The organism is uncultured Amaricoccus sp., assembly GCF_937891315.1.
GTDB lineage: Bacteria > Pseudomonadota > Alphaproteobacteria > Rhodobacterales > Rhodobacteraceae > Amaricoccus.
The window spans coordinates 1-53573 of sequence record NZ_CALAGI010000155.1 but is presented as its reverse complement, the minus strand read 5'-3'; the positions used below and the strand labels follow the sequence as shown (position 1 = coordinate 53573).

The following is a 53573-nucleotide window of genomic DNA, read 5'->3' as shown; positions in this document are numbered from 1 at the left end:
CCCGCTGGAACCGATGGCATGGCGCAGAGTTTTCGACCGTAGAGCCGGGCCCGCCAAGCCGGCCAAGGCGCGGCGCGGGATGCCCGGCCCCCGGTTCGGCCCGGTCGGGGCGACGGCAAGCGAAGGGCCATCATGAATTCTCCCGATCTCGCCGGGTATGACCGGACCCGGGCCCTGGCCCGGGGCCTCCGCGGCGCGGGATTGTGCATCCTCTATCACGACCGCCATCTCGCCTTGCGGATGATCGAGAACGCGCCGGCGGCCTGGCCACCGAGCGAGGACATCATCGCCCGGGGCGACGCGGCGATCTTCGACGCCGAGACGGCGGCGCAGGTGGTCGAGGTCAAGCGCGGGGTGATCGACTCAGGGCTGCCCGCGCGGATGGAGGTGCCGATGCGCGCCGCCAAGGAAACCACCTGGTACGAACTGCATATCGAGGCGGACCATGGCGAGTCCGGGGGCGAGACGGGGACCGGATCGCACGACGCCGCGGCGGTGCGGGGCCTTGTCGTCTCGGCGGTCGAGATCACCGAGCGCAAGCGGCGCGAGGAAGCGATGCGCGCGCTGCTCTACGAGGTCAGCCATCGCTCGCGGAACCTGCTCGCGATCGTCCAGAGCGTGCTTGGCCACAGCGCGCGCGACACCGACAGCGTCGCCTCGTTCGAGCGCAAGTTCCGCGGGCGGATCGCGGCGCTGGCGCATAGCCAGGATCTCATCACCCGCTCGAACTGGCAGGGCGTGCGCTTCCACCCGCTCATCGAGCGGCAATTGTCGGAGTTCCGCGACCCGGGGATCGCGCCGCCACTCGTGGTCGGACCGGATACGATGATCGGGCCGAACGCGGCGCTCTATCTCGGGCTCGCCTTGCACGAGCTCGCCGCGAATTCCGCGCGGTTCGGAGTGTTCGCGCTGGGGGGCGATATCCTGATCGAGACCGATACCACCCGGGACGGGCACCGCATGACCTGGACCGAGGATCTCGCCCTGCCCTCGACGGAGTCGCCCGGCCGCGGTTTCGGACAGGCGATCCTGACCCAGATCGTGCCGCGCGCGGTCAATGGTCGCGTCGAATATCAGATCGCGCCGCGCGGCATCGTCTATCGCATCGACTGGCCGGAGGCGATCGCGGTATAGCGTCGGCATATCGCGAGGCGCCCGGCCAGCTTGAACGGCTTGGCCAGCGGCGACGGACCGGAGAGCCGTCGCCCGCTGATCCGAACGCTGAACCGATCGGGCGGGGAACCGAACCGGACGGCCGGCGTTAACCCGAGCAAACGACGCTCGGTCACGGGGAAGCAAGAATGAACAATATCATCTATCTCGTCGGTCTGGTGGTGATCGTGCTGGCGATACTTTCGTTCGTCGGCCTGACGTGAGCGGAGGTTCGAATGAAGGAGGTCCCGATGGACAATGCATCCAAACCCGCCGCGGGTCCGGAGGATGTGCTTCGCGCCGATCTCCAAGTCCTGAGGGGTGATCTCGACGCGCTGGCGGCCGACGTGGCGGGGCTCGGCCGAAATCAGGCGCGCCGCCTGAAGGCCAGCGCCGAGGATCTGATCGCGGCCGGCGAGGACAAGGTGCGGGAAGTGGACGATTCGCTTTCGATGGCCGTTCGCGAGAATCCCGTCAGGTCGATCGCGATCGCCTTCCTCGCCGGCTATGTCTTCGCGGCGATCGTGAGATAGCCCGAGCCCGAAACGGCTCGGCGCGACGATGTCCCTGACTGCGAGTGTCGCATCCGCGCCACTCGCTTTTTTTTCAGCGCGCCGCGCCGCGCTCAGCTTCGTCCAGCGCGCTCAGCAGGGCTGCGAACCGGTCGTCCCGATCTTCCCGCTCCGGCAGGGAGCAGGCTTCGCGCAAGGCCATGCCGATCCGCTCGGCCACGCGGGCCGCCGCCCGTCGGGATACCTCCGCGGCGTCTTCGAATTTCTCTCTCATACCGCTCACCAACCGTTTTCCGCTTTCGCCCCCCCCAAGCGCCCGAAGCGGTGGTTGGTTCCCCCCGAAAACGCTGCCTTGTCGCCTGTGTGACGCATCTGCAACACGTAACGATTGAAATAACCATTGCGAATCACGATCAAGTCTGTCGTGTTAGTCAGATAAACATCGAACGTCGCCGCCAAGAGAATCACTGCCCGGACCGAATCTGAAACCCGCGCCATCCGAACCGAAGGAGAACTGCCATGCCTGGAGTATCTGACATGACGCTATCCGACATTTCCGGAACCCCGGTTTCCGCGACTCTGGTCACCCATGGCGGGGCGCTTGGTACCCTGCGCGCGCTGGCGCGGCGGCTCGCGCCGTCCCGCGACGGATATCCGATTTCATTCGACGGCGTGGTGTCGCGCCACGAAGCCGGCTTTGCGGTCGAGGGCTATCCCGTCCGGTCGCGCCGGGCGCCGGTCGAGAGTTCTCCGGCCCGCGCCAGGGCCGAGGCGGTGTCGGCCGCGCGGCTGCGGGCCAATGCGCGGGCCGCCTATTCCAGCGTGGTCGGAACCCACGAACAGGCGCTCGACGCCGCGCTCGCGGTGATCGAGGCCGAACTCGTGGCGGTTCGCGCCCGTTGCGACGCGCATGCCGAGGCGCTGAAGTCGATCCGCCTCTATGCGACCGACGCCGAGACCCGCGCCCTCGCGGCGCGCGGGCTCGATGCCTGCGCCGAGGTCTTGGCTTGTCGTGCCGCGACGGAGGCAGGCTGCCCGCGCGCCGCCGAGGCCGGTGAAGACGGCCGCGACTGAGACTTTCCGCGATCCGGCCCGCGCCTCGGGTTGGCGCGGACCGGATAGAGCGAGATCGAGATGACAACTCCTTTCCGTGATTTCCCCGGCGCCGATGGTGCTCGTCCGGCACCGTTCCGATGTAGAAGCGCGCCGCCGTCCGCCCGCCGCGCGACGGCCTGATTCCGTTTCCCGTTCCGTTCGACCGTGACCGAGTCGCCCCTGGCGACCGGGCGGTGCCCATTCCGGAATCCCTCGATTTCCGACTTCAAGGATTGATCCCATGCTGAACAGACGTCGTCTGTTGTCCACCAGCCTCGCCGGCGCCCTCCTTTTCGGCGCGTTCGTTCCGCTCGTCAGCGCCGAGGGCGTGCCCGAGGAGTTTCGCGTTGGCTACCAGAAAGGCAGCGCGATCCTCGTCGTCGCCAAGCAGCGCGGCGCGCTCGAGGCGCGTCTCAAGGAGCTTGGCGTCGAGAATGTGCGCTGGGTCGAGTTCCAGTTCGGCCCACCGCTGCTCGAAGCTCTCGGCAGCGGCGCGGTCGATATCGGCGTCGTCGGCGACGCGCCGCCGATCTTCGCCCAGGCCGCCGGCGCCGACCTCGTCTATGTCGCGAGTTCACCCGCCTCCGCCTCGGCGATCCTGGTGCCGAAGGACAGTGCGATCCGGTCGGTGACCGATCTCAAGGGCAAGAAGGTCGCGATCGCCAGGGGATCGAGCTCGCACAATCTCACCGTGCAGGCGCTGAAGGCGGCGGGCCTTTCCTTCAACGATATCGAGCCGGTCTATCTGACCCCGGCCGACGCGGCCGCCGCCTTCGCCAGCGGCAAGGTCGATGCCTGGACGGTCTGGGACCCCTATTTCGCCATTGCCGAGACCCGGCACGATGCGCGGCCCGTCATCACCTCCGACGCGTCGGGCCTCGCCAGCAACAGCTTCTATCTCGCGAACAGGACCTTCGCCGAAGCCCATCCGGACGTGCTCGGGGCCGCGCTGCGCGCGATCGGTGAAGTGACCGACTGGGCGGCGGAGAACCGGGGCGAGCTCGCGCGGATTTCGTCGGAGGTGACCGGCGTCGATCTTCCCTCGCAGGAGATCGCCAGTGGCCGCTACGAGATCGACCTTCGGCCGATCTCGGAAGAGACGGTGAAGCAGCAGCAGGCCATCGCCGACACCTTCCTGGAACTCGGGCTGATTCCGAAACCGATCGAGGTTCGGAAGATCGTCTGGGACGCCCGGCCGAACATCTGAGCGCGGAGACAGTCATGACCATCGGTTTCACGCCCAGTTTCGCGCCGGCACGGCCGCTCGACTTCTTCTGGTTCATCCCGACCCATGGCGATGGCCGCTATCTCGGGTCGGAGGACCAGCAGCGCCCGCCCGACTTCCGCTATTTCAAACAGATCGCCCAGGCGGTCGACAATCTCGGCTACAAGGGTGTGCTCCTGCCGACCGGCCAGAGCTGCGAAGACAGCTGGATCACGGCGGCGGGCCTCGCCACCGTGACAGAGCGGCTGAAGTTCCTGGTCGCGCTGCGGCCGGGGATCACGCTGCCGAGTTTCGCCGCGCGACAGACCGCGGCGCTCGACCGGCTGTCGGGGGGCCGGCTGCTGCTCAACGTCGTGGTCGGCGGCAATCCGGTGGAGCTCGCCGGCGACGGCGTCTTCCTGCCGCACGATCAGCGCTATGCCCAGGCGGCGGAATTCCTGCATATCTGGCGCGAGCTCCTCGCCGGCCATCAGGTCGATTTCGATGGACGATACTACAATATCGATGCCGGACGGCTCGACATCCCACCGGTCGACGGCGTGCCACCACTCTATTTCGGCGGCTCGTCCGAGGCGGGACAGGACATGGCGGCGGAGATCGTCGACCACTATCTCACCTGGGGCGAGCCGGTGGAGGCGGTCGCCGAGAAAGTGGCAAGCGCCCGCGCCAAGGCCACCGCGCGCGGCCGGGCGCTGCGCTTCGGCATCCGGCTGCATTTCATCGTGCGCGAGACCGAGGCCGCGGCCTGGGAGGCGGCGGACCGGCTGATCAGCCAGATCACCGACGACCAGATCGCGCGGGCGCAGGCGCGGTTCCTGAAGCAGATGGATTCGGTAGGTCAGCGTCGGATGGCCGAACTGCACGGTGGCCGGCGCGACAGGCTGATCGTCGGGCCGAACCTCTGGGCCGGCGTCGGCTTGGTGCGCAGTGGCGCCGGCACCGCGCTCGTCGGTACCCCCGCGCAGGTCGCCGAGCGGTTGCGCGAGTACCAGGCGGCGGGCATCGACACGGTGATCGGCTCCGGCTATCCGCATCTGGAGGAAGCCTATCGCGTGGCGGAGCTGCTGTTTCCGGTGCTCGGGGCGAGTGGTTCGGCGCCGCGGGTCGCGGACCGGATCGCCAACGAGTTCTCGGTCGGCTTCCACGGTCACGCACCGCTCGGAGTCGCGTCGTGAGCACGGCGGTCGGGCGGCGGCGGCACCCCGCTATTTCACAGCGTTTGAGGTGAACGAAATGATCGAAACCAAGCATTTCGTCGGCGATGAGGTCGTGTTTCCGGTGCCGGGCGCGCCGCCGGCCTCCGGCGCCGCCCTGACGTTTCGCGGCATCGGCAAGAGCTTCGGCGAAACGCCGGTGCTCGCCGGCATCGATCTCGTGGTGCCGCCCGGCCAGTTTCTCGCCATCATCGGCAAGAGCGGCTGCGGCAAGAGCACGCTTTTGCGGCTGCTCGCGGGGCTCGACCGGCCGACGGCGGGCGAGATCACCCATGACGACGCCGCGGACGGACAGGCCGACACCCGCATCATGTTCCAGGAGCCGCGTCTCCTGCCCTGGGCGCGGGTGGTGGACAATGTCGCGGTCGGCCTGACCGGCACGCCGCGCGGCGTCGCGCGGGAGCAGGCGCGCGCCATGCTGGGCGAGGTCGGCCTGGCCGATCGCGCCGGAGAATGGCCCTCGGTCCTGTCGGGCGGCCAGCGCCAGCGCGTGGCGCTCGCCCGGGCGCTGGTTGGCCAGCCGCGGGTGCTGGCGCTCGACGAGCCGCTCGGCGCGCTCGACGCGCTGACCCGGATCGAGATGCAGGACTTGCTCGAACGGATCTGGCGCAAGCAGGGCTTCACGGCCGTGCTCGTCACCCACGACGTCGCCGAGGCGGTCACTTTGGCCGACCGGGTGGTCGTGCTCGACGCCGGACGCATCGCGCTCGACATCGCCGTGCCGCTGCCTCGGCCCCGTCCGCGCGGCGACGCCGCCGTCGCGCGGCTGGAACAGCGCATCCTGCGCCAGCTGTTCGGCACCGGACGATAGCCGGGCGACAGACCCCGCTGGACCCGCCCCACGTCCCGGCCTATTGGGGTTGAGGGAGTTTTCCCGGGGGGCGCATGTTCGACCTTGGCTCGACGCTGCGGATCCTTCGGCCCGCGCCGAAGGTGATCGGCTTCTACGATGGCCGGATCGATGGGCTGCGCGCCCATGGTCCGGGCGAGAACTGGCTCGACGACGGCGCCTTCGCGCTCGGGGTCTGCACCTATGCCGTGGTCGATGGCGGCGAGGCGCTGGTCTATGACACCCATGTCTCGCTCGCCCATGCCCGGGCGATCCGCGCCCGGCTCGCCGCCGAGGGCGCGCGGGTGAAATACGTGGTGCTGAGCCACTGGCACGTGGACCACGTGGCCGGCAACGAGGTCTTCGCCGACGGCCCGATCCTCGCGAACCGGCTGACGGCCGAGCTCCTCGCCGCGCACCGGGCCGAGCTCGAGGCGGACGATCCGCCGATCCGGCCCCTGGTCATGCCGAACGAGATTTTCGACGATGATTTCACCCTGACCATTGGCGGGACGACGGTCGAGGTCCGACGGCTCGATATCCACAGCATCGACGGGACCGTGCTCCTGCTGCCGGAAGCCGGTCTTCTGCTCGCCGGCGATACGCTGGAGGATCCGGTCACCTATGTCGCCGAGCCCGCGCGGCTGGCGGAGCATCTGCGCGATCTCGACCGGCTCGAGACCTGGGATTTCGCGCGCGTGCTGCCCAACCACGGCGCCGAGGAGGTGATCGCCGCCGGCGGCTATGACCGGCGGCTGGTCGCGGCGACCCGGCGCTATGTCGAACGGCTGCTCGACGCGGAGCGCGCGGTCGGCCCGTTGAGCGATTTCATCGCCGAGGATCTCGCCTCCGGCGCCGTCCGCTATTTCGCGCCCTACGAGGCGGTGCATCGCCGCAACCTCGCCGATGTGCGCGGCGAAGCGCTTGTTCCGCGCGAATGATGGTTCTATCAGAAATCATGGCCCGTACCAGGAGAGTGCCCATGCAGAACCAGATCCCAGCCATCGGGGCTCCGATCGTCACGGTCTTTGGCGGTTCGGGTTTCATCGGCCGCTACGTGACCCAGCGCCTGGCGCGCGCCGGCTGGCGCATCCGGGTCGCGGTGCGACGGCCCGACGAGGCGGGATTCGTCCGGCCTTATGGCGTCGTCGGCCAGGTGGAGATTCTGCAGGCGAACATCCGCGACGAAGCCTCGACCCGCCGCGCGATCAAGGGCGCGAACGCGGTGGTGAATTGCGTCGGCATCCTCGGCGAGGCCGGCAAGCAGACCTTCGACGCCGTGCTTGCCGAGGGCGCGGGTCGGATCGCGCGCATCGCGGCCGAGGAGGGCGTTACCCGTCTCGTCCATGTCTCGGCGATCGGCGCTGATCCCGACGGCGCCAGCACCTATGCCAAGGGCAAGGCGGCGGGCGAGGCGGCGGTTCTCGCCGCCTTTCCCAAGGCGGTGATCCTGCGGCCCTCGGTGGTGTTCGGCGACGGCGACGGCTTCTTCCGCAAGTTCGCCTCCATGGCACGCATGTTCCCGGTGCTGCCGATCGTCGGTCCCGGGACGCGCTTCCAGCCGGTCTATGTCGACGACGTGGCGGCGGCGGCGGTCGCGGCCCTGTCCGGTGAGGCGACGGGCGTCTACGAACTCGGCGGGCCCGAGGCCAAGACGTTTCACGAACTGATGACCGAGATGCTGGCCGTCATCCGTCGGCGCCGGCCGATCATCAGCCTGCCCGGCTGGCTCGCACGGCTCCAGGCGTACGTGCTCGACAAGGCGCAGGGCCTGAGCTTCGGCCTCTTCACCAACACCGTCGTCACGCGGGATCAGCTCAGACTGCTCGCCAGGGACAACGTGGTGGCGCCCGGTGCCAAGGGCTTCGCCGATCTCGGCATCACCGATCTCACGGTAATGGAGACGGTGCTCGATTCGTATCTCTACGCCTACCGGCCGAACGGCCAGTACGATGCGATCAAGGAATCCGCCGAGCGGCTCTGGAACCACTGAGCCGTGGCATCTCAATCACTGTTCGACGCCGCGGTCCTCGGCGTCCTCGAAGGTCTGACTGAATTCATCCCGGTCTCCTCCACTGGCCACGTCCTGCTCGCGGGGCATTTCCTCGGCTTCGAATCAACCGGCAAGGCGTTCGAGGTGCTGATCCAGCTCGGCGCCATCCTCGCCATTCTCTCGGTCTACGCGGCGCGGCTGCTCGAGATCGCCAAGGCGGTGCCGACCGATCCCAAGGCCCGGCGGTTCATCACGGCGGTGCTGCTGGCGTTCCTCCCGGCGGTGGTGATCGGCGTCATCGCGCATGATTTCATCAAGACCGTGCTGTTCGAGACGCCGATGCTGATCGCGGCGATGCTGGTCTTCGGCGGATTCGTCCTGCTCTGGGTCGATCGGCGGGTGCACAACCCGCGGTATCACGACGTCATGGACTTCCCGCTGCCGCTCGCCTTCAAGATCGGGCTGATCCAGTGCCTCGCAATGATCCCGGGCGTCTCGCGCTCGGGTGCCACCATTGTCGGCGCGCTGCTTCTCGGCGCCGACAAGCGCTCGGCGGCGGAGTTCTCCTTCTTCCTCTCGATGCCGACCATGGCCGGCGCCTTCGCCTTCGATCTCTTCAAGAACCGCGACATCCTCAGCTTCGACGACGCCGCGGTTATCCTCACCGGCTTCGTCGCGGCGTTCATTTCGGCGGTGTTCGTCGTCCGTCACTTGCTCGATTTCGTCGCGCGGCGCGGCTATTCGATCTTCGGCTGGTGGCGAATCGTGGTCGGAACCGCGGCGCTCGTTGCGCTTTGGCTGACCTCTCCGGGTGGTGGTGCCTGATAGGGCGCCATTCGACCCGCCACCTCTGCTTAAAAAATACACTAACCCCCGCCACGGCCATGGTTTCGGAAAAATGGGTCAGCAATTATGACTTTTATTGCCTTGCAGCATGTCTTAGAAAGGAAGTGACCGCGAAAGCGGGGGAACGGGTGCATCGCGGAGGGATGGATGGCCGAGCAGCGGATGCTGAAATTCGTGAAGGTCCCGCGCGACATGCCGGCCAAGCGGAAGGCCGTCGAGCGTCGCGAGGACTTCGCCGAAATCTATGCGCAGTACGCCGCGGCCAAGGCCGAGGAGCAGGCCAGCCGTTGCTCGCAATGCGGTGTGCCCTACTGCCAGTCGCATTGCCCGCTGCATAACAATATCCCCGACTGGCTGAAGCTGACCGCCGAGGGCCGGTTGCGCGAAGCATACGACCTCAGCCAGGCCACCAACACCTTTCCCGAGATCTGCGGCCGCATCTGCCCGCAGGACCGGCTCTGCGAGGGCAACTGCGTCATCGAGCAGTCGGGCCACGGCACGGTGACGATCGGCGCGGTCGAGAAATACATCACCGACACCGCCTGGGCCGAGGGCTGGGTCCAGCCGATCAAGCCGGCGTCCGAGCGGGCGGAGAGCGTCGGCATCATCGGCGCCGGACCGGGCGGGCTGGCCGCGGCGGACACCCTGCGCCGCGCGGGGCTCCAGGTCACGGTCTATGACCGCTACGACCGGTCCGGCGGCCTGTTGGTCTATGGCATTCCCGGCTTCAAGCTGGAGAAGGACGTGGTGGTCCGCCGCAACGATCAGCTGGCGCAGGCCGGCGTGACCTTCGTTCTGAATTGCGACGTCGGCGTGGATATCTCGTTCGACGAGATCCGGTCGAGGCACGACGCGGTGCTGATCGCGACCGGCGTCTACAAGACGCGCGACCTCGGCGGCCCGGGCGCCGGTCTGACCGGGATCGTGCGGGCGATCGACTATCTGACCGCGTCGAACCGGAAGGGATTCGGCGACGAGGTTCCCGAGTACGACAGCGGCGAGCTCAATGCCGAAGGGCGGCGCGTGGTTGTGATTGGCGGCGGCGACACGGCGATGGATTGCGTCCGGACCGCGATCCGCCAGGGTGCGAAATCGGTCAAGTGCCTCTACCGCCGGGATCGGGCGAACATGCCGGGCAGCCAGCGCGAGGTTGCCAACGCCGAGGAAGAGGGCGTGGAATTCGCCTGGCTGACCGCGCCGCGCGGTTTCACCGGCGATGCGTCGGTAACGGGCGTGCGCGTGTCGCGGATGCGTCTCGGCGCGCCGGATGCCACGGGGCGCCAGTCGCCCGAGGAGATCCCCGACGCCGACTATACCGAGCCGGCGGAACTCGTGATCAAGGCGCTCGGCTTCGAGCCGGAGGATCTGCCGAAGCTCTGGGGCATCGACGGGTTGGAAGTGACCCGCTGGGGCACCGTGAAGGCCGATTTCGTCACCAAGCAGACCAGCCTCGAGGGGGTCTACGCGGTGGGCGATATCGTACGGGGCGCGAGCCTCGTGGTGTGGGCGATCCGCGACGGGCGCGAGGCGGCGGCGAGCATGCTCGCCTTTCTCGGCGCGCGCTCGACCGTGATCGCCGCGGAATAGCGGGGGCGGGCATGGCGCCGCGCGCCCAGGTCAGCGGCCATTGCCTGTGTGGGACGGTCCGCTTCACGGCCGCGGTGAGGACGCGCGAGACGCATTGCTGCCATTGCGAGATGTGTCGCCGCTGGACAGGATCGGCGCTGCTGGCGGTTTCCATCGCGCCGGACGACATCGTGTTCGACGGAGCGGAGACTATCCGGACCTATGCCTCCTCGGACTGGGCCGAGCGTGCCTGGTGCGACCGCTGCGGCTCCACGCTCTACTACAGGCTGTCGGTCGATGGCTTCGGGCCCCGGACATACGAGATGTCGCTGGGCCTGTTCGATGATCCCGGAGCCTTTCCGATGGCGAAGGAGATCTTCATCGACCGCAAGCCGACGGCCTATGCCTTCGCGGGCGACCATCGCCGCCTGACCGAGGCGGAGCACCTGGCGGCCCGGGGGCTTGCCTGAGGCGCTGTTCGGCCATGAGAACAAAGGGGGAGATCGGCTTTGCCGATGTTCCCGAGACGGATCGACCGAAGTGACGGGCCCGCGTGCGGACACGCCGCGCCCAAGCCAGGAGGAAAGCCATGACCCTGTATGATGACGCCTGGGTGGCCCGCATGGAAGCCGAGTTCGCCCGTCTGGAGGCGGAGGGTCTCTATCATCCCGAGCAGGAGCATTCGTCCTGCGGCGTCGGGCTCGTGGTCGCCATCGACGGCCGGCCCCGCCGGCAGGTTGTCGAGAATGCGATCAAGGCGCTGAGCGCGATCTGGCATCGCGGCGCGGTCGACGCGGACGGCAAGACCGGCGATGGCGCCGGCATCCATGTGCAGATCCCGCAGGCCTTCTTCGAGGATCAGGTGCGGCGGACCGGCCATGCCCCGCGTGGCGAGCGGCTCGCGGTCGGTCAGATCTTCCTGCCGCGCAGCGACTTCGCCGCGCAGGAGACCTGCCGTACGCTGGTCGAGATGGAAGTGCTCCGCATGGGCCACTACATCTATGGCTGGCGGCATGTGCCGGTCGACATCAGTTGCCTGGGCGACAAGGCCAATGCCACCCGGCCCGAGATCGAGCAGATCCTGATCTCGAACGCCAAGGGCATCGACGAAGAAGATTTCGAGCGTGAGCTCTATGTGATCCGCCGCCGCATCGAGAAGGCGGCGAGTGCCATCCGCGACTTCTATATCTGCTCGATGTCCTGCCGGTCGCTGATCTACAAGGGCATGATGCTGGCCGAGCATGTGAGCGTCTTCTATCCCGACCTGCAGGACGCGCGGTTCGAGAGCGCCTTCGCGATCTATCACCAGCGCTATTCCACCAACACCTTCCCGCGCTGGTGGCTGGCGCAGCCGTTCCGCATGCTGGCCCACAACGGCGAGATCAACACGCTGAAGGGCAACCTCAACTGGCTGAAGAGCCACGAGATCCGCATGTCGAGCGACGAGTTCGGCGATCTCGCCGAGGATATCAAGCCGATCGTGCTGGCCGGCTCGTCCGATTCCGCGGCGCTCGACAACGTGTTCGAGGTGCTGGTCCGCGCCGGCCGCATCGCGCCGATGGCCAAGACCATGCTGGTGCCGGAGGCCTGGTCCAAGCTCGCGACCAAGATGCCGCAAGCCTGGCTCGACATGTACGCCTATTCCAACGCGGTGATGGAGCCTTGGGACGGCCCGGCGGCGCTCGCCATGACCGACGGCCGCTGGGTCTGCGGCGGCCTCGACCGCAACGGCCTCCGGCCGATGCGCTATGTCGTGACCGGCGATGGGCTCGTCATCGCAGGGTCAGAGGCCGGCATGGTGCCGACCGACGAAATGACGGTGCTGGAGAAGGGCGCGCTCGGACCGGGCCAGATGCTGGCCGTCGATATGAGCGAGGCGAGACTCTACCATGACGCCGATCTGAAGGACATGCTGGCGGCCAGCCAGCCGTTCGGCGACTGGGTCGGCTCGATCACCGATCTCGACGCCATGACCAAGGACCTCGAGGAACGGACACTGTTCGAGGGTGGCGAATTGCGCCGCCGCCAGATCGCCGCCGGCTATTCCGTCGAGGAGCTGGAAGTCATCGTCCACGCCATGGCCGAGGACGGCAAGGAAGCCATCGGTTCGATGGGCGACGACACGCCGCCCGCGGTGCTCAGCGACAAGTACCGCCCGCTCAGCCACTATTTCCGCCAGAACTTCAGCCAGGTGACAAACCCGCCGATCGACAGCTTGCGCGAGCATCGGGTGATGAGCCTGAAGACCCGGTTCGGCAACCTCAAGAACGTGCTCGACGAGGACAACAGCCAGACCGAAATCCTGCAGCTCGAGAGCCCCTTCGTCTCGAACGCCCGGTTCGAGACGATGGTCAGGCATTTCGGCGACACGGTGGTCGAGATCGACTGCACCTTCCCGGCCGGGGCCGATTTCGGCCTGGCCGAAGGGCTTGCGCGCATCCGCGCCGAGGCGGAGGAAGCGGTGCGCGCCGGGGCGAACCATCTCATTCTGACCGACCAAGGTCAGGGCGTGGAGCGCGCCGGCATGCCGATGATCCTCGCGACCAGCGCGGTGCATTCCTGGCTGACCCGCAAGGGCCTGCGCACCTTCACCTCGCTGAACGTGCGCTCGGCGGAATGCATCGATCCGCATTATTTCGCGGTGCTGATCGCCAGCGGTGCGACCACGGTCAATGCCTATCTCGCGCAGGATTCGATCGCCGATCGCATCGCGCGCGGCCTGCTGCCGGGCACCCTGACCGAAGCGGTCGCCCGCTTCCGCGAGGCGGTGGATCAGGGTCTGCTCAAGATCATGGCCAAGATGGGCATCTCGGTCGTCTCCTCCTATCGCGGCGGCCTGAATTTCGAGGCGGTGGGCCTCAGTCGCGCGATGGTGGCGGAATACTTTCCGGGCATGTTGAGCCGCATCTCCGGCATCGGCGTCACCGGCGTGCAGCGTCAGGTCGAGAGCGTCCATGCCCGCGGCTGGCGCGGCGACGCGGTGCTGCCGATCGGCGGCTTCTACAAGGCGCGGCGCGCCGGCGAGACCCACGCCTGGGAAGCGCAGGCGATGCATATCCTGCAGGCCGCCTGCGACCGCGGCTCCTATGATCTGTGGAAGCAGTATTCCAAGGCGATGCAGGCGCGTCCGCCGATCCATCTGCGCGACCTGCTCGACTTCCAGCCGAACCGGCCCGCCGTGCCGCTGGCCGTCGTCGAGAGCATCACCGCGATCCGCAAGCGCTTCGTCACACCCGGCATGTCGCTCGGCGCCCTCGGGCCGGAGGCGCACAAGACGCTGAACGTCGCGATGAACCGGATCGGCGCCAAGTCCGATTCCGGCGAGGGCGGAGAGGATCCGGCGCATTACCTGCCGGAGCCGAACGGCGACAATCCGTCCGCCAAGATCAAGCAGGTGGCATCGGGGCGCTTCGGCGTCACGGCGGACTATCTCAACCATTGCGAAGAGCTCGAGATCAAGATCGCCCAGGGTGCGAAGCCGGGCGAGGGTGGCCAGTTGCCCGGCATCAAGGTCACCGAGCTGATCGCCAAGCTGCGCCACGCGACCCAGGGCGTGACCCTGATCTCGCCGCCGCCGCACCACGACATCTATTCGATCGAGGATCTGGCGCAGCTGATCTACGACCTGAAGCAGATCAACCCGCGCGCCAAGGTCTGCGTGAAGCTGGTCAGCCAGTCGGGCGTGGGAACGATCGCGGCGGGCGTGGCGAAGGCGAAGGCCGATATCATCCTGATCTCGGGCCATAACGGCGGCACCGGCGCCTCGCCGGTCACCTCGATCAAGTTCGCCGGCCTGCCCTGGGAGATGGGCCTTTCCGAGGCGCATCAGGTGCTGACCATCAACAACCTGCGCGACCGGGTGACGCTGCGCACCGACGGCGGCCTGCGCACCGGCCGCGACATCGTCATCGCGGCGATGCTCGGCGCCCAGGAATTCGGCATCGGCACCGCCTCGCTGATCGCCATGGGCTGCATCATGGTGCGCCAGTGCCAGTCGAACACCTGCCCGGTCGGGGTTTGCACCCAGGATCCGGCGCTGCGCGCGAAGTTCACCGGCACCGCCGACAAGGTGGTGAACCTGATGAGCTTCTACGCCCAGGAGGTGCGCGAGGTGCTGGCGAGCGTCGGCGCGAAGTCGATCGACGAGGTCATCGGCCGGGCCGACCTGCTGACCCAGGTCAGCCGCGGGTCCGAGCATCTCGATGACCTCGACCTCAACCCGTTGCTGATCAAGGTCGATCAGGGCGAACAGACCAGGTACGATCGGTCCCAGCCGCGACAGAAGGTGCTCGACACGCTCGACGCGCAGATCGTCACCGATGCCGATCCGTTCTTCAAGGACGGCGAGAAGATGCAGCTGAGCTACGCCGTGCAGAACACGCTGCGCTCGATCGGCACGCGGGTGTCGAGCCATATCGTCGGCCGGTTCGGCATGCGGAACACGCTGCAGCCCGACCATCTGACAATCAAGCTCTCCGGTTCCGCCGGTCAGTCGCTCGGCGCCTTCGCCGCCCCCGGCCTCAAGATCGAGGTCTCGGGCGAGGCGAACGACTATGTCGGCAAGGGTCTGTCCGGCGGAGTCATCGTGGTGAAGCCGCCGCTCGGTTCGCCTCTGGTGCCGCATGAGAATGCGATCATCGGCAACACGGTTCTCTATGGCGCGACCGCCGGCAAGCTGTTCGCCAATGGCCGCGCGGGTGAGCGGTTCGGCGTGCGCAACTCCGGCGCCACCGTGGTGATCGAAGGTTGTGGCTCGAACGGCTGCGAATACATGACCGGCGGCGTCGCGGTGATCCTCGGCCGGTTCGGCGACAATTTCGGCGCCGGCATGACGGGCGGCATGGCCTATCTCTACGATCCCGACGGCGAGATCGACAGCCGTCTGAATCCGGAGACGGTGATCGCGGTACCGGTGGCGGCCGAGGCATGGGCGGCCGAGCTGCGCGGGCTGATCGAGACGCATCTGGCCGAGACGGGCAGCCCTCGCGCCGCCGAGATCCTGCGCCACTGGGCGGGAGAGTTGCCGAAGTTCCGGCAGATCGTCCCGAAGGAGATGCTGTCGCGGCTCGCCCACCCGCTGACCGACGCCCCGAGCGTCGCGACGGCCTGACGCCACCGCCGCGCCGATATCGGGCGGCCCTTCGGGGCCGCCCTTTTCTTTGCGCGTTCCGCGACACGCGCGCGCTTGCGTGACGACGGGTTTGCCGGCAGGAAAAGGCAATGGCCATCGCGGGCACGAAACGGCGGGTACGGTGGCTCTGGCGGGCCTTGCGGCGGGGTTTGATGCTCGCCGCGCTGGTCGCCATACTGCTGGTCCTGCTGTTTCGCTGGGTAAATCCGCCGATCAACTACTTGATGGCGCGGGAATGGATCCGGCTCGGCGGAATAGAACGGAGCTGGGTGCCGATCCGGTCGATGGCGGACGGCCTGCCGCTCTCCGCGGCCGCCGCCGAGGATGCGAATTTCTGCCGCCATGCCGGGTTCGATCTCGACGGCATCCGTGACGCGCTCGGCGACCGGAGCCGCGTGCGTGGCGCCAGCACGATCAGCCAGCAGGTCGCCAAGAACGTCTTCCTCTGGCCCGGCCGCTCCTGGTTGCGCAAGGGGCTGGAGGCGGGCTTCACCGTGCTGATCGAACTCAGCTGGCCGAAGCGGCGGATCATGGAAGTCTATCTCAATGTCGCGGAATTCGGCGAGGGCGTGTTCGGGGTCGAGGCGGCGGCGCGCCACTATTTCAAGACCGGCGCCGACGCGATCGGGCCACGCAGCGCCGCGCGGCTGATGGCGGTGCTGCCGGCGCCGCGCGACCGTTCGCCGGTCAGCGGCTCGGGCTATATCCAGCGCCGGGGCGCGGCGATCCAGCGTGGCGCGGAGACCATCCGCCAGGACGGCCGCGCCGCCTGCTTCCTGTGAGCGGACGGCGCGCCACCGTTCAGAATTGCCAGTAGAGAAATTCGCTCTTGCCGGTCAGCCACAGCATCGAGACCGCCGCCATACCGGTGATCGCCAGCATCCAGACGACATTCGGCGCCCAGTAGACCGTCCAGCGGGTGCCGGCGATGAACGGCGGCTGCTTCGGCGTCTGCAGCACCGGATCGTGGCGCGACATCATCTGCAGCGTGTTCGGCATCAGCAGCGCGATGGCGAGCAAGGCGACGGTATAGGCGCTGGCCGTGGCGAATTCCCGGACATCGACCACCCCCTCCAGCACCCGCATCGGCGGCAAGCCGGTCATGGCGGCGAGCCGGCCGGGCAGACTGACTCCGCCGAGACCGAACATGCCCTTGATGACATTGACCGCCGTCGCCACGTCGGGCGCGCGGAATACAACCTGCGCCACCACCACGGCGAGGAAGGTGACGAGGAAGCTTGCCGACACGGTCCAGGCCGATTTCGGGACGGCCGGATTGGCGGGGCGCGGCCCATATTGCCGCCAGGCGTGGTTGATGACGAGATAGAGCCCGTGCATCAGACCCCAGAGCACGAAGGTATAGCCCGCGCCGTGCCAGATGCCGGACAGGAGCATGGTGAACAGGATCGGCCAGGCAATCAGATGGAAGAAGGCCCAGAGGTTCGAACCGCGCGCCTTCAGCATCGGCAGCCGCGCCACCACGCGTTTGCGCGTCAGGCGCAGCGTGATCGCGTTGAAGACATAGGCGGTCAGGAACCGGGTCAGCGTCACGTGCCAGCGCAGCCAGAAATCGACGATGCTGGTCGCGCGCAGCGGCGAGTTGAAGTTGAAGGGCAGGCGGATGCCGAAGAACAGCGCCGCGCCGCAGGCCATGTCGGTATAGCCCGAGAAGTCGAAATAGATCTGCAACGTGAAGCCGAGCGCGGCGAGCCAGCCCTGAAGCAGCGTCACCACCTCGCCGGTGGCCGCGTAGGAATAGATCGGCGTCACATGGGCGGCGATGCCGTCGGCCAGCACCACCTTCTTGAACAGGCCGAAACAGAAGAGCGTGATGCCCATGGCATAGAGGGTCGGGTCGTAGCGGGTCTCGGCGCGCTGAAACTGCGGGATGGTCTCGGGATAGTGGACGATCGGGCCGGCGATCAGCTGCGGGAAGAACATCACGAACAGCAGGAAGTCGCGCAGGGTGAAGGACTTGATCCGCCCGCCGGCGATGTCGATCAGGAAGGCGATCTTCTGGAAGGTGATGAAAGAGATGCCGAGCGGCAGGATGATGTTCTTGAAGACGAATTCGGTGCCACCGACGTCGTTCGCCACCGACAGCGCGAAGTTCGCGTATTTGAAATAGCCGAGGAAGCACACGTTGAAGATGATACCGATCACCAGAAGCGTGCTTCGGAGCCGCGCCTTGCCGGTGTCCGCCATCATCCCGAGGATCGCGCGGCCGAGCAGGTAGTTGACGGCCAGCGACGGCCCGATGATCAGCAGATTCAACGGCCGCCACCAGCCGTAGAACACCACCGACGCGAGGATGAGCCAGCCGAGCGCCCAGGGCTTCGAAAAACGGCCAAGCACCAGATAGCCGGCGATCGTCACCGGCAGGAAACCGAGAATGTACAGGTACGAGTTGAACAGCATCTGTCTGTCGTGCGTCCGCTAGTTCTTCAGGGTCTTGATCTGCCGGACGATGTCGCCGACCGTTTCGAACGACTCGACATCGGCCAGGTTGAACTTGATGCCGTATTCGACCTCGACCGCGACGATGAAGGTGACATAGGCGAAGCTGTCCCAGCGCGGCACTTCCGGCCGGGTGGTCGCCGCGGTCAGCACGATGTCCTGGTCGTCGAGCAGGTCGCGCAGGATGCGCGTCAGGGTCTCGAGGATTTCGGCGTCAGTCATTCACCAGTTCCTTTCGGGCAATCCGCGTCGGCCGGGGGGCATGATCGGCGAGCCGCAGCGTCCAGCGGCTCGCCCCCTCGGGCAGATCGGGCGCGGCTTCGGGCGAGAAGCCGAGGCCCTGATAGAGCTCCCTGACCACCGCGTTCTTGGACGTGGGCAGGAAATCGGCGCGGATGGCGCGCGCGCCCCTTGCGCGGGCGGCCTCGACGAGGATGTTCATCGCCTCCTCCTCGAGCTGGCGACCGAAGACCCGGCAGCTCATCACCCAGCTGTCCAGCGTCAGGATTCCGGCGGCGAGCGTCGCGGTCATCACGCTGACGATGCCATTGTCGCCGAACTTGTCGGTCAGGCGGAACTGCAGCAGCAGCGCGGCCGGGTCGGCGACCATCGCCTCGACCTCGGCCTCGGTCAGGCGGATCGTCGTGGTGTTGAACTGGTTCGTCTTGTTGATGAGCTGGGTCACCCGCGCGCGGTTGAGCGATGTCACCGGCCCGAATTCCACCGCCATCGCCAGCTGTTCGAGGAAGCCGTCCATGCCGCCCGCCGCCTCGCGCATCTCGGCGCGTTCGAGATTGGCGGCGTACTGGTCGGCGCGGGCCAGATCCTCGCGCGTGAAGGCGATCGCCTCGAAATAGCCGGCCTCGGCCACGACGCGGACATAGTGCGCCGGATCCTTCGGCAACTCCGGAACGGCGACCATCGGCAGGCGGGCGCGCACCTGATCGCGTTCGACCGGGTTGTCATCGACGAAAACCAGCGAATCGAGACCGATATTCAGCTCGTGCGCGATGGTTTCGAGATTGGTCGCCTTGTCGGTCCAGTTGGCGACGAAGGCGGCGAAATCCCCGCGGCGGAGCAGCATCTCGGGATGGTCGCGGAACGCCGCCTCGGCGATGTCGTGGTTGTTCTTCGAGCAGACCGCGAGGATCACCCCGCGGGCGCGCAACTGCCTGGCATAGCGCTGCAGCGCCAGATGCGCCTCGCCGACGCCGCTGCCCTCGCCGATGATGATACCGTCGAGTCCGTCGTCGCCGATCACCCCGCCCCAGAGCGTATTGTCGAGATCGAGCACCAGGCATTTGCGCGACTTGCCCCGCGCCGCCGCGATCAGTCGCGCCGCGAGCTCGCCATAGAGCGGCGCCGCCTGCATCGCGATCGCCATCTTGGCCTGCAGCCAGCGCACCCCGTCGTACCAGGCATCGAGCCCGTCGCGCGCGCTCGCCCTTGCCACGTCGAGCCAGAGCACGCCGTCCTCGAAGGCCGCTTCCGCCAGCGCGGCGTTCAGCCGGTCGATCAGCCGCGCCGGAGCGCCCGGCACCGCCGCGTCGAGACCGCCGAAGAGCGGAGGCTCGGTATTGAGGAAGGACTGCTGGATCACCGTCGCGCCGAGTCCGTCGCGCGCCTGCTTCCAGAGGCCGCGCAGATCGGCGACGGCGGCCTCGACCACCCGCGCCGCCTCGGCCGCCGAGGCATCGATCGGCACCGCGCCGACGAATTCGCGGGCGACGAGGCTCAGCAACACGGCGTCCGGCCGGAAGGCATGGATCGAGGAGCCGGGATCGAGCAACTCCTGTCGGTATTGCCCGTAGTTCGCTCCCTTCGCCTCGATCAGCAGGCCGTGGCGCAGGCCGGCGACCCGGATCGCCGGCAGAAGGTGATCGACGGTGCTCGCCGCCAGCACCCCGAGTCGGACCTTGTCGAGGCCGGCGGGGTTCTGGCCAACCGCGCGTTTCGCCGCCGTGTCGAGCTGAATGATTTCCAGGAAGGAGAGGTTCGCATTGGCAAGGGTCGCCAGCTTGGCGATGCCCGCTTCCGCGTCGGCGCCAGCCTCGGCGAGACGTGCCCGGAAGTCCCGGGCGGGGGGCAGCCAGTCCATCACGCTCCACCGTTCGCGCAAGCGGCGAGCCGCGGCCCGGCCACTTCGAGGAAGGCGGCGGCGAAGCGCTCTGCGCTGGCCGGATCGAGATGCGAGCCGTCGAATGTACGCAGGTCGTCGAGCCGCGGCGAGACGAGTTCGAAGCCGAGCGAGGTCGCCAGGGCATCGGCCGTCGCGCGCTTGTTCTCGCGCGTCGGGACGTAGGTCAGCACCACGCAGTCGCGCGGGACGCCGAGCTTGTCGATGAAGGCCGCGCCGATCTCGCGCGCCCGGTCCAGGCTGGCCACATCGACGGGGAGCTCGCCGTCGATGCCGGTGGCGAGCAGCGCCACGTCCTTGTCGGTTCGCCACGTGCCTTCGTGCGACCATTGGCCGTTGGCGCGGTCGCGGTAGTAGGACACGGCCTCGCCGCAGAGGATCGGCAGCGCGCCGCAGAGCAGCCGATGCGGCCCCTGCCAGTCGCGCTTGCCCTCGTACCGGCCGAGCGAGCCGCCGCCGAACATCACTTCGGCGCCCGGTGGCGAGGCCTTGTCCATGAAGAACTGGTCGAGATTGATCACATAGGCCTCCGCCGAGGGCTTCAGCCCGTCGAGCAGCGGCCCGAGGAAGGCCGAGTTCTCGGTATAGCTGAAGCCGAGCAGGTAGTAGGCGAGGTCGTTCGCCGCCGCCCATTGCTCGATCGCCGCGGAGGAGAAGCCGAACTCCAGCCGGCTGTTGCCGACGAACAGCACGTCGGCGCCGGCCGCCGTCTCGCGCACGCCCGGCTCCAGCCCGAACCAGACCGCGCCGTGATCGTAGTCGCCATAGGCGTCGCCATGGCAATAGGCGAGGTAGTGCGTGTCGTCATAGCCGGTCGCCGGGCAGGAGAGGATGCCGGCGTGGCGCAGATGATAGAGCGAGGCGCCGAGCATCGCCGCGAAGATCACGAGAATATAGACGAGCAGGAAGCCGGGCCGCGTCGCGGCCGCGCCCTTGTCGTCGATGGTTGGAGCGGTTGACATGTCAGACCCCCGGCGACGGTCGCGGCGGGGCTATCCTGTCGGGCCGGCGCCCGTGACGGGGCCCGGTGCCCGGGGGGGCGACGACATTCACCAAACCGGTACTCCATCCACAGCGCGCCGGGACACACCCGGCCGTAAACACAACTCGAATGGGGCGCGTGCGTGACCGAGGCGCTGGATCCGTCCGGATCCGATCCGGATCCCCAGGACACCACCTTCCGCCATCCGCGTCCGGCGTCGAGAAACGCCCTTCGCGGCCACCCCCAAAAGCCCAGCCCATCGCCTGCGCGACCGACCGGACAACCGCGACGGAGCCTAGGGGAACCAGCCCGAGGGATCAAGACCCTCGGGTCGATGGCATGAATCACGACGAAAAGAGACGACCCGTCCCGAGACTCGGTCCCGGGGAACGGGCGCGTCACGGGCATCCTCTGATTTTTTTCCCCGCGGCGGCGGTGGAGGCGAACCACGCGGCCCTTCCGGAGTTATAGTCCGTAAACGTCGCGGTCGCGCGACAGGGGAGGAACAGCGATGGCAATCGACAGGGAAGAGATGATCCGGGAGCGGGCAAGACAAATCTGGGAGAACGAGGGTCGGCCGGATGGCGAGCAGGATCGACACTGGTCCGAGGCGACGAGCCAGATCGAGGCGGAAGAGCGGATCGGCGCCACGGACGATCTCGAAGACACCGAACTGACGTCGGCGCTTGCGACACAGGATGATCCGGTGGAAGACGCGTTCCTCGACACGGGCGACCTCCAGCCGGATCTGCCGGAAGAGATCGACGCGGAGCCGCCGCCCGATCTTGGTGGCCGGGTAAAGAACCCGATCTGAGTTCCGGTGCGAGAGCGATCGACAACGAGGGGGCACGGGAACCCGTCCGGCCCCCTCGGCGTTTGTGGGCAGGTAGAGCAAGGGAGCCCTCGATGACCGCCACGACCCACCTGGACGACGCCCTCCGGATCGTTGACCGGACGGATGTTCCCTACGAGACGCGACTCGAACTGCTGCAGGAGCGGCGGGCGAGCCTGGTCAATTCCGGCGCGGAGGCGACCGAGGTAGCGGAGATCGACGCGGCGATCCAGGCGCTCGAGATGGGCGCGGTCACGCAGGGCGACGAATCCGAGGAAATTCCCGAGGGCGCCGGCCACGGTCCCGAGGACCAGTAGCCTTCACTCGGCCGAGCGGGGCCCTTCGGTGAATTCCTCTACCGCGCCATCCTTGGTGACCCTCACTTCGACGGACATGCCGGCGAAATCCTCGGCTTGACCATGGTAGCTGCCGACCAGCGGCATGGCCTGCCGCGGATCGCGGGCGACGCCGACGCGGATCAGGTCGCGATTGCCGACGATGCCATTTGTCGGGTCGAACTCCACCCAGCCGGCGCCGGGCAGATAGACCTGGCACCAGGCGTGGGTCGAGCCGCCGCCCTTTATCGTGGTGTCATCGTGCGACGGAACATAGACATAGCCGGTGACGAAGCGCGCCGCGAAGCCGAGCGAGCGCACCGCCTCCATCATCAGTAGCGCGAAATCGCGGCAGGTGCCGCGGCGCAGCCGCAGGGTCAGCATCGGCGGCTGGGTCCCGTGCTCGTGCCGGCGGGCATAGACGAAGCTTTCGTGGATCGCGAAGCACATGGTCATCAGGAGGCGCCCGGTACTGGTCGGGCGGCCGACGCGAACGAAGCGGCGCGCCCAGCGGCCGATCTCGTCGTCGGGATAGTGGGCCTTGATGGTGCAGGCGAGATCGGCGGCCTCGTCCGGTCCGTAGGTGAAGGGATAGACCTTGGCCGGCGGCGCGATTTCGACGCTGGGCACCGAATGCGGCGTATGATCGAGGCGGATGTTGGTCTCGAACCGCAGCTGGCTCGCGCGTCCCTCGAAGCTGATCATCGCAACCGCGTTGCCGAAGACGTCGTGCATCCAGCGGATGCCCTTCGGCGGCGGATCGACCTTCAGTTCGGCGTGATGCAGATGCTGGTCATAGCTGTCGCGTGGCCGGAACATGAGTTGATGGTCACCGAAGCCGACGGGGCGCTTGTAGCGGTACGAGGTGACATGCCGGACATTGAAAATCGTCATAGGGGGCGGCTTGGACTCCCTGTCCCGGCAAGGATCGGTGGATGGCGGTGAATCGACGTTAGCGAGCCGGCGGGCGCGACGCCAGCGCCTCCGCGCGCCGACGAGGCCTGGGAATGCGCGATTGACCACGCTGGACAAAGCTCGCTCCGTCGCGCGATCCCGGACCAAGGTCCGTATCGCCGGCGCCCGCGTTGATGTAGCGCGGGACGGTCAACGGGAAGGCGTGAGCGGCATGGGCGTTCTTGCGGAATGGGCGGGCTGATCGGTTTCTGGCGCGAACAGACGCTCCTGCGGCGCTTCGTCTTCGCGGGCGGCGTCGTCATGCTCGCCGCGATGCTGCTGGTCGGGACATGGGTCACCGGGCGCATCGAGCGCGCGGTGATCGGCAACACGGCGGCGGCGACCGCGCTCTATATGGAGAGCTTCATCTCGCCTTTGAGCCAGGAACTCGCGCGGGAGAACAGCCTGTCCGAACCGGCGAACCGGGCGCTGACCGAGGTGTTTTCGGGCACGCCGCTCGGTCAGCGCATCGTCTCCTACAAGATCTGGAAGCCCGGCGGCTACGTGGTCGCGGCGTCGGATCCGGCGATCGTCGGCAAGACGCTGACCCCCTCGGGCGCGCAGCGCGCGGCGTGGCGTGGCGAGGTTACCGCCAATTTCGAGGGACTGCACGAGGCGGAGAATGCGCCGGAGGCGGCGATGGGCCTGCCGCTGCTCGAAATATACAGTCCCGTGCGCGAGGTCTGGACCGGCGACGTGATCGCCGTGGTCGAGTTCTACGCGGTTGAGGACACTCTGATCAGCGACGTTGCCCGGGCGCGGCGCCAAAGCTGGCTGTTCATCGCGGCGGTGTTCGCCGGCTGCGGGCTGCTTCTCGTCGGGATCGTGCGTGGCGGGGGGCGCACCATCGAGCGGCAGAAGGCCATGCTGCGCGAGGAGGCACGGCGCAGCAACGCGATCGCGGCGCAGAACGCCGAGCTGCGCCAGCGGGCGGTGGGCGCGGCGGCGCGGGCGGCGGCGCAGACCGAGCGCACGCTGCGCCGGGCCAGCGCCGACCTGCACGACGGTCCGGCGCAATATCTCGCGCTCGCCGCGCTGCGGCTGGAGCGAATCGTGCCAGACACCGAGGCCGGACAGGTCGAGGCGCGCGCGATCCGCGACGCGATCGCCACCGCGCTGGGCGAGATCCGGGCGATCTCGCGCGGGCTGTCGCTGCCCGATCTCGACCGGGCGCCGTTGCGCGACGTCGTCGCGCGCGCCATCGAAACCCATCAGCGGCATTCCGAAAGCGCGATCGCCTGGAGCTACGAGGGCGCGGCCGATCCGGGGGTCGATCAATCGGCGAAGATCTGCGTCTACCGCTTCATTCAGGAGGCGCTGTCCAACGCTTCGCGCCACGCACCGCGCGCGGCGGTGCGGATCGCGGCGTCGGTGGCGGGCGGCGCGGTCGCGGTGTCGGTCAGTGACGATGGGCCGGGGTTCGACATCTCGGCGCCGGCGGAGCCGCGGACGGACGGGGGGCAGGGCCTCGCCGGTCTGCGGGACCGGGCCGAAAGCATCGGCGGAGATTTCCAAATCGAGAGCGTGGCGTCAGGCTCGGCGGGGCGGGGCACCGTCCTGCGCCTGCGCCTGCCGCTGACCCAGGGAGGCGAGACGTGAAGATCAGAGTTGTGCTGGCGGACGACCATCCGATCTATCGCGAAGGGCTGGCGCGGAGCATCGCCGAAGGGGAGGACTTCACCGTGGCGGGCGAGGCGGCGAGCGCCGCCGAAGCGGTGGCGCTGGTCGAGGCGGCGCGCCCCGACCTGGCCTTGCTCGACATTTCCATGCCCGGCGGCGGTATCGCGGCGGCGGCGGAGATCCATCGTCGTTTTCCCGAGGTGCGAATCGTCATGCTGACGGTCTCTGAGGCCGATCACGACGTCATGGCGGCGATGAAGGCGGGCGCGGTCGGTTATGTGCTGAAGGGAGTCTCCGCCACCGAGTTGCTGGCGATCCTGCGCGAGATCGCGGCCGGACATTCCCACGTCTCGCCCGCCCTCGCCGCGCGACTGCTGACCGCGATGCAGGCGTCTGGCAAGAACGACGCCGCGCCCGGCGTGCAGGATCTGACGCGGCGCGAGGAGGACATTCTGCGTCACGTCGCCCGCGGCCTGAGCAACAAGGAAGTCGCCATCGCGCTCGGCCTGCGGGAGAAGACCGTGAAGCACTACATGACGACGATCCTGGAAAAGCTGCGGGCGCGCAACCGCGTCGAAGCGACGCTGATCGCGCGCGAAGCCTGGGGCGACGGAACCTGAACGGGCAGCGAAAGGCCCCGGGGCGATGTGCTCCGGGGCCAGCTACTCGGTACGCAACCAGTGTCGTCGGGATCGGCGATCAGTTCCCCGCGAGACGGGTCAGCCGCCCGATGTCGGCCGTCGTCGCGGAGCGCTCGACGACGGTGTTGTTGTCCGGATCCTTGAGCTCGTATCGGCCGGCTACCAGTTCCTCCTTCCAGCCTGAGGAATAGCGCACCTCGACGTTTCGGCCCTCGGCCTCGACGCTCGTTACCCAGCCGACGCGGATTTCACGGCCGCTCTCGCGGCTCGTGGCGCGAGGCGTCGCGGTTTTCGTCAGGCCGCGCAGCCGCGACACGTCGGCCTGGGTCGCGCGCCGTTCCTCGATCGTGCGACCGCTCGCATCCTTGCGTTCGAAAACGCCGTCGTGGATTTCCACCTTGGTGCCATCGGAATTGACCACCTCGATCTCATGACCGCCCCTATCGTCGGACCGGTGATCGTCGGAGCCGCGGTCGTCCTGGTGGTGATCGTCCGACCCTCGATCGTCCGAACCGTCGTCGTCTCCGCCGCGGCCGGAGTGCCCCCCGCGGCCGTCGTCGGCGTCGTCGGAACCGCGGTCGTGGCCGCGACCGGAGTTGTCGTCAGAGCCCCGGCCGGAGCTGTCATCGCCACCCGACCGGCCGGAACCCTTTCCGCCGCCGCCGCTTCCGCCGTGGTCATCGCCGCCCTTGTCGTCGCTCTTGCCGCCTTTGCCGCCGCCCTTGCCGCTGTCATCGTCACGGCCATCCTTTGCGAAAGCGTAGGGGGCCTGAAGCGTCGCGCCGTTCGGCCCGAGTCCGGGCGCGGCGGGCAGAGTGGCCAGAAGGACGCCGGCCGCGACGGTCGATGCAAGGCGGGACAGGATTCTCTTGGTGGGCATTGGTACATTCCCCTTCGAACTCGACCATTGTTGGTCCGCTGAGGAAAAGGTACGTCGGCGCCGCGGATGGCGCATCGGACCATGGTCCGACGATCGTGGTGGCCTTTCGGTCCGGCGTGGCCCGGTACCGCGATGCCCGGCAGGCATCGCGGATCGTGGCCGGTCAGAACATTGGATAGCCGTAGTAGCGGGAGATGGAGCCCTCGAACTCTGGATCATTCCAGTTCGGCTCGCGGCCGCGCTCGTAGTTCGGACCACCCTCCAGCTGCTCGCGCGTCAGGTTGACGACATAGCCGCCGCGATTCTCGTCATAGGACAGGCTCTGCCAGGGCAGCGGGTGATACCTCTCGCCGATCCCCAGAAAGCCCCCGAAGGACATGATCGCATAGACGGCGTTGCCAGCCACCTTGGACAGCACGATGTCGTCGATATGGCCGATATGCTCGCCGTCGGCGTTGAAGACGTCCGTGCCGTTCACCGTGGTGGCGCGGATATGGTCGTGGGTCATGGTCAGGTCCTGCATCGTTTTCTCTCATTTGTCTGTTGGAATGCCTCGGAAACGCCGGGTCGGGGATGAGGTTCCCCGTTCGGTCGCGCGAGTGCGACTGCGAAGTGGCTTTCGGCGCCGCGGCGGGTCAAACTGGCGGCAGGAATCGGGTGCTGCCACGGGGGTGACGAATCGAGCGATGATGAAGCAGGCGATCAAGGCAAGCGAGGCGGCCGAGCTGGTGCGGGATGGATCGACCGTTCTCATCGGCGGGTTCATGGGTGTCGGCTCGCCGCACCGTCTGATCAACGCGCTGGTGGCCCGCGGGGCAAAGGACCTGACGCTGGTCTGCAATGACACCGCGCTGCCGGGGATCGGCGTCGGCAAGCTCGTCACCTCCGGCGCGTTCCGCAGGATCATCGCCTCGCATATCGGATTGAACCCCGAAACCCAGAAGAAGATGATCGCGGGCGAGCTGGAGGTCGAACTGGTGCCGCAGGGCACGCTGGTCGAGCGGATCCGGGCCGGTGGCGTCGGTCTCGGCGGTGTGCTGACCCCGACCGGCATCGGCACCATCGTGGCCGAGGGCAAGCCGGTGATCGAGATCGACGGCAAGCCCTATCTGCTGGAAAAGCCGATCAAGGGTGATTTCGCGCTGATCGGCAGCTTCACCGCCGACTACAGCGGCAATCTCGCCTATCAACTGACGGCGCATAACTTCAATCCGGTCATGGCGCTCGCCGCGACCACCGTGATCGCCGAACCCGAGCATATCTTGCCCGTCGGCGCCATCCCGCCCGACGCGGTGAAGACGCCGGGCGTGCTGATCGACCATATCGTTTCGAGGGCGGCGTGATGGACGGGGCGGGAGTCATGGATCCGAAGGTCGTCATCGCCCGCCGGGTGGCGGCGCTGATCGAACCGGGCTGGCTGGTCAATCTCGGCATCGGCCTGCCGAGCATGGTCGCGAACTATGTGCCGGCGGAGAAACAGGTCTATTTCCAGGCGGAGAACGGGGTGATCGGCCTCGGCTCGCGCCCGCCGGAGGGGATGGAGGACGCGAGCCTGACCGACGCCGGCGGCGGCTTCGTCACCGCGGTGCCCGGCGCGGCCTCGATCGACAGCGCGATGAGTTTTGGGCTGATTCGCGGCGGGCATCTCGACATGACCGTGCTTGGCGGGCTGCAGGTCGACGAGCGGGGCTATCTCGCCAACTGGATGGTGCCGGGCAAGATGGTGCCGGGCATGGGCGGCGCGATGGATCTCGTCGCCGGCGCGCGGCGGGTGGTGGTGGCGATGGTGCACGCCGCCAAGGGCGAGCCGAAGATCGTGCCGGAATGCACGCTGCCCCTGACCGCCGCGCGGCGGGTGAGCCTGATCGTGACCGAGATGGCGGTGATCGAGCCGACCGAGGCGGGGCTGGTCCTGCGCGAGCGCGGCCCGGGCGTTGGCGTCGCCGAGATCGAGGCCGCGACCTCCGCCCGGCTGATCATCAAGGGCGATGTCCCGGAGATGGCGTTCTGAGGCCGTCGGCTGTTGGCCGCGGGTGGCGTTGACAGCGCCGGGGGCCGCGTATATCTCCGCGCAATCGGCGCCTGCCCAGGTGGCGGAATGGTAGACGCGCTGGCTTCAGGTGCCAGTGACTGAAAGGTCGTGGAGGTTCGAGTCCTCTCCTGGGCACCACTTCTCCCCGTGCAAGCCGCGCGCCTCGGCCGACAGGCGGGCAAGGGCATCGGGGGCTGATCCATGGCAAACCATCTCTATCAGGGCGATCTGCCGGACGGGCTCGATCTCGGGCCGGTGGTAGCGATCGACTGCGAGACCATGGGGCTGATCCCGGGCCGGGACCGGCTCTGTCTCGTGCAGATGTCGGGCGGCGACGGAAACGCGCATCTGGTCCAGGTGGCGCGGGACCAGACGGCGGCGCCGAACCTCGCGCGGATGCTGGGCGATCCCTCGGTGCTGAAGCTGTTTCATTTCGGGCGGTTCGATATCGCCGTGCTGCTCAACCGCTTCGGCGTGCTGACCGCGCCGGTCTATTGCACCAAGATCGCCTCGAAGCTGGTGCGCACCTACACCGACCGGCACGGGCTGAAGGATCTGCTGCGCGAGATGCTGGAGGTCGATATCTCCAAGCAGCAGCAATCGAGCGATTGGGGCGCCGGGACGCTGAGCGCCGCGCAGATGGACTACGCGGCGTCCGACGTGCTGTATCTGCACCGGCTGCGTGAGGTTCTGGACGCGCGGCTGGAGCGCGAGGGACGGACCGGCCTCGCGCGCGCCTGTTTCGAGTTTCTGCCGCGGCGGGCGGAGCTTGATCTCGCCGGCTGGCCCGAGGTGGATATCTTCGCCCATGCCTGAGGGGCGCGCGCGATGAACAGGGTCGCGGCGGTGCCGGACGAGGCGCGGCTGATCGCCACCGGGCGGCGGGTGATCGCCGTCGAGGCGGCGGCGCTGGACGAACTCGGCGCCGGCCTCGGCGCGAATTTCGCAGCGGCGCTGCGGTTGATGCTGGCGGCGCGCGGGCGGGTGATCGTCTCCGGGATGGGCAAGTCCGGACATGTGGCGCGCAAGATCGCGGCGACGCTGGCCTCGACCGGGACACCGGCGATGTTCGTCCATCCGGCCGAGGCGAGCCACGGCGATCTCGGGATGATCACCGCCGGCGATGTCGTGCTTCTCCTCTCCAATTCCGGCGAGACGCCGGAGCTCGCCGACATGATCGCCTATGCCAAGCGTTTCGGCATTCCGCTGATCGCCGTCGCCGGGCGGGCGGAGAGCACGCTGATGCGCCAGGCGGATGTCGGCGTATTGTTGCCCCCCGCGCCGGAGGCCTGTTCCGTCGGGCTCGCCCCGACCACCTCGACCACCATGACGCTTGCCCTCGGCGATGCGATGGCGGTGGCGCTGATGGAGCATCGGCGCTTCACACCGGAGGATTTCCGCGACTTCCATCCGGGCGGGCGGCTCGGCGCGCGGCTGGCGACCGTCGGCCTCCTGATGCATTCGGGCGCGGAGATGCCGCTGATCGGACCGGAGACGCCGATGACCGAGGCGCTGCTGGCGATCTCGGCCAAGGGCTTCGGCGTCGCGGGCGTGGTCGGCGACGACGGCGCGCTGGTCGGGATCATCACCGACGGCGACCTGCGGCGGAACATGGCCGGCCTCCTCGAACGGCGGGCGGGCGAGGTGATGACGCGGGGACCGAAGACGATCTCCTCCACGGCGCTGGCCTCGGAGGCGCTCGGCATCATGAACGCGCGCAAGATCACCACGCTCTTCGCCACCGACCCGGAAGCGCCGGAGCGGCCGGTCGGTATCCTGCACGTTCATGACTGCCTGCGCGCTGGCGTGGTCTGAGCGATGACCGCCGGTGGCAGCGGCGATACCGGCGGCGGCCGCGACCTGCGCTCGCGGATCGTGGCGATCCTGAAGGTCGGCCTGCCCCTGGTGGCACTCGGCATGCTGTCGGCGCTGTTCCTGATCCAGGGCGAAGACGGTCCGGCCGGCGGCGCGATCCAGTTCTCCGAAGGCGACATGGCGGCGCTTGGCAGCGGGCTGCGGGTCACCAATCCGACGCTGACCGGGACCACCGAGGCGGAAGACCGTTTCCGCTTCACGGCCGATCTGGTCGTGCCCGACGCCGCGCCGCCGACCAAGGCGACCATGACGCGGCTGACCGGCGAGATGCGGCTGGCGGACGGGCCGACGGTCGATCTGACGGCGGCGACCGGCGAGCTCGACATTGCTTCGCAGCGGCTGAGCCTCGGCGGAAAGGTGCGGATCGACACCTCCGATGGCTACGGTCTGCGGTCCGAAGCGATGACAGTCGATCTCGGCAAGGGCGTGATGGAAGCGACCGAGGCGGTATCGACCGAGGGACCGATGGGCCGGATCGACGCCGGAACCCTGCGGGTCGAGCCGGCGGGAACCAAGGGCGGCAAGGAGGGTCCGCGATTGATTTCATTCGGAAACGGCGTTCGGCTGATATACCATCCGCCGTCCGGCCAGGGGTCCGGGGCTGTGCCGGGATCGGCCGAGGGAGCGGAGAATTGATGCGCCTGTCCAGTCTCGCGCCGGTGATGCTCGCGGTGGCGACCCTGTGGTCCGGCGCGGCCGTCGCGCAGGAAACCAGCGTGCCCTTCGGCGGGCTGAAACACGATTCGACCCTGCCGGTCGAGATCACCTCGGACGCGCTGCAAATCGACCAGGGGGCGGGCACCGCGATCTTCACCGGCACGGTCAAGGTCGGCCAGGGCACGCTGCGGCTGGCGGCCGACCGGGTCGAGGTCTTCTACCGGGGCGAGGCCGCGGGGGCCGGCGGGGCGACGGGTGGCGGCGCGACCGGGCAGATCGAGCGGCTGAAAGCGAGCGGCAACGTCACGCTCAGCAACGGCACCGAGGCCGCCGAGGGCAAGACCGCGACCTACGAGGTGGCGACCGGCATCGTCGAGATGGAGGGCGACGTGCTGCTGACCCAGGGCAAGAACGCCCTGTCGAGCCAGACGCTGCGCATCGATCTCAATGCCGGCACCGGGATCCTGAAGGGCCGCGTCCAGACCATCTTCACGCCGGCGAAGTCGAAATGAACCCGCGCCCCGAGCTGGAGCCGGCGACGCTCGATCCCGGCGGCGGCGGCCTGGTGGTCGAGGGGCTTGGCAAGAGCTACCGCAAGCGTCCCGTCCTCCGCGACGTCAGCCTGAGCCTGCGCCGGGGCGAGGTCGCCGCGCTGCTCGGGCCGAACGGCGCCGGCAAGACGACCTGCTTCTATGCCATCGCCGGCCTGGTGCCGCCGGATACCGGCACGATCCGCGTCGATGGCCAGGACGTGACCTGGTTGCCGATGTATCGCCGCGCCCGGCTCGGCATCGGCTATCTGCCGCAGGAAGCCTCGATCTTTCGCGGGATGAACGTCGCGGACAATATCTCCTCGATCCTGGAGATTTCGATCGACGACGCCGAGAAGCGGCACGAACTGCTGGACGAGCTGCTCGGCGAATTCTCGATCACGCATCTGCGGCGCGCACCGGCCATTGCCCTGTCGGGTGGCGAGCGGCGGCGTGTCGAGATCGCCCGCTGCCTCGCCACGCAACCGAAATACATCCTGCTCGACGAACCCTTCGCCGGTGTCGATCCGCTGGCGGTGGCCGACATCCGGCGGCTGGTCCGGCATCTGACCGATCGCGGGATCGGCGTGCTGATCACCGACCACAACGTGCGCGAGACGCTCGAAATCGTGGACCGCGCCTATATCCTGCACAACGGCTCGGTGCTGATGGCCGGGACGCCGGAGGAAGTCGTGGGAGACGAGAACGTCCGGCGGGTCTATCTTGGAGACAGTTTCAGAATCTGAGGACGTGCGCTGATGGCCTTGTCGCCACGCATCGAGATCCGTCAGAACCAGACGCTGGTGATGACGCCGCAGCTGCGTCAGGCGATCAAGCTGCTGCGGATGAGCAATCTCGAACTCGCGGACTACGTGGCGGGCGAAATCGAGAAGAACCCGCTGCTGGAGATGGCCCCGCCATCGGCCGCGCCGGCGCCCGGCCGCGCGTTGGGCGTGGGCGGCGGCGACCTCGGCGCCTTCGACACGATGGCGGCGGAGATCGGCCTGCGCGGCCACCTGCGCGAACAGGTCGGCGCCATGCGCGCGTCGGCGGAGACGCGCGAGGCGGCGCTGATCCTGATCGACGAGCTGGAGGACGACGGCTATCTGCGCGCGCCGGCCGAGGAGGTGCGGGCGCGCCACCGCCTGAGCGCGGCGGAGTTCAATCGCGGCCTCGTCCTCGTGCAGGCCTGCGATCCAGCGGGGATCGGCGCGCGGAACCTGCGCGAATGCCTTGCGCTGCAACTCCGCGAACTCGACCGGCTCGATCCGGCGATGCTCGCGCTTCTTGAAAACCTGAGCCTCGCCGCCGCCGGCCGGCTGGTCGAGCTGCGGGCGATCTGCGGCGTCGACGCGGCGGACATGACCGACATGCTGGCCGAGCTGCGCGCGCTCGACCCGAAGCCGGGCCTGCGCTTCGCCGTGGAACAGGTGCAGGTCGCGATCCCGGACGTCTATGTGGCGCGGACCAGCGCGGGCGGCTGGGCGGTCGAACTCAATACCGAGACGCTGCCGCGGGTGCTGATGAACAATGTCTACAAGGCGCGATTCGCCGGCAAGGACAGCGCGGCGCGGGCCTATATCTCGGAATGTAGCGCCAGCGCCAGCTGGCTGGTGCGCAGCCTCGAGCAGCGCGCGCGCACCATCCTGCGCGTCGCCTCGGAGATCGTGCTGCACCAGGAGCGTTTCTTCGAGACCGGCGTCGGCGAGCTGAGGCCGCTGACCCAGCGCGCGGTCGCCGATCGGCTTGGCCTTCATGAATCGACCGTCAGCCGTGTGATCGCGGGGAAGTATCTCTCCTGCGCGCATGGCAACCTGAAGCTGCGCTACTTCTTCAGCGCCGCCATCCGGAGCATGGAAGGCGGCGCTGAATTCTCGGCCACCGCCGTGCAGGAACGCATCCGGCAGGTGATTCAGGCCGAGGCGGGCTCCCGTGCGCTGTCCGACGACAAAATCGTGGCGATCCTGAAGGACTCCGGGATTGATATTGCACGCCGCACGGTTGCGAAATACCGTGAGGGGATGGGCATTCTCTCCTCCGTCGAGCGCAGGCGCCTCAAGACGGGCTTCGCCAAAGCTTGAAGTCGGTCGATGGAGCGGGACCTTGGCGTGGCGCGTTGACAAGGACGAAGCACCCATACATAGGTCCGCCGGCGGCTGGCGGTCCGGTCCGGAACTTGTCGATCCGAGGGTCGACGACACACAGGGGCAAAGCATGCGCATTCATGTCAGCGGGAAACAGATCGACATCGGGGATGCGTTGCGCACCCACGTGCAGGACCGGCTGAACGAGACCGTCGGCAAGTTCTTCGATCGCCCCGTGGACGCCGTGGTGACCTTTTCGAAGGACCGCCACGAATTCATTTCGGATTCATCGGTGCATCTCGCGACCGGCATGACGGTGCAGGCCAAGGCGCGCGCGCATGAGGTCTATGCCTCGTTCGAGGGCGCCGTCGAGCGGATGGAAAAGCAGCTGCGCCGGTACAAGCGCCGGCTGAAGGACCATCATCGCGCGCGCGAGGTCCCGATCGAAGCGATGGGGGCCCAGTCCTACATTCTGGAAGGCGGCGCGCTGGACGACGCGGACTATACAGAGCCGGACAGCCTGCAGCCGGTGATCGTCGCCGAAATGGAAACGCAGGTTCCGTTCCTCTCGGTCGGGGAGGCGGTAATGCAGATGGAGCTCGCCGGGGCGCATTTACTTGTTTTCAGGAATGACGCGCATGGCGGCGTGAATGTGGTGTATACACGCGACGACGGCAATATTGGCTGGATCGACCCCAGGAACACCCAGTAGACCCGCTTACACCGTCGAGGGAGGGCCCGGGATGGAGCTTTCGGATATCATCAGCGTAGACGCGGTCAGGGCGCCGGTGAAAGCCACCAGCAAGAAGCGGCTGCTGCAGGATCTCGCCGACATCGCCGAGCAGGTCTACAAGTTGCCGTCGGCGACGGTTTACAAGGCGCTGATGGATCGCGAGGCGCTGGGCCCGACCGGGGTCGGGCGCGGCGTTGCCATTCCGCACGCGCGCTTCGCCGGGGTCAGCCATGTGATCGGCCTGTTCGCGCGGCTGGAGAAGCCGGTGGATTTCGAATCCGTCGACCGTCAGCCGGTTGATCTTGTCTTCGCCCTCTTCGCGCCGGAAACGGCGGGGGCCGAGCATCTGAAGGCGCTGGCCCGCGTCTCGCGCACGCTGCGCAGCGAGGCGGTCTGTGCCAAGCTGCGCTCGACCTTCGACCCCTCGGCGATCTATGCGATTCTGACCGACGGCAAGGCGGAACAGGCGGCCTGAAAGACCCCCAGCCGGCCCCGGTGGGGATACTCCCTCACGGCGCCGGGTTTTCTATCAGGTTGGGCTACGGAAATCCGTTTGCTCCGGTTCGCGCGTCGAGCCGCGAATGAGCGCGGGGCCGGTCCGATCCGCACGCGAGCCGGTTCCGGGGTCCTATGCCCACCCCCCAGCGGTCCGGGCATTCGTCTGAGGGCTGCGAAGTCGGATCGCAAATGTCGGGCGCGGAGACCGCGCCTTGTCCGGCGCCCAGGTCGGGCGGACCTTCGTCCGCGTGACGCGCCGACAACCGCGGGTCAATCTCGTTTTGCAAGAAAGGGCCGCGAGGGCGGCCCCATTCAGAGTGCCTTATCTTCGGATCAGCCGCGCGCGGCGATTTTTTCGGGCTTGGGGGTCTCAAGGTCGACGCAGGCGCGCAGGAAATCGAGGAATTCCTCGCGGAACTCGGACCGGGCGATGCCGAAGGCGACGGTTGCCTGCAGATAGCCGGCCTGCGAGCCGCAGTCGAAGCGCCGACCCTTGAAGCGATAGCCATAGACATTGTCGCGGGCGGCGATCTCGGCCGCGATCGCGTCGGTCAGTTGCACCTCGCCGCCGGCGCCTTCCTTCATGTCGTCGAGATTGGTCAGCACGTCCGGGGACAGGATATAGCGGCCGATGACCGCGAGATTCGATGGCGCCAGATCGGCCTTCGGCTTCTCGACCATGCCCCGTACCTTGAAGGAGGAGGAGGTCGGGTTGGCGACGTCGAGGATGCCATAGGACGAGACATTGGCCGTCGGCACTTCCATCGCCGCGACCATGTTGCCGCCGTGCTCGGCATAGGCCTCGACCATCTGCCGCAGGCAGGGGGTGTCGGCGTCGATCACATCGTCGGGCAGCATCACCGCGAAGGGCTCGTCGCCGATCAGGCGCCGGGCGCACCAGACCGCGTGCCCGAGGCCGCGGCGCTCCTGCTGGCGGACATAGGCGACCGCGCCGCTGTCCATGTTGGTCTGTTTCAGCACATTGAGCAGGTGGGTCTTCTTGCCTTCGCGCAGCGCCGCCTCAAGCTCCGGCGCGCCGTCGAAATAGTCCTCGAGCGCGCTCTTGCCGCGCGAGGTGACGAAGATGAATTCGGTGATGCCGGCGGCGCGGGCTTCGTCGATCGTATACTGGATCAGCGGCCGATCAACCAGCGGCAGGATTTCCTTTGGAACGGATTTGGTCGCTGGCAAGAAGCGCGTTCCGAGACCGGCGACGGGAAGTACCGCCTTCGTAACCTTGTTCTTCATCGATATCCCCATTCACACCCTTTACCCGCCATGCGCGCCCAATGGCCGCATCCACCGGCATAGCTCCTATTACAGAATATCGCAAAGTCAGATTGGTTCCGTTGTCGCAGGAGAGGCACGGCCCCATTTCGCATATCGGCAAGTCGATAATGAACCGTTACGAGGCACTGGGCAATCGCCGCTCAATCGAGCCCGAGTTGCCGGAGGATCGCTTCGATCCGGGGAATGTCCGAGGGGTTGTTGAGTTCCCAGAAGGCCTGGCCGCGGGATTCGACCGTCACGCATCGCACCGGAGTCCCGTTCTCCATGAAGCGCAACTGCTCGAGCCCCTCCCAGGTCTCAAGCGGACCGACGGGCCAATCCGGATAGGCGCGGAGCGCGGATCGCCGGTAGGCATAGACGCCGACATGGTGGAAGACCGGGATCTCCTCGCCGGGGCCGAGCGGCCGCCCGGTGTAGGGCAGCACCTCCTTGGAGAAATAGAGCGCGCGCCCCGAGCCATCGAAGACGGCCGTGGTGGCGCCGACCCGACCCTGTCGGCGGTCCTCGAGAAAGCCTGCGAGCGCCTGGGCGTCGCAGCGGAGCACCGGCGTCGCGACGGCGATCCCCTCGTCCGCGCGCATTGCTTCGACGAGGGCGGAGACGAACCAGGGCGGGGTCAGCGGCGCGTCGCCCTGCAGATTGACGACGATGTCATGCGCGGCGAAGTCGCGGCTGACGACGGCGCAGCGTTCGGTGCCGTTGCGGCAGCTCTCGGGGGTCATCACCACCTCGGCGCCGAAGGCTGTCGCCGCCTGCGCGATCCGCTGGTCGTCGGTGGCGACGACCACCCGGTCGATACCGGGCACCGACATGGCCGCGTCCCAGCTGCGCCGGATCAGGCTGCGCGCGACGCCGCCCGCGCCGCGCAGTTCGGCGAGCGGCTTGCCGGGGTAGCGGGTCGAAGCGTAGCGCGCGGGGATGACGATCAGAGCCAAGGGGCGGCCTCAGGAAACGAGCGACACGCCGGGCGCGTAGGCGAGAAAGAACGGATTCTCGAAGCCGGGCTTGCCGTAGGTCAGCGGCGCATGGCCATCCATCCGAACCACGCGGCCGCCGGCGCCGAGCAGCACCGCCTGACCGGCCGCGGTGTCCCATTCCATGGTGCGGCCGAGCCGAGGATAAAGGTCGGCCTCGCCCGCCGCCACCAGGCAGAACTTGAGCGAGGAGCCGGCCGAGCGGAAGGAACTGACCGGATAGCGTGCGATATATTCCTCGGTGGCCCGGTCGCGGTGCGATTTGGAGGCGACGACGACGAGGCCGGCGGGATCGGGCGCGGAAACCTTGAGAGGCACCGTCCGGCCGATGGTGTCCAGGGCGTGGGGCGCCGCTTCCTCGACCGACTCGCCGGTCGCGTCGGTGTAGAACAGGCGACCGGTCACCGGGGCGTAGACCACGCCGCGGGTCGCCACGCCGTTTTCGACGAGCGCGATGTTCACGGTGAAGTCGCCGCCGCGCCGCACGAATTCCTTGGTCCCGTCCAGCGGGTCGACGAGAAAGAACACCGGCGCGGAGATGGCGTGGCTGTCGCGCTGTTCCTCGGTGACGGCGGGGATCGCCGGAAAGGCGGCGGCGAGCCCGGCGGCGATCAGCGCGTCGGCCTTTTCGTCGGCGTCCGTGACCGGTGAGGCGTCGGACTTGGACCGGACCTCGAAATCGTCGGCCTCGTAGATCGCCATGATCACCGCTCCGGCCTCGAGCGCGAGGCGGCGCAGGGTCACGACGATCTTCTCGTAGTTCATCGGGATCTCCATCGGGGGCGCTCGGGTTCGACTCGTCTATGGACCGCCGCGCCGCGTGATGCAAACCTGGAGCTTGAAGCCGGCGGCGATTTCTGCTGCGGATGCGTCGGGACATTGGGAAGATGGAATGACCGAGATCGAACCGACGGGGACGCTGGCGCTGCAGACCATCGCGATGCCGGCCGATACCAACGCCAACGGCGATATCTTCGGCGGCTGGCTGATGGCACAGATGGATCTCGGCACCTCGGTGCTGGCGCGGGGGCGTGCCCGCGGCCGGGTGGCGACGGTCGCGGTGCGCGAGATGACGTTCCTGCGGCCGGTGTGGGTCGGCGACGTCATCTCGATCCACGCGGAAATCATCCGGCTCGGCACCACCTCGATGACCATCGATGTCGAGGCCTGGGTGCATCGGCAGCCGGCGGACGAAAGGATGAAGGTGGCGGGCGCGCGGTTCGTGTTCGTGGCGGTGGACGAGGTCGGGCGCAAGCGGTCACTGCCGGAGATGGCAGGGTGAGGGCGGCTCTGGTACTCGCCGCGCTCCTGCTCGCGGCGCAGGCCGCGGCGGCGCAGACGCCGCCGGCGCTCTTCGCCGTGACCGGGGTCGGCGCGGGCGACAAGCTCAATGTCCGGGCGGCGCCCGACGCCAAGGCGGAGGTCGTCGGAACGCTGGCGCCGGACGCGACGGGGGTGGAGGTGGTCGGGCGCGACGCCGGTGGCGAATGGGGACGGATCAATATCGGCGAGACAAGCGGCTGGGTCGCGCTCAGCCATCTCACCGCCGGGCCGGACCCCTGGGCGGAGGGCGCGCTGCCCGGCGGGCTGCGCTGCTTCGGGACCGAGCCTTTCTGGTCGATATGGCCCGAGGACAAGGCGCTGCGCTATTCCCCGGCGGACGGGGCGGGCAAGGTCCTCGGCCTGACGGCGGTGCTGGAGGGGGTGCCGCGACCCGCCTCGCGGGCGCTGGTGGCGCGGGGCAAGGTGGCGGGGATCACCGCCTTCGTCAGCCCGCGCGAATGTTCGGACGGGATGTCGGACCGGGTCTTCGGGCTCGGCATCGACGCGGTGCTGGAGGACGGGGGTGCGCCGAGGTTGCTCACCGGCTGCTGCTCGATCGCGCCTTGAGGTGGCGGGAGGGCGGCCTTTGCCGCCCAGACCGCGCGCGCGGTGCGCGCGAGTCTTTTGGCTTGTTTCGCGCCCGTTGGCGCGAAACGACTGCTCTCCAGGTTAGCAAACCTGTATGAACCGACGGGTCGCGCCCGTCAGGCGCTGGGTTTGACGCGGGTCAGCAGGAAGACGCGGGAATTGGCGTTGTAGGCGCGCAGCGGCTCGTAGGTGAATTCACCGGGCTCGGCGATGTCTTCCTGGAACGCTTCGCGCTGGCCGATCATGTTTCGCTCGGACCGGGCGCCCCAGTCGTCGAAGATCGCCACGGCCTGATCGTGGATCAGCGGCAGGCTGAAGGCGAGCGCGACCTTGGTCGCCGAATAGGTGTCGCAGTCGTAGTCGACAAGGCTGACCTTGGTGACCCCCAGCCGCTCGCGCGTTTCCGGCGTCGCGGTGTCGTCGAACCAGCCCTTGATCAGCTCCACCCCGTCGAATTTCACGCCCTGCGAGGCCATATAGGCGCGGGTCGCGGACAGGGTCGAGCGATAGGCGCCGGGCGTCCAGCCTTCGTCGGCCGATTCCTCGGGCATGCCCTCGAATGAATCGAAGCCGAACATCCGGACATGGTCGATCTTGCGCGACCGGAACTCGCGATAGACGCAGGAGAGCGAGGTGCCGCGGCTGACGCCGAATTCCAGGTAATCGCCGAGTGCCTCGGGCGACTCGCGCTCCAGCAGCTTGTCGACCGCCTCCGAAACCGAGACCGTGAAGGTGTCGACCGGCACCAGCGGCCGCCAGCTCCCGAGTCCGCGCGGGGCGAGATACTGCGTGTTGAAGCGGCTCCAGTAGCGCTTCGGAATACGCGCGATCGATTTAAGTGACTCAAGCGACATGAACATCTTCCCAAAACCCGCCGGGCACCCTAGGGGCGGGCGCCGGAGCTGTCAAACCACCGCTTAGTTAATGGCGCCGAGGTTGCGGCGCGCAAGGACCGCGAGGTCGCCGTCGCCGTGCGTCTCGATGAGATCGAGCCAGAGCTGGCTCGCGGCCTCGGTGTCGCCGGTCTCGGCCAGCGCGGCGGCGGCTTCGAACATCGCCTCGGGCAGGTCCGGATCCTCGGCGCGGGCGCGGTTCGCCTCGGCGAGCGCGGCCGCGGGGTCGCCGAGCTGGCGCAGGGTGGCGGCGCGCAGCGCCCGGGCGCGGGCGTTGTCCGGCTCCTCCGCCAGCGCGGCGCTCAGGCTCGCCTCGGCGGCGGTCCAGTCGTCCTCGGCCGCCTCGGCCCGGGCGCGCAGGATCAGCCGCGCGGCGGACGGCGGGCTCAGCCGGTCGGCGGAGGCGAGCGTTTCACGCGCGAGATCGGCCCGACCGGCGGCGAGCCAGAGCCGCCCAGCGTCCTCGATGATCGAGACGCGGAGCGGGACGCTCATCACGCGGTTGGTGTTTTGTGCCAGCCCGGTCAGCAGTTGGGCGGCGGTGGCGTCCGCGCCCATCGCTTCGAGCGCCGAGGCTTCGCAGAGCCGCGCCGCCGTGCCGCCGCCGAGCCGGTACCAGACCGATGCCTGCTCGCGGGCGGCGGCGGGGTCGGCGGCGATCGCCGGCGCGCAGTCCTCGACCCGGGTGATCTCGGCCGCCGTCGCGCCGGCGGAGCCGGCGGCGAGGGACAGCGCGAGGAAAAGGCTTCGCATAGGGGCCGCGTTCTCCTAAATGGGGGTCCGCCACAACGCGGAGGTCGGCATGGCCGGAAGGGTTCTCCTGACGCTGGGACATGGGTACTCGGCCGAGGCGCTGGCGGCAAGCGCGCCGGCGGGCTGGCGCCTGATCGGAACCACACGATCGCGGGATCGCGCGGCGGCGATGCGCTCGGCCGGCGTCGAGCCGGTCGACTGGACGGACGGGGCGGCGGTCGGAGCGGCGATCCGGCAGGCGAGCCACCTGCTCATCTCCGCGTCGCCGGACGCGACGGGCGACCCCGTGCTGCTCCGCCATGCCGGGGACCTCGCGGCGGCGCGACCCGACTGGGTCGGCTATCTCTCGACCACCGGCGTCTATGGCGACCATGGCGGCGCCTGGGTGGACGAAGAAAGCGCCCTCCGTCCGGTCCATGCGCGGGGCGAATGGCGCGTCGCGGCGGAGGCGGCCTGGCGTGCGAGCGGACTGCCCGCGCATGTCTTTCGGCTCGCCGGCATCTACGGGCCGGGGCGCAGCGCCTTCGACCGGCTGCGGGCCGGCACGGCGCGGCGGGTGATGAAGCCGGGACAGGTCTTCAGCCGTATCCACGTCGCCGACATCGCGCAGGCGCTGCTCGCCTCGATCGCCCGGCCCGCGCCCGGACGCGCCTACAATCTGGCCGACGACCTGCCCGCGCCGCCGCAGGATGTGTTGACCTACGCCGCCGAGCTCATCGGCCTGCCGCCGCCGCCGGAGGTGGATTTCGAAGCGGCCGATCTCTCGCCGATGGCGCGCAGCTTCTATGCCGAGTCAAAGCGCGTCGCGAACGGGCGCCTCCGCGAGGAGCTCGGCCTGCGCCTGCTCTATCCCGACTATCGTGCGGGACTTCGGGGCATTCTCGCGGCGGGCGGTTGAGGGCCGCGGGCAACAGCACGCGGACAAAGTTGACGCGATGCCATTCAAGGCTGGCAATCCCCGCGCGGATCGGCCAAGGATTCGCACAAAATATGGCTAGAACCGGCGCCAAAGGTCGGGTTGAGGTAGGTTGGATGTCGCAAAGGCGCCTCCGCGCTGGATTTGCCACCTTGGCGCTGGCCTCGGCCTCGGGGCTGGCGCTCGTGACCGGCGTCGCGGCCCAGCAGGCGCCATTGCCGCGCCCCAGCCTCAATCTCTACGGCACGACCGGCCTCATCGACATGCCGAGCGCGCAGGCACAGCCGGACGGTCAGGTTTCGATCGGCTACAGCCAGTTCAGCGAGACCTCGCGGCGCAACTTCACCTTCCAGATCCTGCCGCGGTTGTCCGGGACCCTGCGCTATTCGACGATCAAGAACTGGGGCCAGACCAACGACGAAGGCATCTACGATCCCTCCTACGATCTCTACGACCGCAGCTTCGACCTGCAATTTCAGCTGCTCGACGAGGATGCGAAGGGCTGGCGCCCGGCGGTGGCGATCGGGCTGCGCGATTTCCTCGGCACCGGCGTCTATTCCGGCGAATATATCGTCGCATCCAAGACCGTGGCGAATGACTTCACCCTGACTGGCGGCGTCGGCTGGGGTCGGCTGAGCGGAGTCGGTGGCTTCAAGAACCCGTTCTGCGCCCTGTCGAGCAGCTTCTGCGAGCGCGACAACGACTTTGGCGAGGGCGGCAAGGTGGCCTTCGGCACCTTCTTCCACGGCGAGGACGCGGCGCTGTTCGGCGGGGTCGAATGGCGCACGCCGATCGAGAACCTGACGCTGAAGGCGGAATATTCCTCCGACGCCTACAACCGCGAGCAGCAAAGTTCGGCCTCGACGTTCGAGCGCAAGTCGCCGTTCAATTTCGGCGCTGAATATCGCTGGCGCGAGGGCGTGACGATCGGCGGCTACTACATGTACGGCGACGCGATCGGCTTCAATATCAATCTCAGCGGCAATCCGAACAAGCCGCTGACGCCACAGGATCTCGGCACCGGACCGCTGCCGGTGAACGCGCGGCAGCCGAACGCGCCGACCGGCACCGCCTGGGCCAGCGACCCGGCCACCCGCGACCAGCTGGCGTTGGCGCTTTCCGAGGTGCTGAAGGCCGAGGGCATGCGGCTCGAGGAGATGAAGGTCGCGCCGACCGTGGTCGACGTCGTCGTCACCAACCTGCGCTTCAACGAGGAGCCGCAAGCGATCGGTCGCACCGCCCGGGTGCTCAGCGCGGGGATGCCGGCCTCGGTCGAGACCTTCCGCGTCACCATGATGCAGGACGATCTCGTCACCACGACGACGACCATCGACCGGAGCGATTTCGAAGGCCAGGTCGATCGGCCGGGCGCCACGCTGAAGAGTTGGGACAGCATCGGGCTTCAGGGCGCCATTCCCTCGCTCGGGCCAACTGCGTGGGTGCGCGACGCCTATCCTTCACTCGACTGGAGCCTGGTGCCGGCGCCCTATCTCGTGCTGCTGACGCCCAACGATCCGATCAAGCTCGGCGTCAATATCGACCTCGGCTTCCGGCTGGAGATGGCGCCCGGCCTGTCGGCGACCGCGAACGTCAGCCAGCCCTTCATCAACGTCCCGGACGATCCCGGTCCGTCCGAAACCAACCTGCCGCCGGTGCGCAGCGACGCGCCGCGCTACTATTCGGGCTATGCGCCGAAGCTGACGCAGCTGACCGCCGACTATCTCTTCAAGCTCGACCGCGATCTCTATGGCCGCGCCTCGGTGGGCCTGATCGAGCGCATGTTCGGTGGCGTCAGCGGCGAGATCCTGTGGAAGCCGGCCGAGCAGTCCTGGGGCGTCGGCGCCGAGCTCAACTGGGTGGCGCAGCGCGACTTCGACGATGCGTTCGGCTTCGGCTATTACGACTACAACGTGGTGATGGGCCTCGCCTCGGTCTATTGGGAAACCGGCTACTACGGACTCGAGACCCAGTTCTCGGCTGGCCGCTACCTCGCTGGCGACTGGGGCGGCACCGTCAACCTGACGCGACGCTTCGCCAACGGCTGGGCGGTCGGCGCCTATTTCACCCTGACCGACGTCACGTCCGAGGATTTCGGCGAGGGCAGCTTCGACAAGGGCGTGACGCTCGAGATCCCGTTCCGCTGGACCGTGCCGTTCGAGACCAAGACCAACAACAGCATCGGCCTGACTTCGGTCTCGCGTGACGGCGGCGCCAATCTCGATGTGTCGAACCGGCTCTATCCGATCGTGCGGGACTATGACCGCTATCATCTGCGGCAAAGCTGGGGGACTTTCTGGCAATGACGCGCAGGATCCTCGCGGCGGCCGCGCTGCTGCTCGCCGGCTGCACCAATCAGGGCTTCAATCCGATTCTCGTCGAGGCGGTCAACGCCGTGAACCCGTGGGACGCGCCGGACGAGGCGGCCGCCGCCAAGGGCCAGCCTGTGACGCGCGCCGCGATCGACAAGGCCGACGTGGCGACGATCCGCGCCCGGCTGGTGGCCGATCAGTCGCCGACCTATCTCTTCGCCGCCAGCAACAACGGCGGCTATGTCACCTATGCCTCCAGCCTGCGTCAGACGCTGACCTTGCGCGGTTCGCAGGTGACCGCGTCGCGCGGGCTCGGCTGGGATCTGCTCTCGGCGACTTCCAGCCAGCCCGATCCGCTGACCCGCGCCATTCCGCCCGGTCAGTGGCCGCGGCAGGTGACGCGGTCCTACGAATTCCCCTCGATCACGCCGGCGGGCCAGATCCTGAGCTTCACCTGCCGGTTCGAGTTCGGCGATGTGACCGAGATGGTGATCCTCGATCAGCGCCACCGCGGCGTGCAGGTCAGCGAGACCTGCGCTGGGCCGACCGGGAGCTTCGAGAACCTGCATTTCGCGGATGTCTCGACCGGCTTCGTCTGGCGCACGTTGCAATGGCTCGGGCCGCGGCAGGGATTGGTCGATATCGAGATCGTCCTGCCTTACACCGGAAACCCCCGCTGAAGCGCGGGGCCTCGCAGGGTCTGCTTTTCGCGGACCCGCCGCGAATGCCCTCGCCGTCGCGCCGTCCCGCCGGTGGCAGCGCGCCGCGGCGGCGCAGGCTTGCGTAGGGCGCGAGAAGTCAGATTTCCCGGAAAAGTTGAATCGGGGCGAATGTGCTCGGCTCGACCGTCGAAGACGGGCCTGCTCCGGCAAGCAGGCCCTTCACGATCTCGCCGGCGGTCGAGATCGTGAAGGAAAGGCTTTGAAAATGGCCTGGTACTCGCGGGCCACTCGCATCTCGATCGGCCGGCGAGAGGGCAGCGCGGCGCCCGCGCTGCTCAGGGATCTCGCACATCCCCGCTGGCCTTCGGCCCGCCTGCTCGCAAAACGAAAAGGCAGCACCCGTGGGCACTGCCATTTCTCTGGAGTTCGACCCGCGGTCTCCCCGACGGGAGGCCGGCGCGGGAGACCGCGGGCGTGTCTTTATCGGATCAGGAGTCGTCGTTCGAGATCGCGTAGGCGATCGCGGCGAGACCGATGACCGGGATCAGCCAAGCGGCGTTCGAACCGCCCATCGGGGCGGGCTCGGCGACCACGACCGGCTCGGCGGGCGCTTCGAAGACGAGGTTCCCAGCGAAGGCCTGACCGGCCAGCAGGAGAGCCGTCGCCGTCGTTACGATAAGTTTCATTAGTTGTCCTCCTCAGAGAGTGCGGGTCTGCGAAACTGCTAGCTCGCCCGGACCTGCGAGCGGACAAGCTAATGCCCGAACACTAACCAACTTTCCCCCGCGTTTTCAATCGCCGAAAACGGGCGGCCCGAGTAAATCGCATGTGTTGTCAAATTAGCAACACCGGGGTACCGACCTGAGCACGGTCGTACACCTCGAGGATATGCTCGTTGAAAAGACCGACGCAGCCGCTGGACGACTGTCGCCCGATCTTGCGGATATCATTGGTCCCATGGATGCGATAGGCCGGCCATCCGAGGTTCAGCGCTCGGATTCCGAGTGGATTGTCCGGTCCCGGACCGACATAGGCCGGCAGGCCGGGATGGCGCTCCAGCATCGAGGCGGTCGGCCGCCATTCGGGATCGGGCCGCTTCAGGGTAATCGTGGTACGACCGCGCCGGGTCATTTCCTCGGTCAGGGGCACCGATGTCGGATAGATGCGATAGAACCCGTCGGCGCCCCAGTAATGCAGCACCCGGTCGCTGGTGTCGCAGAGGATCGCATCCTGGGAGATGTCGCTGAAATAGTCCTGCCACTGGCGCGTGCTGAGACCCGAGATCCGGCGCAGCAGGCGCGGCGTGTCCTGGGCGTCGGGCACGAAATCGTTCTGGAGCACGTCTTCCTCGGTCGCCGCCAGGACGCCGCTCGCGCTCGCCGCCAGCGCGCCCGCGGCGCCGAGGGCCAGACGACCGAAGCGCCGGCGGTTCATAACGTCCTGGGTCATCGAAGTCCTCTCGGGTCCATGTGGCCGGCCTGGTCGTGGCCGGTTCGACGGCCTGTCGCGCGCAGGCGCGCAACGCGCGACAATATGGTGAACGACACGAACCCGCAATTCACAGTTCTGCCAGCGATGTTTTTGCAAGAAGCCGGCAACATCTTGCGAAGGTTCCATGAATGGGTTTGAACGCCGGATCGAAAGCCGATAAGCACATTGGCGTAACTCGACCAGAACGGTACTCGCCCCATGATCCGCGCAACCCTCGCCGCCCTCGCCGTCGCCTTGCTCCTCGTCGGTTGCGCGTCCGAGCAGCAGGGGGGAACGCCGCGCATCACGCCGGCCGAGACCGAGGACATCATGCTGCGGCAGCTCGATTCGGTGAACGCGGTGCGCGCCTCGGCCGGTCTTGGCGCGCTGCAATATTCGGCCGAGCTCAACGCCGCCGCCGCCACCCAGGCCCGCGACATGTCGGTGCAGGGCCGCGCCTGGCATTTCGGCTCGGACCTGACCTCGCCGCGCGAGCGGGCCTTCCGCGCCGGCTATCTGGGCGAGGTCGCCGGCGAGAATATCGCGGAAGGTACGGATTCCGATCTCACCGTGCTGAAGAGCTGGCTCGACTTCGCCGATACGCGGAAGGTGATCATGGATCCCGCCGCTCGCGGTTTCGGCTTCGCCTTCTATCAGGAAGCGACCGGCAAGATCTGGTGGGTGCAGCTGATCGGGCGGTAAGTTCGGCCGGCGGCATCGGGGGAGCGCCGGCGCGAAAGGTTCGCGGTCGGGCTCAGGCGAGGATGAAGACCGGCACGCCGGTCGGGACCATCGACCAGATCTCTTCCATCTCGGCGTCGGTCACCGCGATGCAGCCGGCGGTCCAGTCCCGGCCCCGGCGCGACTGGCGGTTCGGGCCGCCATGGATGAAGATGTCGCCGCCCGGCTTGACCCCGAGCGCCCGCGACCGGGCGAGGTCGGTCGCGTTCGGATAGCTGATCCCGAGGCTGAGATAGAATTCGCTGCGCGGGTTGCGCCGGTCGATGAAATACTGACCCTCCGGCGTGCGGCCGTCGCCCGACCGCTGCTTGTGCCCCTCGGGCGCGAAGCCGAGATTGACGCCAAAGCGCTTCAGCGTCTTTTCACCGGCCATCAGTGCCAGGACGCGGTTCGACTTCGAGATCACGATGCTCGTCGCCCGCGGCTGCGGCGTCTGCGCATAGGTTGAAGCTCGCGCCGGGACCGCGCCGAGCGCCAGAAATCCGGCCGTCAGCGCCAGGGCGTTGCGTCGGGTCCACAGATCGCGGGAAACCGTCTCGTCGGGAAAGGAATGGCCTTCTCCGGCCCCCCCGATGTCTCTTGTCCACTCGTTCATATGCCTGCTCACGTGTTGTTTGTTTTCGGGCCCATTCGGACCGCGTCATTACTGCTTGATAAGCTTGACATAACCCTAATTCGAAAGATTCGGGAAGTGGCGCCGCTGCAACGGTTCCGGCAAATCGCGCGCGATCGCCAAGGCCGCGAAGCGCCGCGCGACGCGGAGATTCAATGCAATATCAGATGGATGATCGGTCTCCGGTTCTCACGCGCCGGGCCGGGCCTCCGCCCGCGCCCTCCGCGCTCGTTCCGAGGCGCTCTTCAGCTGGCCGCAGGCGGCCATGATGTCCTCGCCGCGCGGAGTGCGGACCGGGCTCGCATAGCCCGCGCGGTTCACGATCGTCGCGAAGGCTTCGATCCGCTCGGGATCCGACCGCTCATAGGGGGCGCCGGGCCAGGGATTGAACGGGATGAGATTGATCTTGGCCGGGATGCCGGCGATCAGCTTCACCAGCCGCCGGGCGTCGGCGTCTGAATCGTTGATACCCTTCAGCATCACGTATTCGAAGGTGATCCGCTCGGAGTTCGAGAGCCGCGGATAGGCGCGGCAGGCGTCGAGCAGCGCGGCTATGTTCCATTTGCGATTGATCGGCACCAGCTGGTCGCGCACCGCGTCCGTCGTCGCATGGAACGAGATGGCGAGGAGGCAGCCGATCTCCGACCCGACCCGCGCGATCTCGGGCACCACGCCCGAAGTCGAGAGCGTGATCCGTCGGCGTGACAGCGACAGGCCCTCGTTGTCCATGGTGATCCGCATCGCGTCGCGCACCGCCTCGAAATTGTAGAGCGGCTCGCCCATGCCCATCAGCACGATGTTCGAGATCAGCCTCTTGTCGGTGGGTGCCTTGCCCCATTCGGCGAGATCGTCGCGCGCGGCGAGGATCTGGCCGACGATCTCGCCCGCGGTCAGGTTGCGCACCAGCCGCTGGGTGCCGGTGTGGCAGAAGGAACAGGTGAGCGTGCAGCCGACCTGGCTCGAGATGCAGAGCGTGCCGCGATCCGTCTCCGGAATATAGACCGCCTCGACCTCCGACCCGCCGTCGATGCGCAGCAGGTATTTCCGCGTGCCGTCCGCCGACACCTGCCGCGCCACCACCTCGGGCCGCGAGATGGCGAAGGTGCCGGCGAGCTGTGCCCGATAGTCGCGCGAGAGGTTCGACATCGCGTCGAAATCGCGCGCGCCCTTGTGGTAGATCCACTGCCAGATCTGGCCAACCCGCATCCGCGCGAGGTTTTCCGGCGTGCCGGCGGCCACCAGCGCGTCCCGCATCTCCTCGCGGGTGAGACCGACGAGGTCGCGCGGCCCCTCGGCGCGCGGCTTGCGCGGCAGAGTCAGCGCGTCCCGCAGGATCGGCACGATGGCGGTCATGTCTCGGGCGCCTTCATTCGACACGGCGGACGCGACAGCGCCCGCTGCGCTGCTAGATAAGCAATTCGCGCCGATTCCGCCAGCCCACGCGCCGCGGGTGGTTCAGCCGCAGCGCTTCTCCGCGTCGCCGACCGCCGCGGTGAAGCCCGAGAGCGAGAAGGTATCGACCGTCGTGGTTCCCCGCGCCGAGACGCCGGTGACGGTCGCGGTCGAGCCGCGCCGCAGCGCCGCGACGATCTTCGCATCCTCGGCCGGCGAGGCGGGCCAGGCCCAGGTCTGCGCGTCGGGCGCGGGGCCCGGGTTCATGCCGAAGGTCTCGCCCCCGACCTTGACGTCGACCGTGCCGCTCGACCGGAACGGATAGCCGGCGTTGAAACTCACCTCGCCCACGACCTTTTCGGCCGGGCGGAAGGTGACGAACAGGCGGATATCGCCGCGATCGACCTCGACCGCCTTGCCGTCGCGCTTGGCGGTCGAACTCTTCGGCGGCGAGACGATGTAGCATTCCTTCGGTTCGCCCGCGACGAACACGCTCCAGTCCGTGTGGGTCGCGACCGGCTTCGACGCCTGGGCCAGCGCCGGCAGCGCCGGGGCGAGCGCGAGGCAGCACACAATCGCGGAAAAAGACTTCGGCGTCATGGGTCAAGTATCTCCTGCTCGTTCAACGGTCCGTGTCCGATGGAGCGGAATGTTCGCGATCCGCCCCAAGGTCCGGCTTGTTTTTCTCGACGTCCTTCCACTAGTTTACCTCGACCGCTGGCAACTTATCTACCCCCTTGCGCGTTTTTCGCCGAATGGCGAGTTCGAAATCGATCCCCCTCGAAACACCGACGCAACCGCGAGAATCAGGCCGTCCCTTCATGTCCGCGCCGCCGTCCCCCGGACTTTCCGCCGCCAGCGACACGGACCTGATGGCGCTGATCGCCGCGCGCGACCGCGCGGCTTTCGCCGAGATGTTCGGCCGCTACGCGCACCGGGTGAAGGCCTATGTCTTGCGCTCGGGCATCGGTTCGGGCGACGCCGACGAGATCGCCCAGGACGTGATGGTGATCGTCTGGAGCCGCGCGGAGACGTTTGATCCGGCGCGGGCCGCGCCCTCGACCTGGATCTTCACCATCGCCCGCAACCGGCGGATCGACCATCTTCGCCGCGCGCATCGCCCGAGCCCGGATTTCACAGATCCGGCGTTCCAGCTCGAAGCCGAGCCCGACGGGGCGGACCAGATGGCCGCGGCGGAGCGCGACGCGCGGCTGCGCGCCGGCCTCGCCGGTCTCGGTCCGGAGCAGCGCGAGATCCTGCTCGCCGCCTTCTACGACGGGCGGAGCCATGCCGAGATCGCGGCGCGGCTCGGCTTGCCGCTTGGCACGGTGAAGTCGAGGATCCGGCTGGCCTTTCGTCACCTGCGCGGGATATTGGGCGACGATCTGGTCGAGGAGTCGGGCGATGATTGAGGGCGTTTGCATGGTCGAGGCCTGGCGCGGCGGCTTCGCGGAATCCGCGCATCGCGGCCACGCCGTCCTCTGCGACGCGCGCGGCGAGATCCGCGCCGCCTGGGGCGATCCGGATCGGGTGATCCTGCCGCGCTCTTCCTGCAAGATGCTTCAGGCCCTGCCACTTGTGGAGAGCGGCGCGGCGGACCTCTCCTCCGAACAGCTGGCGCTCGCCTGCGCTTCGCACCGGGGCGCGGCGATGCATGTCGGCCGGGTCGCCGCCTGGCTCGCCGATCTCGGCCTGTCGGAGGCGGATCTGCGCTGCGGGTCGCAGGTGCCCGACGACCGCGAGGAACGTGGCCGCCTGCGTGAGGCGTTCGAGGCGCCGTGCCAGCTGCATAACAACTGCTCGGGCAAGCACGCGGGTTTTCTCACCCTCAACCGCCATCTTGGCGGCGACCCGGAATATGTCGAGCCGGAGCATGTCGTGCAGCGCGCCGTCCGCGCCGCCTTCGAAGAGATGACCGGCGCGCCCAGCCCGGGCTACGGCATCGACGGCTGCTCGGCGCCGAACTTCGCCACCACTGTCCATGGCCTCGCCTGGGCGATGGCGCGGATGGCCGATCCCGCCGGCCTGGGGCGCGCGCGCGGCGAGGCGGCGACCGCGCTCGTCTCGGCGATGCGCGCCCATCCCCTGCTCGTCGATGGCGAGGGGGCGGCCAGTTCCGAACTGATGGCGGCGACCGGCGGCGCCGTCGCCGTCAAGACCGGCGCCGAGGGTGTCTTCGTCGCCATATGGCCGGAGCGCGGCCTCGGCCTCGCGCTGAAGATCGAGGACGGGGGAACCCGCGCCAGCGAATGCGCCGTCGCCGCTCTGCTCGTCCGGCTGGGGGTGCTCGAGGCGAACGATCCCGCCGCGTTGCGCCGCATGGCCGCGCCGCAAGTCAACCGCCGGGGGCTCGTCGTCGGCGAGATCCGCCCCTCCGCGGCGCTCTGGGGCAACGGCGCGCCGCTCTGAGGCCATTCGCGGAAGCCTTTTTCCGGGTACCGGCACCGGCGAGCGGCTACTCTTGTCGGCCAGCCGATTCGGGCGTATTTCACCGCGCATGACGCGGCTCTTCGACATGGACGACCACGCGCGCCTGCCCTGGAGGTTCTTCGGGCGGGGCGTGCGACTGTTCGGCGGGGCCTGACCCGCCCCCAGCCATCGTCGTCCGCCTCGATCGCCAGCCCCCCGCGTGGGAGAACAGCATGTCCGCACCAAAGACCATCTACGACAAGATCTGGGACGCCCATCTGGTGCATGAGGCACCGGACGGCACCTCCCTGCTCTATATCGACCGCCATCTCGTCCATGAGGTGACGAGCCCGCAGGCCTTCGAAGGGCTGCGCATGACCGGGCGCAAGGTGCGGGCGCCGGAGAAGACGACGGCGGTCCCCGACCATAACGTGCCGACCGATCTCGACCGCGCCAAGGGCATCGCCAACGAGGAAAGCCGGATCCAGGTCGAGACCCTGCGCCAGAACGCGGCCGATTTCGACGTCGAGATCTACGACGTTTCCGACGTGCGCCAGGGCATCGTCCATATCATCGGGCCGGAGCAAGGGTTGACCCAGCCCGGCATGACCATCGTCTGCGGCGACAGCCACACCGCCACTCATGGCGCCTTCGGCGCGCTGGCGCACGGCATCGGCACCTCGGAGGTCGAGCATGTGCTCGCCACCCAGACGCTGATCCAGAAGAAGTCCAGGAACATGAAGGTCGAGGTGCGCGGCACCCTGCCCTTCGGTGTCACGGCCAAGGATATCACCCTCACGATCATCGGCGAGACCGGCACCGCCGGCGGCACCGGCCATGTCATCGAATACATGGGCGAGGCGATCCGCGATCTTTCGATGGAAGGCCGGATGACCGTCTGCAACATGGCGATCGAGGGCGGCGCCCGCGCCGGGCTGATCGCGCCCGACGACAAGACCTTCGCCTATGTGAAGGGCCGGCCGCGCGCGCCGAAGGGTGGGCAGTGGGAGATGGCCGAAGCCTACTGGCGCACGCTCTTCACCGACGAGGGCGCGCATTTCGACAAGGAGTTGATCCTCGACGCCGCGAAGATCGCGCCGGTCGTCACCTGGGGCACCAGCCCGGAAGACGTGCTGCCGATCACCGCCACCGTGCCGAATCCGGAGGATTTCGCCGGCGGCAAGGTCGATGCCGCGCGGCGCAGCCTCGAATACATGGGCCTCACCCCCGGCCAGCGCCTCTGCGACGTTGCGATCGACACGGTGTTCATCGGCTCCTGCACCAATGGCCGGATCGAGGATCTGCGCGAGGTGGCGAAGGTGATGGAAGGCCACCGCGTCAAGGACGGAATTCGGGCGATGATCGTACCGGGCTCCGGCCTCGTGCGGTTGCAGGCCGAGGAGGAAGGCATCGCCCAGAAGCTGATCGAGGCGGGCTTTGACTGGCGGATGGCCGGCTGTTCGATGTGCCTCGGCATGAACCCCGACCAGCTCAGCCCGGGCGAGCGCTGCGCCTCGACCTCGAACCGCAATTTCGAGGGACGGCAGGGCTACAAGGGCCGCACCCATCTGCTCAGCCCCGCGATGGCGGCGGCGGCGGCGATCACCGGCCGGCTGACGGACGTGCGCGAGCTGATGTGAGGCTATTCGGCGGGCGCCGTCGCGGCGCCCGGCCGGCCAAGCTCCCTGAAATGCCGCAGCGTGCTGACCACGATCGCCACGTGAATCCCGAGTGCGATCCCGAGGCCGGTGGCATGCGCGGCGAAGCCGACCCCCGGCAGGGCGGCGATGGTCGCGATGGTCAGAAGACCGAGCGGCAGGAATATGAGAATCGAGGTGACGAGGCCGGGGTCATAGACCCGCAGCCGCGCGCTCGCCCCGACATGGGCCAGCGCGTTGACCACGAGGCAATAGGGCGCGGCCAGCCCCCAACCGGCCCCGAGGAGCCAGCCGGCACAGAAGGCGCCGAGATTGAGGCCCCAGACGATCGGCAGGTTGATGACGAGCACCGCCCGCGTGGTCAGCCCGTCGAGCCCATGGAAGAGATAGTGGTTGGCGAACCGCCGGAACCGGTCGTGCGTGTGTTCCTCGGCCTGATGCAGCATGTAGGCCGGGCTGTGCAGGAACAGCAGGAACAGCGCCGGCGTCAGGCCGACGAAGACGACCGGCGCGAAGAGCAGCAGCGCGCAGGCCATGAACAAGGCGCAAGCGACCCAACGTCCGGCCAGCCAGTCGATCGCCGTGTCCTTCATGCCGTGACACCTCCGAGGTCCGGTCCGACATAGGATGACTTGGTTAACGGGAAGTCAAAGCCTTGGTCAGGTTCAAACTGATACCAACGGCCCATCTCGTCGACTTTCCGACCAAGCGCGCCGAAGGCACGCGAGGCGCAGGCCCGACAAAGCCGAGGCACCGCCTCGGCCGGGCCGAT

Annotated in this window: 56 protein-coding genes and 1 tRNA gene; 37 read left to right on the top strand and 20 right to left on the bottom strand. The window is 68.0% G+C overall.

Annotated elements, in window-relative coordinates; genetic code table 11:
* Positions 1–132 precede the first annotated feature (132 nt).
* Complete coding sequence (locus Q0480_RS15210) at positions 133–1134, top strand: sensor histidine kinase (protein ID WP_299134185.1); 1002 nt, start codon at positions 133–135, stop codon at positions 1132–1134.
* A 269-nt stretch (positions 1135–1403) separates the two neighbouring features.
* Positions 1404–1685, top strand: coding sequence for a hypothetical protein (locus Q0480_RS15205; protein ID WP_299134184.1), 282 nt, complete (start codon positions 1404–1406; stop codon positions 1683–1685).
* 73 nt (positions 1686–1758) lie between these two features.
* Here Q0480_RS15205 and Q0480_RS15200 read toward each other — a convergent pair whose 3' ends face one another.
* On the bottom strand, positions 1759–1947 hold the full coding sequence (locus tag Q0480_RS15200; protein WP_299134183.1) for a hypothetical protein: 189 nt from the start codon (positions 1945–1947) through the stop codon (positions 1759–1761).
* 236 nt (positions 1948–2183) lie between these two features.
* Between Q0480_RS15200 and Q0480_RS15195 the strand changes: the two genes are divergently transcribed.
* The 11 genes from Q0480_RS15195 (at position 2184) to mtgA (ending at position 16345) form a co-directional block, all read left to right on the top strand.
* On the top strand, positions 2184–2738 hold the full coding sequence (locus tag Q0480_RS15195) for a hypothetical protein (protein WP_299134182.1): 555 nt from the start codon (positions 2184–2186) through the stop codon (positions 2736–2738).
* Between the two features lie 262 nt (positions 2739–3000).
* On the top strand, positions 3001–3966 hold the full coding sequence (locus tag Q0480_RS15190; protein ID WP_299134180.1) for an aliphatic sulfonate ABC transporter substrate-binding protein: 966 nt from the start codon (positions 3001–3003) through the stop codon (positions 3964–3966).
* A 14-nt stretch (positions 3967–3980) separates the two neighbouring features.
* Positions 3981–5159 carry an FMNH2-dependent alkanesulfonate monooxygenase gene (gene ssuD, locus Q0480_RS15185; RefSeq protein WP_299134179.1) on the top strand — a complete coding sequence of 393 codons (1179 nt, stop codon included), beginning with the start codon at positions 3981–3983 and terminating at the stop codon, positions 5157–5159.
* A 58-nt stretch (positions 5160–5217) separates the two neighbouring features.
* Positions 5218–6009 carry an ATP-binding cassette domain-containing protein gene (locus Q0480_RS15180; RefSeq protein WP_299134178.1) on the top strand — a complete coding sequence of 264 codons (792 nt, stop codon included), beginning with the start codon at positions 5218–5220 and terminating at the stop codon, positions 6007–6009.
* A gap of 74 nt (positions 6010–6083) precedes the next feature.
* A complete protein-coding gene (locus Q0480_RS15175; RefSeq protein ID WP_299134175.1) occupies positions 6084–6968 on the top strand; it encodes an MBL fold metallo-hydrolase in 885 nt (294 codons plus the stop codon).
* Positions 6969–7009: 41 nt separating this feature from the next.
* Positions 7010–8020, top strand: coding sequence for a complex I NDUFA9 subunit family protein (locus tag Q0480_RS15170; protein WP_299134173.1), 1011 nt, complete (start codon positions 7010–7012; stop codon positions 8018–8020).
* Between the two features lie 3 nt (positions 8021–8023).
* Entirely contained in the window at positions 8024–8845 is an 822-nt protein-coding gene (locus tag Q0480_RS15165) for an undecaprenyl-diphosphate phosphatase (protein WP_299134171.1), read from the top strand.
* A 168-nt stretch (positions 8846–9013) separates the two neighbouring features.
* Positions 9014–10453 (top strand): NAD(P)-dependent oxidoreductase, encoded by a 1440-nt coding sequence (locus tag Q0480_RS15160; RefSeq protein WP_299134170.1) that lies wholly within the window; start codon positions 9014–9016, stop codon positions 10451–10453.
* Positions 10454–10464: 11 nt separating this feature from the next.
* Complete coding sequence (locus Q0480_RS15155; protein WP_299134169.1) at positions 10465–10902, top strand: GFA family protein; 438 nt, start codon at positions 10465–10467, stop codon at positions 10900–10902.
* 119 nt (positions 10903–11021) lie between these two features.
* Positions 11022–15542, top strand: coding sequence for a glutamate synthase large subunit (gltB, locus tag Q0480_RS15150; protein ID WP_299134168.1), 4521 nt, complete (start codon positions 11022–11024; stop codon positions 15540–15542).
* A gap of 110 nt (positions 15543–15652) precedes the next feature.
* Positions 15653–16345 carry a monofunctional biosynthetic peptidoglycan transglycosylase gene (gene mtgA, locus Q0480_RS15145; RefSeq protein ID WP_299134167.1) on the top strand — a complete coding sequence of 231 codons (693 nt, stop codon included), beginning with the start codon at positions 15653–15655 and terminating at the stop codon, positions 16343–16345.
* 19 nt (positions 16346–16364) lie between these two features.
* Here mtgA and Q0480_RS15140 read toward each other — a convergent pair whose 3' ends face one another.
* Genes Q0480_RS15140 through Q0480_RS15125 form a run of 4 tightly spaced genes read right to left on the bottom strand, consistent with a single transcriptional unit; the run spans position 16365 to position 21119 of the window.
* The gene (locus Q0480_RS15140) at positions 16365–17981 is read right to left on the bottom strand and encodes an MBOAT family O-acyltransferase (protein WP_299134166.1); all 1617 of its coding nucleotides are present in this window, start codon (positions 17979–17981) and stop codon (positions 16365–16367) included.
* A gap of 18 nt (positions 17982–17999) precedes the next feature.
* Positions 18000–18242 carry an acyl carrier protein gene (locus Q0480_RS15135; protein WP_299134165.1) on the bottom strand — a complete coding sequence of 81 codons (243 nt, stop codon included), beginning with the start codon at positions 18240–18242 and terminating at the stop codon, positions 18000–18002.
* Positions 18235–20118 carry an HAD family hydrolase gene (locus Q0480_RS15130; protein WP_299134164.1) on the bottom strand — a complete coding sequence of 628 codons (1884 nt, stop codon included), beginning with the start codon at positions 20116–20118 and terminating at the stop codon, positions 18235–18237. The genes Q0480_RS15135 and Q0480_RS15130 overlap by 8 nt, the downstream gene beginning before the upstream one ends.
* The gene (locus tag Q0480_RS15125) at positions 20118–21119 is read right to left on the bottom strand and encodes a hypothetical protein (protein WP_299134163.1); all 1002 of its coding nucleotides are present in this window, start codon (positions 21117–21119) and stop codon (positions 20118–20120) included. Before Q0480_RS15125 ends, Q0480_RS15130 begins: the two co-directional genes overlap by 1 nt.
* A 531-nt stretch (positions 21120–21650) precedes the next feature.
* Here Q0480_RS15125 and Q0480_RS15120 point away from each other — a divergent pair.
* Together Q0480_RS15120 and Q0480_RS15115 are read left to right on the top strand one after the other, a co-directional pair.
* Positions 21651–21953: a DUF2934 domain-containing protein gene (locus Q0480_RS15120; RefSeq protein WP_299134161.1), complete on the top strand. Its 303-nt coding sequence runs from the start codon at positions 21651–21653 to the stop codon at positions 21951–21953.
* Between the two features lie 92 nt (positions 21954–22045).
* The gene (locus Q0480_RS15115; protein WP_299134160.1) at positions 22046–22288 is read left to right on the top strand and encodes a hypothetical protein; all 243 of its coding nucleotides are present in this window, start codon (positions 22046–22048) and stop codon (positions 22286–22288) included.
* A gap of 3 nt (positions 22289–22291) precedes the next feature.
* On the opposite strand, the gene Q0480_RS15110 is transcribed toward Q0480_RS15115, so the two are convergent.
* Positions 22292–23200 carry a transglutaminase family protein gene (locus Q0480_RS15110; RefSeq protein ID WP_299134158.1) on the bottom strand — a complete coding sequence of 303 codons (909 nt, stop codon included), beginning with the start codon at positions 23198–23200 and terminating at the stop codon, positions 22292–22294.
* Positions 23201–23449: 249 nt separating this feature from the next.
* Here Q0480_RS15110 and Q0480_RS15105 point away from each other — a divergent pair, with 249 nt between their 5' ends.
* Together Q0480_RS15105 and Q0480_RS15100 are read left to right on the top strand one after the other, a co-directional pair.
* Positions 23450–24859: an ATP-binding protein gene (locus tag Q0480_RS15105; protein ID WP_299134157.1), complete on the top strand. Its 1410-nt coding sequence runs from the start codon at positions 23450–23452 to the stop codon at positions 24857–24859.
* Positions 24856–25500: a response regulator transcription factor gene (locus tag Q0480_RS15100; RefSeq protein WP_299134155.1), complete on the top strand. Its 645-nt coding sequence runs from the start codon at positions 24856–24858 to the stop codon at positions 25498–25500. The genes Q0480_RS15105 and Q0480_RS15100 overlap by 4 nt, the downstream gene beginning before the upstream one ends.
* A 79-nt stretch (positions 25501–25579) precedes the next feature.
* Here Q0480_RS15100 and Q0480_RS15095 read toward each other — a convergent pair whose 3' ends face one another.
* Together Q0480_RS15095 and Q0480_RS15090 are read right to left on the bottom strand one after the other, a co-directional pair.
* On the bottom strand, positions 25580–26476 hold the full coding sequence (locus Q0480_RS15095) for a hypothetical protein (protein ID WP_299134154.1): 897 nt from the start codon (positions 26474–26476) through the stop codon (positions 25580–25582).
* A gap of 88 nt (positions 26477–26564) precedes the next feature.
* Entirely contained in the window at positions 26565–26924 is a 360-nt protein-coding gene (locus Q0480_RS15090; protein ID WP_299134152.1) for a PRC-barrel domain-containing protein, read from the bottom strand.
* Positions 26925–27090: 166 nt separating this feature from the next.
* On the opposite strand from Q0480_RS15090, the gene Q0480_RS15085 reads away from it, so the two are divergent.
* The 11 genes from Q0480_RS15085 to Q0480_RS15035 all read left to right on the top strand — a co-directional run bounded on the left by Q0480_RS15085 (position 27091) and on the right by Q0480_RS15035 (position 34787).
* Positions 27091–27744 (top strand): 3-oxoacid CoA-transferase subunit A, encoded by a 654-nt coding sequence (locus Q0480_RS15085; protein WP_299134150.1) that lies wholly within the window; start codon positions 27091–27093, stop codon positions 27742–27744.
* A 17-nt stretch (positions 27745–27761) separates the two neighbouring features.
* Complete coding sequence (locus tag Q0480_RS15080; protein WP_299134206.1) at positions 27762–28412, top strand: 3-oxoacid CoA-transferase subunit B; 651 nt, start codon at positions 27762–27764, stop codon at positions 28410–28412.
* A gap of 73 nt (positions 28413–28485) precedes the next feature.
* Positions 28486–28571: transfer RNA gene (locus tag Q0480_RS15075), tRNA-Leu, on the top strand.
* 63 nt (positions 28572–28634) lie between these two features.
* A complete protein-coding gene (locus Q0480_RS15070; protein ID WP_299134148.1) occupies positions 28635–29249 on the top strand; it encodes a ribonuclease D in 615 nt (204 codons plus the stop codon).
* 12 nt (positions 29250–29261) lie between these two features.
* Entirely contained in the window at positions 29262–30248 is a 987-nt protein-coding gene (locus Q0480_RS15065; RefSeq protein ID WP_299134146.1) for a KpsF/GutQ family sugar-phosphate isomerase, read from the top strand.
* Positions 30249–30251: 3 nt separating this feature from the next.
* Entirely contained in the window at positions 30252–30944 is a 693-nt protein-coding gene (gene lptC, locus Q0480_RS15060) for an LPS export ABC transporter periplasmic protein LptC (RefSeq protein WP_299134144.1), read from the top strand.
* Complete coding sequence (locus tag Q0480_RS15055; protein WP_299134143.1) at positions 30944–31477, top strand: LptA/OstA family protein; 534 nt, start codon at positions 30944–30946, stop codon at positions 31475–31477. The genes lptC and Q0480_RS15055 overlap by 1 nt, the downstream gene beginning before the upstream one ends.
* Entirely contained in the window at positions 31474–32241 is a 768-nt protein-coding gene (lptB, locus tag Q0480_RS15050; protein WP_299134141.1) for an LPS export ABC transporter ATP-binding protein, read from the top strand. The genes Q0480_RS15055 and lptB overlap by 4 nt, the downstream gene beginning before the upstream one ends.
* Positions 32242–32253: 12 nt before the next feature.
* Positions 32254–33576 carry an RNA polymerase factor sigma-54 gene (gene rpoN / locus Q0480_RS15045; RefSeq protein ID WP_299134139.1) on the top strand — a complete coding sequence of 441 codons (1323 nt, stop codon included), beginning with the start codon at positions 32254–32256 and terminating at the stop codon, positions 33574–33576.
* 133 nt (positions 33577–33709) lie between these two features.
* Positions 33710–34291: a ribosome-associated translation inhibitor RaiA gene (raiA, locus tag Q0480_RS15040; protein ID WP_299134137.1), complete on the top strand. Its 582-nt coding sequence runs from the start codon at positions 33710–33712 to the stop codon at positions 34289–34291.
* Between the two features lie 31 nt (positions 34292–34322).
* A complete protein-coding gene (locus tag Q0480_RS15035; protein WP_299134135.1) occupies positions 34323–34787 on the top strand; it encodes a PTS sugar transporter subunit IIA in 465 nt (154 codons plus the stop codon).
* Positions 34788–35143: 356 nt separating this feature from the next.
* Here Q0480_RS15035 and galU read toward each other — a convergent pair whose 3' ends face one another.
* The 3 genes from galU to cysQ form a co-directional block, all read right to left on the bottom strand.
* Complete coding sequence (galU, locus tag Q0480_RS15030; protein WP_299134133.1) at positions 35144–36058, bottom strand: UTP--glucose-1-phosphate uridylyltransferase GalU; 915 nt, start codon at positions 36056–36058, stop codon at positions 35144–35146.
* Positions 36059–36240: 182 nt separating this feature from the next.
* Positions 36241–37035: a manno-octulosonate cytidylyltransferase gene (locus tag Q0480_RS15025; RefSeq protein ID WP_299134131.1), complete on the bottom strand. Its 795-nt coding sequence runs from the start codon at positions 37033–37035 to the stop codon at positions 36241–36243.
* A 9-nt stretch (positions 37036–37044) separates the two neighbouring features.
* Entirely contained in the window at positions 37045–37839 is a 795-nt protein-coding gene (cysQ, locus tag Q0480_RS15020; RefSeq protein WP_299134129.1) for a 3'(2'),5'-bisphosphate nucleotidase CysQ, read from the bottom strand.
* Between the two features lie 127 nt (positions 37840–37966).
* Between cysQ and Q0480_RS15015 the strand changes: the two genes are divergently transcribed.
* Positions 37967–38356 carry a hotdog domain-containing protein gene (locus Q0480_RS15015; protein ID WP_299134128.1) on the top strand — a complete coding sequence of 130 codons (390 nt, stop codon included), beginning with the start codon at positions 37967–37969 and terminating at the stop codon, positions 38354–38356.
* Positions 38353–38964, top strand: a complete 612-nt coding sequence (locus Q0480_RS15010) for an SH3 domain-containing protein (protein ID WP_299134127.1) — start codon at positions 38353–38355, stop codon at positions 38962–38964. Before Q0480_RS15015 ends, Q0480_RS15010 begins: the two co-directional genes overlap by 4 nt.
* A 137-nt stretch (positions 38965–39101) precedes the next feature.
* On the opposite strand, the gene Q0480_RS15005 is transcribed toward Q0480_RS15010, so the two are convergent.
* Together Q0480_RS15005 and Q0480_RS15000 are read right to left on the bottom strand one after the other, a co-directional pair.
* Positions 39102–39839: a TylF/MycF/NovP-related O-methyltransferase gene (locus Q0480_RS15005; RefSeq protein WP_299134125.1), complete on the bottom strand. Its 738-nt coding sequence runs from the start codon at positions 39837–39839 to the stop codon at positions 39102–39104.
* Positions 39840–39902: 63 nt separating this feature from the next.
* Positions 39903–40631 carry a hypothetical protein gene (locus Q0480_RS15000; RefSeq protein ID WP_299134124.1) on the bottom strand — a complete coding sequence of 243 codons (729 nt, stop codon included), beginning with the start codon at positions 40629–40631 and terminating at the stop codon, positions 39903–39905.
* 49 nt (positions 40632–40680) lie between these two features.
* Between Q0480_RS15000 and Q0480_RS14995 the strand changes: the two genes are divergently transcribed.
* The 3 genes from Q0480_RS14995 (at position 40681) to Q0480_RS14985 (ending at position 44536) form a co-directional block, all read left to right on the top strand.
* Entirely contained in the window at positions 40681–41529 is an 849-nt protein-coding gene (locus tag Q0480_RS14995) for an SDR family oxidoreductase (protein WP_299134123.1), read from the top strand.
* A gap of 134 nt (positions 41530–41663) precedes the next feature.
* Entirely contained in the window at positions 41664–43850 is a 2187-nt protein-coding gene (locus Q0480_RS14990; protein WP_299134121.1) for a YjbH domain-containing protein, read from the top strand.
* Positions 43847–44536 (top strand): YjbF family lipoprotein, encoded by a 690-nt coding sequence (locus tag Q0480_RS14985; RefSeq protein WP_299134120.1) that lies wholly within the window; start codon positions 43847–43849, stop codon positions 44534–44536. Before Q0480_RS14990 ends, Q0480_RS14985 begins: the two co-directional genes overlap by 4 nt.
* Positions 44537–45006: 470 nt before the next feature.
* Here Q0480_RS14985 and Q0480_RS14980 read toward each other — a convergent pair whose 3' ends face one another.
* The gene (locus tag Q0480_RS14980; RefSeq protein WP_299134119.1) at positions 45007–45204 is read right to left on the bottom strand and encodes a hypothetical protein; all 198 of its coding nucleotides are present in this window, start codon (positions 45202–45204) and stop codon (positions 45007–45009) included.
* Between the two features lie 148 nt (positions 45205–45352).
* Positions 45353–45967, bottom strand: coding sequence for a L,D-transpeptidase (locus tag Q0480_RS14975; RefSeq protein ID WP_299134117.1), 615 nt, complete (start codon positions 45965–45967; stop codon positions 45353–45355).
* 240 nt (positions 45968–46207) lie between these two features.
* On the opposite strand from Q0480_RS14975, the gene Q0480_RS14970 reads away from it, so the two are divergent.
* Positions 46208–46690: a CAP domain-containing protein gene (locus tag Q0480_RS14970; protein WP_299134116.1), complete on the top strand. Its 483-nt coding sequence runs from the start codon at positions 46208–46210 to the stop codon at positions 46688–46690.
* A gap of 52 nt (positions 46691–46742) precedes the next feature.
* On the opposite strand, the gene Q0480_RS14965 is transcribed toward Q0480_RS14970, so the two are convergent.
* The 3 genes from Q0480_RS14965 to Q0480_RS14955 form a co-directional block, all read right to left on the bottom strand.
* A complete protein-coding gene (locus Q0480_RS14965) occupies positions 46743–47324 on the bottom strand; it encodes a L,D-transpeptidase family protein (protein ID WP_299134115.1) in 582 nt (193 codons plus the stop codon).
* Between the two features lie 207 nt (positions 47325–47531).
* The gene (rlmN, locus tag Q0480_RS14960; protein ID WP_299134114.1) at positions 47532–48695 is read right to left on the bottom strand and encodes a 23S rRNA (adenine(2503)-C(2))-methyltransferase RlmN; all 1164 of its coding nucleotides are present in this window, start codon (positions 48693–48695) and stop codon (positions 47532–47534) included.
* Positions 48696–48797: 102 nt separating this feature from the next.
* Positions 48798–49334 carry an invasion associated locus B family protein gene (locus tag Q0480_RS14955; RefSeq protein ID WP_299134112.1) on the bottom strand — a complete coding sequence of 179 codons (537 nt, stop codon included), beginning with the start codon at positions 49332–49334 and terminating at the stop codon, positions 48798–48800.
* A gap of 272 nt (positions 49335–49606) precedes the next feature.
* Here Q0480_RS14955 and Q0480_RS14950 point away from each other — a divergent pair, with 272 nt between their 5' ends.
* The 3 genes from Q0480_RS14950 (at position 49607) to leuC (ending at position 52783) form a co-directional block, all read left to right on the top strand.
* Positions 49607–50146, top strand: a complete 540-nt coding sequence (locus tag Q0480_RS14950) for a sigma-70 family RNA polymerase sigma factor (protein WP_299134110.1) — start codon at positions 49607–49609, stop codon at positions 50144–50146.
* Positions 50139–51143 carry an asparaginase gene (locus Q0480_RS14945; protein WP_299134108.1) on the top strand — a complete coding sequence of 335 codons (1005 nt, stop codon included), beginning with the start codon at positions 50139–50141 and terminating at the stop codon, positions 51141–51143. Before Q0480_RS14950 ends, Q0480_RS14945 begins: the two co-directional genes overlap by 8 nt.
* Before the next feature lie 233 nt (positions 51144–51376).
* On the top strand, positions 51377–52783 hold the full coding sequence (gene leuC / locus Q0480_RS14940) for a 3-isopropylmalate dehydratase large subunit (protein ID WP_299134107.1): 1407 nt from the start codon (positions 51377–51379) through the stop codon (positions 52781–52783).
* A 2-nt stretch (positions 52784–52785) separates the two neighbouring features.
* Here leuC and Q0480_RS14935 read toward each other — a convergent pair whose 3' ends face one another.
* Entirely contained in the window at positions 52786–53394 is a 609-nt protein-coding gene (locus tag Q0480_RS14935) for an HXXEE domain-containing protein (protein ID WP_299134106.1), read from the bottom strand.
* Positions 53391–53573: hypothetical protein (locus Q0480_RS14930; protein ID WP_299134105.1), on the bottom strand; the 183-nt coding region annotated here is incomplete at its 5' end. The genes Q0480_RS14935 and Q0480_RS14930, both read right to left, overlap by 4 nt.

Excerpts from the sequence above, each read along its gene's own strand:
- Q0480_RS15210 (WP_299134185.1), top strand. The coding sequence starts at position 133 with ATGAATTCTCCCGATCTCGCCGGGTATGACCGGACCCGGGCCCTGGCC.
- Q0480_RS15205 (WP_299134184.1), top strand. The coding sequence starts at position 1,404 with ATGGACAATGCATCCAAACCCGCCGCGGGTCCGGAGGATGTGCTTCGC.
- Q0480_RS15195 (WP_299134182.1), top strand. The coding sequence starts at position 2,184 with ATGCCTGGAGTATCTGACATGACGCTATCCGACATTTCCGGAACCCCG.
- Q0480_RS15190 (WP_299134180.1), top strand. The coding sequence starts at position 3,001 with ATGCTGAACAGACGTCGTCTGTTGTCCACCAGCCTCGCCGGCGCCCTC.
- ssuD (WP_299134179.1), top strand. The coding sequence starts at position 3,981 with ATGACCATCGGTTTCACGCCCAGTTTCGCGCCGGCACGGCCGCTCGAC.
- Q0480_RS15180 (WP_299134178.1), top strand. The coding sequence starts at position 5,218 with ATGATCGAAACCAAGCATTTCGTCGGCGATGAGGTCGTGTTTCCGGTG.
- Q0480_RS15175 (WP_299134175.1), top strand. The coding sequence starts at position 6,084 with ATGTTCGACCTTGGCTCGACGCTGCGGATCCTTCGGCCCGCGCCGAAG.
- Q0480_RS15170 (WP_299134173.1), top strand. The coding sequence starts at position 7,010 with ATGCAGAACCAGATCCCAGCCATCGGGGCTCCGATCGTCACGGTCTTT.
- Q0480_RS15160 (WP_299134170.1), top strand. The coding sequence starts at position 9,014 with ATGGCCGAGCAGCGGATGCTGAAATTCGTGAAGGTCCCGCGCGACATG.
- Q0480_RS15155 (WP_299134169.1), top strand. The coding sequence starts at position 10,465 with ATGGCGCCGCGCGCCCAGGTCAGCGGCCATTGCCTGTGTGGGACGGTC.
- gltB (WP_299134168.1), top strand. The coding sequence starts at position 11,022 with ATGACCCTGTATGATGACGCCTGGGTGGCCCGCATGGAAGCCGAGTTC.
- mtgA (WP_299134167.1), top strand. The coding sequence starts at position 15,653 with ATGGCCATCGCGGGCACGAAACGGCGGGTACGGTGGCTCTGGCGGGCC.
- Q0480_RS15140 (WP_299134166.1), bottom strand. The coding sequence starts at position 17,981 with ATGCTGTTCAACTCGTACCTGTACATTCTCGGTTTCCTGCCGGTGACG.
- Q0480_RS15135 (WP_299134165.1), bottom strand. The coding sequence starts at position 18,242 with ATGACTGACGCCGAAATCCTCGAGACCCTGACGCGCATCCTGCGCGAC.
- Q0480_RS15130 (WP_299134164.1), bottom strand. The coding sequence starts at position 20,118 with ATGGACTGGCTGCCCCCCGCCCGGGACTTCCGGGCACGTCTCGCCGAG.
- Q0480_RS15125 (WP_299134163.1), bottom strand. The coding sequence starts at position 21,119 with ATGTCAACCGCTCCAACCATCGACGACAAGGGCGCGGCCGCGACGCGG.
- Q0480_RS15120 (WP_299134161.1), top strand. The coding sequence starts at position 21,651 with ATGGCAATCGACAGGGAAGAGATGATCCGGGAGCGGGCAAGACAAATC.
- Q0480_RS15115 (WP_299134160.1), top strand. The coding sequence starts at position 22,046 with ATGACCGCCACGACCCACCTGGACGACGCCCTCCGGATCGTTGACCGG.
- Q0480_RS15110 (WP_299134158.1), bottom strand. The coding sequence starts at position 23,200 with ATGACGATTTTCAATGTCCGGCATGTCACCTCGTACCGCTACAAGCGC.
- Q0480_RS15105 (WP_299134157.1), top strand. The coding sequence starts at position 23,450 with ATGGGCGGGCTGATCGGTTTCTGGCGCGAACAGACGCTCCTGCGGCGC.
- Q0480_RS15095 (WP_299134154.1), bottom strand. The coding sequence starts at position 26,476 with ATGCGCCATCCGCGGCGCCGACGTACCTTTTCCTCAGCGGACCAACAA.
- Q0480_RS15090 (WP_299134152.1), bottom strand. The coding sequence starts at position 26,924 with ATGCAGGACCTGACCATGACCCACGACCATATCCGCGCCACCACGGTG.
- Q0480_RS15085 (WP_299134150.1), top strand. The coding sequence starts at position 27,091 with ATGAAGCAGGCGATCAAGGCAAGCGAGGCGGCCGAGCTGGTGCGGGAT.
- Q0480_RS15080 (WP_299134206.1), top strand. The coding sequence starts at position 27,762 with ATGGATCCGAAGGTCGTCATCGCCCGCCGGGTGGCGGCGCTGATCGAA.
- Q0480_RS15070 (WP_299134148.1), top strand. The coding sequence starts at position 28,635 with ATGGCAAACCATCTCTATCAGGGCGATCTGCCGGACGGGCTCGATCTC.
- Q0480_RS15065 (WP_299134146.1), top strand. The coding sequence starts at position 29,262 with ATGAACAGGGTCGCGGCGGTGCCGGACGAGGCGCGGCTGATCGCCACC.
- lptC (WP_299134144.1), top strand. The coding sequence starts at position 30,252 with ATGACCGCCGGTGGCAGCGGCGATACCGGCGGCGGCCGCGACCTGCGC.
- Q0480_RS15055 (WP_299134143.1), top strand. The coding sequence starts at position 30,944 with ATGCGCCTGTCCAGTCTCGCGCCGGTGATGCTCGCGGTGGCGACCCTG.
- lptB (WP_299134141.1), top strand. The coding sequence starts at position 31,474 with ATGAACCCGCGCCCCGAGCTGGAGCCGGCGACGCTCGATCCCGGCGGC.
- rpoN (WP_299134139.1), top strand. The coding sequence starts at position 32,254 with ATGGCCTTGTCGCCACGCATCGAGATCCGTCAGAACCAGACGCTGGTG.
- raiA (WP_299134137.1), top strand. The coding sequence starts at position 33,710 with ATGCGCATTCATGTCAGCGGGAAACAGATCGACATCGGGGATGCGTTG.
- Q0480_RS15035 (WP_299134135.1), top strand. The coding sequence starts at position 34,323 with ATGGAGCTTTCGGATATCATCAGCGTAGACGCGGTCAGGGCGCCGGTG.
- galU (WP_299134133.1), bottom strand. The coding sequence starts at position 36,058 with ATGAAGAACAAGGTTACGAAGGCGGTACTTCCCGTCGCCGGTCTCGGA.
- cysQ (WP_299134129.1), bottom strand. The coding sequence starts at position 37,839 with ATGAACTACGAGAAGATCGTCGTGACCCTGCGCCGCCTCGCGCTCGAG.
- Q0480_RS15015 (WP_299134128.1), top strand. The coding sequence starts at position 37,967 with ATGACCGAGATCGAACCGACGGGGACGCTGGCGCTGCAGACCATCGCG.
- Q0480_RS15005 (WP_299134125.1), bottom strand. The coding sequence starts at position 39,839 with ATGTCGCTTGAGTCACTTAAATCGATCGCGCGTATTCCGAAGCGCTAC.
- Q0480_RS15000 (WP_299134124.1), bottom strand. The coding sequence starts at position 40,631 with ATGCGAAGCCTTTTCCTCGCGCTGTCCCTCGCCGCCGGCTCCGCCGGC.
- Q0480_RS14995 (WP_299134123.1), top strand. The coding sequence starts at position 40,681 with ATGGCCGGAAGGGTTCTCCTGACGCTGGGACATGGGTACTCGGCCGAG.
- Q0480_RS14990 (WP_299134121.1), top strand. The coding sequence starts at position 41,664 with ATGTCGCAAAGGCGCCTCCGCGCTGGATTTGCCACCTTGGCGCTGGCC.
- Q0480_RS14985 (WP_299134120.1), top strand. The coding sequence starts at position 43,847 with ATGACGCGCAGGATCCTCGCGGCGGCCGCGCTGCTGCTCGCCGGCTGC.
- Q0480_RS14980 (WP_299134119.1), bottom strand. The coding sequence starts at position 45,204 with ATGAAACTTATCGTAACGACGGCGACGGCTCTCCTGCTGGCCGGTCAG.
- Q0480_RS14975 (WP_299134117.1), bottom strand. The coding sequence starts at position 45,967 with ATGACCCAGGACGTTATGAACCGCCGGCGCTTCGGTCGTCTGGCCCTC.
- Q0480_RS14970 (WP_299134116.1), top strand. The coding sequence starts at position 46,208 with ATGATCCGCGCAACCCTCGCCGCCCTCGCCGTCGCCTTGCTCCTCGTC.
- Q0480_RS14965 (WP_299134115.1), bottom strand. The coding sequence starts at position 47,324 with ATGAACGAGTGGACAAGAGACATCGGGGGGGCCGGAGAAGGCCATTCC.
- rlmN (WP_299134114.1), bottom strand. The coding sequence starts at position 48,695 with ATGACCGCCATCGTGCCGATCCTGCGGGACGCGCTGACTCTGCCGCGC.
- Q0480_RS14955 (WP_299134112.1), bottom strand. The coding sequence starts at position 49,334 with ATGACGCCGAAGTCTTTTTCCGCGATTGTGTGCTGCCTCGCGCTCGCC.
- Q0480_RS14950 (WP_299134110.1), top strand. The coding sequence starts at position 49,607 with ATGGCGCTGATCGCCGCGCGCGACCGCGCGGCTTTCGCCGAGATGTTC.
- Q0480_RS14945 (WP_299134108.1), top strand. The coding sequence starts at position 50,139 with ATGATTGAGGGCGTTTGCATGGTCGAGGCCTGGCGCGGCGGCTTCGCG.
- leuC (WP_299134107.1), top strand. The coding sequence starts at position 51,377 with ATGTCCGCACCAAAGACCATCTACGACAAGATCTGGGACGCCCATCTG.
- Q0480_RS14935 (WP_299134106.1), bottom strand. The coding sequence starts at position 53,394 with ATGAAGGACACGGCGATCGACTGGCTGGCCGGACGTTGGGTCGCTTGC.